Annotated in this window: 36 protein-coding genes, 1 tRNA gene, 1 rRNA gene, 2 pseudogenes and 1 riboswitch; of the genes and pseudogenes, 35 read left to right on the top strand and 5 right to left on the bottom strand. The window is 72.5% G+C overall.

Going from position 1 to position 42806, the window contains the following annotated elements; translation table 11 throughout:
• The 4 genes and pseudogenes from rrf to ABT008_RS29295 form a co-directional block, all read left to right on the top strand.
• Window positions 1–97: ribosomal RNA gene (gene rrf / locus ABT008_RS29280) — 5S ribosomal RNA — on the top strand; the annotation flags it as partial.
• 208 nt (window positions 98–305) lie between these two features.
• Window positions 306–2012, top strand: coding sequence for a hypothetical protein (locus tag ABT008_RS29285; protein ID WP_350700374.1), 1707 nt, complete (start codon window positions 306–308; stop codon window positions 2010–2012).
• A pseudogene (locus ABT008_RS29290) lies at window positions 1979–2884 on the top strand (tetratricopeptide repeat protein); the annotation flags it as partial. The gene ABT008_RS29285 and the pseudogene ABT008_RS29290, both read left to right, overlap by 34 nt.
• Before the next feature lie 185 nt (window positions 2885–3069).
• A complete protein-coding gene (locus ABT008_RS29295) occupies window positions 3070–4089 on the top strand; it encodes an HAD-IIA family hydrolase (RefSeq protein WP_350700376.1) in 1020 nt (339 codons plus the stop codon).
• A gap of 42 nt (window positions 4090–4131) precedes the next feature.
• On the opposite strand, the gene ABT008_RS29300 is transcribed toward ABT008_RS29295, so the two are convergent.
• Window positions 4132–4470 (bottom strand): SCP2 sterol-binding domain-containing protein, encoded by a 339-nt coding sequence (locus ABT008_RS29300; RefSeq protein ID WP_350700378.1) that lies wholly within the window; start codon window positions 4468–4470, stop codon window positions 4132–4134.
• A gap of 113 nt (window positions 4471–4583) precedes the next feature.
• Between ABT008_RS29300 and ABT008_RS29305 the strand changes: the two genes are divergently transcribed.
• The 13 genes from ABT008_RS29305 to ABT008_RS29365 all read left to right on the top strand — a co-directional run bounded on the left by ABT008_RS29305 (window position 4584) and on the right by ABT008_RS29365 (window position 20054).
• Window positions 4584–5222 carry a phasin family protein gene (locus ABT008_RS29305; RefSeq protein ID WP_350700379.1) on the top strand — a complete coding sequence of 213 codons (639 nt, stop codon included), beginning with the start codon at window positions 4584–4586 and terminating at the stop codon, window positions 5220–5222.
• A gap of 103 nt (window positions 5223–5325) precedes the next feature.
• Entirely contained in the window at window positions 5326–5547 is a 222-nt protein-coding gene (locus tag ABT008_RS29310) for a hypothetical protein (RefSeq protein WP_350700381.1), read from the top strand.
• A gap of 15 nt (window positions 5548–5562) precedes the next feature.
• Window positions 5563–6423: a TlyA family RNA methyltransferase gene (locus ABT008_RS29315; protein WP_350700383.1), complete on the top strand. Its 861-nt coding sequence runs from the start codon at window positions 5563–5565 to the stop codon at window positions 6421–6423.
• Between the two features lie 82 nt (window positions 6424–6505).
• The gene (locus ABT008_RS29320) at window positions 6506–7390 is read left to right on the top strand and encodes an NAD kinase (RefSeq protein ID WP_350700385.1); all 885 of its coding nucleotides are present in this window, start codon (window positions 6506–6508) and stop codon (window positions 7388–7390) included.
• Window positions 7391–7447: 57 nt separating this feature from the next.
• Entirely contained in the window at window positions 7448–9205 is a 1758-nt protein-coding gene (recN, locus tag ABT008_RS29325; protein WP_350700386.1) for a DNA repair protein RecN, read from the top strand.
• Between the two features lie 119 nt (window positions 9206–9324).
• On the top strand, window positions 9325–10503 hold the full coding sequence (gene steA, locus ABT008_RS29330; protein ID WP_131054654.1) for a putative cytokinetic ring protein SteA: 1179 nt from the start codon (window positions 9325–9327) through the stop codon (window positions 10501–10503).
• A gap of 27 nt (window positions 10504–10530) precedes the next feature.
• Window positions 10531–11472: a copper transporter gene (locus ABT008_RS29335; RefSeq protein WP_350700388.1), complete on the top strand. Its 942-nt coding sequence runs from the start codon at window positions 10531–10533 to the stop codon at window positions 11470–11472.
• A gap of 96 nt (window positions 11473–11568) precedes the next feature.
• Window positions 11569–12429, top strand: coding sequence for a hypothetical protein (locus ABT008_RS29340; protein WP_502890520.1), 861 nt, complete (start codon window positions 11569–11571; stop codon window positions 12427–12429).
• Between the two features lies 1 nt (window position 12430).
• Window positions 12431–14080, top strand: coding sequence for a murein biosynthesis integral membrane protein MurJ (murJ, locus tag ABT008_RS29345; RefSeq protein ID WP_350700390.1), 1650 nt, complete (start codon window positions 12431–12433; stop codon window positions 14078–14080).
• 52 nt (window positions 14081–14132) lie between these two features.
• On the top strand, window positions 14133–15296 hold the full coding sequence (locus tag ABT008_RS29350) for a glycosyltransferase family 4 protein (protein ID WP_350700392.1): 1164 nt from the start codon (window positions 14133–14135) through the stop codon (window positions 15294–15296).
• Window positions 15296–17569 carry a hypothetical protein gene (locus tag ABT008_RS29355; RefSeq protein ID WP_350700394.1) on the top strand — a complete coding sequence of 758 codons (2274 nt, stop codon included), beginning with the start codon at window positions 15296–15298 and terminating at the stop codon, window positions 17567–17569. The genes ABT008_RS29350 and ABT008_RS29355 overlap by 1 nt, the downstream gene beginning before the upstream one ends.
• Window positions 17570–17706: 137 nt before the next feature.
• On the top strand, window positions 17707–19440 hold the full coding sequence (pyrG, locus tag ABT008_RS29360) for a CTP synthase (protein WP_350700396.1): 1734 nt from the start codon (window positions 17707–17709) through the stop codon (window positions 19438–19440).
• Window positions 19437–20054 carry an NUDIX domain-containing protein gene (locus ABT008_RS29365; RefSeq protein WP_350700398.1) on the top strand — a complete coding sequence of 206 codons (618 nt, stop codon included), beginning with the start codon at window positions 19437–19439 and terminating at the stop codon, window positions 20052–20054. Before pyrG ends, ABT008_RS29365 begins: the two co-directional genes overlap by 4 nt.
• 58 nt (window positions 20055–20112) lie before the next feature.
• Here the strand turns inward: ABT008_RS29365 and ABT008_RS29370 are convergent, their stop codons facing one another.
• Complete coding sequence (locus ABT008_RS29370; protein WP_350700399.1) at window positions 20113–20442, bottom strand: NINE protein; 330 nt, start codon at window positions 20440–20442, stop codon at window positions 20113–20115.
• Between the two features lie 218 nt (window positions 20443–20660).
• On the opposite strand from ABT008_RS29370, the gene ald reads away from it, so the two are divergent.
• The 9 genes from ald to ABT008_RS29415 all read left to right on the top strand — a co-directional run bounded on the left by ald (window position 20661) and on the right by ABT008_RS29415 (window position 29455).
• A complete protein-coding gene (gene ald / locus ABT008_RS29375; RefSeq protein WP_350700401.1) occupies window positions 20661–21776 on the top strand; it encodes an alanine dehydrogenase in 1116 nt (371 codons plus the stop codon).
• Between the two features lie 10 nt (window positions 21777–21786).
• A complete protein-coding gene (locus tag ABT008_RS29380; RefSeq protein WP_350700436.1) occupies window positions 21787–22776 on the top strand; it encodes a tyrosine recombinase in 990 nt (329 codons plus the stop codon).
• 251 nt (window positions 22777–23027) lie between these two features.
• Window positions 23028–23951: a ParA family protein gene (locus ABT008_RS29385; protein ID WP_117230487.1), complete on the top strand. Its 924-nt coding sequence runs from the start codon at window positions 23028–23030 to the stop codon at window positions 23949–23951.
• A 44-nt stretch (window positions 23952–23995) separates the two neighbouring features.
• Window positions 23996–25126, top strand: coding sequence for a segregation and condensation protein A (locus ABT008_RS29390; RefSeq protein ID WP_350700403.1), 1131 nt, complete (start codon window positions 23996–23998; stop codon window positions 25124–25126).
• Complete coding sequence (gene scpB / locus ABT008_RS29395; protein WP_350700404.1) at window positions 25123–26151, top strand: SMC-Scp complex subunit ScpB; 1029 nt, start codon at window positions 25123–25125, stop codon at window positions 26149–26151. The genes ABT008_RS29390 and scpB overlap by 4 nt, the downstream gene beginning before the upstream one ends.
• Window positions 26138–26908, top strand: coding sequence for a pseudouridine synthase (locus ABT008_RS29400; RefSeq protein ID WP_350700406.1), 771 nt, complete (start codon window positions 26138–26140; stop codon window positions 26906–26908). The genes scpB and ABT008_RS29400 overlap by 14 nt, the downstream gene beginning before the upstream one ends.
• 157 nt (window positions 26909–27065) lie before the next feature.
• Complete coding sequence (gene cmk / locus ABT008_RS29405; protein ID WP_350700408.1) at window positions 27066–27746, top strand: (d)CMP kinase; 681 nt, start codon at window positions 27066–27068, stop codon at window positions 27744–27746.
• Between the two features lie 91 nt (window positions 27747–27837).
• A complete protein-coding gene (gene der, locus ABT008_RS29410) occupies window positions 27838–29247 on the top strand; it encodes a ribosome biogenesis GTPase Der (protein ID WP_350700410.1) in 1410 nt (469 codons plus the stop codon).
• 134 nt (window positions 29248–29381) lie between these two features.
• Window positions 29382–29455 (top strand) — tRNA-Pro (locus tag ABT008_RS29415).
• 51 nt (window positions 29456–29506) lie between these two features.
• Here the strand turns inward: ABT008_RS29415 and ABT008_RS29420 are convergent.
• Window positions 29507–29933: pseudogene (locus tag ABT008_RS29420) on the bottom strand (site-specific integrase); the annotation flags it as partial.
• 120 nt (window positions 29934–30053) lie between these two features.
• On the opposite strand from ABT008_RS29420, the gene ABT008_RS29425 reads away from it, so the two are divergent.
• The 9 genes from ABT008_RS29425 (at window position 30054) to ABT008_RS29465 (ending at window position 39014) form a co-directional block, all read left to right on the top strand.
• A complete protein-coding gene (locus ABT008_RS29425) occupies window positions 30054–30725 on the top strand; it encodes a hypothetical protein (RefSeq protein WP_350700412.1) in 672 nt (223 codons plus the stop codon).
• 232 nt (window positions 30726–30957) lie between these two features.
• Window positions 30958–31130, top strand: a riboswitch (cobalamin riboswitch).
• 31 nt (window positions 31131–31161) lie between these two features.
• The gene (locus ABT008_RS29430; RefSeq protein WP_350700414.1) at window positions 31162–32145 is read left to right on the top strand and encodes an ABC transporter substrate-binding protein; all 984 of its coding nucleotides are present in this window, start codon (window positions 31162–31164) and stop codon (window positions 32143–32145) included.
• Window positions 32146–32213: 68 nt separating this feature from the next.
• Window positions 32214–33206, top strand: a complete 993-nt coding sequence (locus tag ABT008_RS29435; protein WP_350700416.1) for an iron chelate uptake ABC transporter family permease subunit — start codon at window positions 32214–32216, stop codon at window positions 33204–33206.
• Window positions 33206–33967, top strand: coding sequence for an ABC transporter ATP-binding protein (locus tag ABT008_RS29440; RefSeq protein ID WP_350700418.1), 762 nt, complete (start codon window positions 33206–33208; stop codon window positions 33965–33967). The genes ABT008_RS29435 and ABT008_RS29440 overlap by 1 nt, the downstream gene beginning before the upstream one ends.
• Complete coding sequence (locus tag ABT008_RS29445) at window positions 33964–34662, top strand: CbiX/SirB N-terminal domain-containing protein (RefSeq protein WP_350700420.1); 699 nt, start codon at window positions 33964–33966, stop codon at window positions 34660–34662. The genes ABT008_RS29440 and ABT008_RS29445 overlap by 4 nt, the downstream gene beginning before the upstream one ends.
• Before the next feature lie 95 nt (window positions 34663–34757).
• On the top strand, window positions 34758–35498 hold the full coding sequence (locus ABT008_RS29450) for a ThuA domain-containing protein (RefSeq protein WP_350700422.1): 741 nt from the start codon (window positions 34758–34760) through the stop codon (window positions 35496–35498).
• Entirely contained in the window at window positions 35438–36538 is a 1101-nt protein-coding gene (locus ABT008_RS29455; RefSeq protein WP_350700424.1) for a Gfo/Idh/MocA family protein, read from the top strand. The genes ABT008_RS29450 and ABT008_RS29455 overlap by 61 nt, the downstream gene beginning before the upstream one ends.
• 178 nt (window positions 36539–36716) lie before the next feature.
• Window positions 36717–37739 carry a CPBP family intramembrane glutamic endopeptidase gene (locus tag ABT008_RS29460; protein ID WP_350700426.1) on the top strand — a complete coding sequence of 341 codons (1023 nt, stop codon included), beginning with the start codon at window positions 36717–36719 and terminating at the stop codon, window positions 37737–37739.
• Between the two features lie 138 nt (window positions 37740–37877).
• Window positions 37878–39014 (top strand): carboxylate-amine ligase, encoded by a 1137-nt coding sequence (locus ABT008_RS29465; protein WP_350700427.1) that lies wholly within the window; start codon window positions 37878–37880, stop codon window positions 39012–39014.
• 18 nt (window positions 39015–39032) lie between these two features.
• Here ABT008_RS29465 and ABT008_RS29470 read toward each other — a convergent pair whose 3' ends face one another.
• Both ABT008_RS29470 and glnA read right to left on the bottom strand, forming a co-directional pair.
• Complete coding sequence (locus tag ABT008_RS29470) at window positions 39033–40817, bottom strand: N-acetylglutaminylglutamine amidotransferase (RefSeq protein WP_350700428.1); 1785 nt, start codon at window positions 40815–40817, stop codon at window positions 39033–39035.
• 816 nt (window positions 40818–41633) lie between these two features.
• Window positions 41634–42806: type I glutamate--ammonia ligase (gene glnA, locus ABT008_RS29475; RefSeq protein WP_350700430.1), on the bottom strand; the 1173-nt coding region annotated here is incomplete at its 5' end.

Below are 42806 nucleotides of genomic sequence, written 5' to 3' on the forward strand. Positions count from 1 at the left end.
GGAAACGCCCGGCAACATTCCGAACCCGGAAGCTAAGCCCTCCAGCGCCGATGGTACTGCACCCGGGAGGGTGTGGGAGAGTAGGACACCGCCGGGCACACGTTACAGTCGAGGGCCTCCCGGAATCGGGACGGCCCTCGACTGCGTTGCGTCGTGGAACGACGTATTCAGGAAGGATGTACCAGTGAGTTCTGGACCTCAGGGCGGAGACCGTCCCCGGGGCTACGAGGGCCGGCCCGGCGACCGTGACGGCGACAACCGCCGTGGCGACCGTCCGTCGTACCGCGACGAGCGCGGTCGGGAGCGTGACTCCCGCGACGGTGGACGTGGCGCCGGCGGTTACGGTGCTGACCGTTCCCGGTCCGGTGGCTTCCGTCGGGACGGCGACCGTCGTGAGGGCGGCTACCGAGGCGGCGACCGGGGTACCGGCGGCGGTTTCGGTGGTGGCGACCGACGTGGCTCCGGCGGCGACCGGGACGGCTTCCGTGGCGAACGCGGCTCCGGCGGCTTCCGTGGCGAGCGGCGTGAGGGCGGGTTCGGCGAGCGTCGCCAGGGCGACGACCGGCCGGGCTACCGCCGCGACAACGACCAGCGCGGCACGGGCGCCCGAGGTGACCGGCCTACCGGTGGCTTCCGCGACAGTGACCGTGGCTCCGGCGGCTACCGGGGGGACCGTCGTGAGGGCGGCTTCCGTGGCGGCGATCGCCGGGAAGGCGGCTTCCGGCCGGACCGTCGTGACGGTGGCGACCGTCGTGAGGGTGGCTTCCGTAGCGACCGCCGGGACGGCGACAGCCGGGACAGCGGCTTCCGCAGCGACCGCCGGGACGGTGGCGGTGATCGTCGTGAAGGCGGATTCCGCGGTGGTGACCGTCGTGAAGGCGGGTTCCGTGGCAACGACCGTCGTGAGGGTGGCTTCCGGCCGGAGCGTCGCGACGGTGGCGGCGGTCGTGAGGGCGGCTTCCGTGACGGTGAGCGTCGCGAGGGCGGTTTCCGGAGCGGTGACCGTCGTGAGGGCGGCTTCCGGCCGGAGCGTCGCGATGGTGGTGACCGTCGTGAGGGTGGTTTCCGCAGCGACCGCCGGGACGGCGACCGTCGTGAGGGCGGGTTCCGTGGTGACCGCCGTGACAGCGGATTCCGGGGCGAGCGCCGCGACGGTGAGCGTCGCGAGGGCGGTTTCAGCCGCGGTTCCGAGGACCGGGGTGGTTTCCGCAGCGACCGTCGCGACGGTGACCGTCGTGAGGGCGGTTTCCGTGGCAACGACCGTCGTGAGGGTGGCTTCAGGGACGGCACCTCGCGCGGTCCGGCACGTGACTACGGCTCCGGTGACCGTCGTGAGGGCGGGTACCGGGCGGATCGACGGGACGAGGGCTCTCGCCGGGGTGGCGACGACCGCCGTCAGGGCGACGGCGGTGGCTATCGGCGTACCGAGGGCGGCTTCGGCGGCGGTGCACGCCGGGAGGGCAGCGCACGCGACGGTGACCGCCGTGAGGGCGGTTTCCGTGGCAACGATCGCCGTGAGGGCGGCTTCCGGCCGGACCGCCGGGACGGTGACCGTCGTGAGGGCGGTTTCCGTGGCGGTGACCGTTCGGAAGGTGGTTTCCGTGGCGGTGAGCGTCGCGAGGGCGGCTTCCGGGGCGGCGACCGTCGCGAAGGTGGCTTCCAGGGCGAGCGTCGTGAGGGTGGTTTCCGCTCCGGCGACCGTCGCGAAGGTGGTTTCCGGGGCAACGACCGCCGTGAAGGCGGCTCGGGCTTCCGGGACGGCGAGCGCCGCGACGGCGGGTTCCGCCGTGGGGCGGACGAGCGTGGTGACGAGCGCCGGGACCGTGGCTTCCGTGACGACCGGGATCGGCGTGACGGGTCCGACCAGTCCGAGGGGCGTACGCCGGCGCCGGTGCTGCCGGACGAGATCGTCGCGACCGACCTGGACAAGGACGTACGCGCCGAGCTGCTGTCGCTGTCGAAGGGGGTCGCGGACACCGTGGCCCGGCACCTCGTGGCGACCGGGCAACTGATCGACGAGGACCCCGCCGAGGCGCTGGCCCACGCGATGGCCGCCCGTCGGCTGGCGTCCCGGATCGCGGCTGTTCGCGAGGCGGTCGGCCTGGCCGCGTACCACTCGGGCGAATGGCAGACGGCGATTGCGGAACTGCGGACCTACCACCGGATGAGTGGGGTGCAGAGCCACATCGCGGTCCTCGCGGACTGTGAGCGGGCGCTGGGCCGGCCCGAACGGGCCATCGACCTGTTCCGTGGTGCCGAGCAGGAGAAGCTGGAGGCGGCCGTCGCCATCGAGCTGCTGATCGTGGCCGCCGGTGCGCGAGGCGACCTCGGGCAGCGGGACGCGGCAGTGGCCATGCTCCAGGTGCCCGAACTCACCACCGACACGGCCCAGCCGTGGACGGCCCGGCTGCGGTACGCGTACGCGGACGCGCTGTTGGCGGTGGACCGTCGGGCCGAGGCCCGGGAGTGGTTCTCCCGTGCGGCCGAGGTCGACGCCGAGGCGGAGACCGACGCGGCGGAGCGGCTGCTCGAACTCGACGGCGTGGTCATCGAGGGCGACGACGAGGACGAGGCCACCGAGGAACTGGTCGCCGGTCCCGGTGCTCCGGGTGCGGTACCGGCCCGGCCGGACAGCGAGCTGACCGAGGACGAGTGCCCCGAAGAGGTCGACGCGGCCGAGGGCGAGGTCAGCGGCGATCGTGCCGAGGACTACGCGATCGAGGACGAGGACGCGGACGACGACGGTGCCGAGATCACCGGTGGCGTCGGCGCCGGGGACGCCTCTGATGCCGCCGAGGCCCTGACCGGGGACGAGACCTCGGCCGAGGGGCCGGCGGATCGAGTCGCCGACCAGGCGGTGGGAGACGAGGCTGCGGCGGACCGGGTCGGGACGGACCGGACGGCGGACGACGAGGCCGGGGACGACCGGGTCGTGGCCGTCGAGGCGACGTCGCGCGATGACGAGGTCGTCGAGGCGGATGTCGTGGAGGCGTCCGGGGCTCCGGCGGCGAGCGGTGTCGGTGAGTCGTCTGCGACGGACGGCGAGCGGGCCGAGGAGAACGAACGGCGATGAGCGGTGACGGGGAGCGGCTGGTCGACGGGTACGCCCTGGTCGTCTTCGACCTGGACGGGGTGATCTATCTGATCGACCGGCCGATCCCCGGCGCGGTCGAGGCGGTCGCCCGGCTGCACGGCGAGGGCCGGGCGGTGGCGTACGCGACGAACAACGCCTCGCGCCGACCGGCCGACGTGGCCGACCTGCTCACCGGGATGGGCGTACCGGCCCGGCCGGAGGAGGTGCTGACCAGCGCGGCCGCCGCCGCCCAGTTGTTGGGGGAGCGGTTGCCGGCCGGCGCCCCAGTGCTGGTGGTGGGTGCCGAGGCGCTGCGGGCGGAGATCCGCGAGGTGGGCTTGACCCCGGTCTCCGGTGCCGACGACGCGCCGGTCGCGGTGATCCAGGGGTACGGCCCGCAGGTCGGCTGGACCGACCTGGCCGAGGCGGCGGTGGCGGTACGCGGCGGGGCCGCGTGGATCGCCACCAACACCGACCGGACGCTGCCCAGTGGACGGGGACCGCTGCCGGGCAACGGTTCGCTGGTCGCCGCGCTGGCGACCGCGTTGAACCGACAGCCCGACGAGGTGGTGGGCAAACCGTCGCCGGAGTTGTTCGCCACCGCCGCGCGGCGGGCGGGCGAGGGCCGGTCCCTGGTGGTCGGTGACCGGCTGGACACCGACATCGAGGGCGCCAACCGGGCGGGGCTGGACAGCCTGCTGGTGCTCACCGGCGTCAGCGACGTACCCGAGTTGCTCGCCGCACCGCCGGACCGTCGCCCGACGGCCGTGGCCTGGGACCTGACCGGGCTCTTCGAGCCCACTGCGGTGGTGCGGGTGCCGGCGGCCGGTGCGGAGCACGGCGGCTGGCGCGTCACGACCGGCCCGGACGTGTGGGAGTTGACCGGCAGGGGTCGACCGCTGGACGCGCTCGCGGCGCTCTGCGCCGTGGCGTGGGAGCGTCGGCCGGACGGTGTGCCGCGCGCGGGTTCGCCGGCGGCGGCGACGGCGCTGGAGGCTCTCGGCCTGACCGGCTGACCCGCGCACCATCCACATCCCGGCGCGGCGCGTGCGGGATCGTCAGAGCAGCTTGCGCAGTTTCATCAGGTCGAACGGGTTGGCCTTGATCGCGACGCGTCGGCCGGCCACCGCGCGGGTGACGTCGAGGTCGCCGCGTACCAGGGCGATCAGGTCGTCGCTGGTGGTGGTCATGGCGATCTTCGCCTTGGGATCGTCGCCGTCGGTCAGCCCGATCAGCCGTCCACCGGTGAGCCGACCGTGGAAGGCGGTCTCCAGGTCGCTGATCCGGCAGGCCAGGGTGCGGTCCAGGTCGACGTGCTCGCGGACGGTCTCCGCGTTGCGGTCCAGCCGCGCGGCCAGATCCTGCAACGCCTGCCGACACTCGTCCACGGTGGCCACCGTCGCCTCCTCGTCTCACACCTCGTCGTACTCCGGGCACCGTACCGCACGGGACGCCGCCCGCGGCCCGGTAGCGTGGCACCTGCCGGAACCGCGGGTGAAAGGACTCAGGCATGCAGGACGCGTGGCGCGCCTACCTCGAACTGGCCATGGGCCTGACGGAGGCGCCCCGGAAGAAGGCGCAGGACGCGGTACGCCGGTTGGCCGGCTCGACCGGTGCGACCGCCGCGCAGCTCCAGACGTTGGCCGAGGAGTTGCGCTCGACCGGTGCGGAGAACCGGGAGGCGCTGACCAAGCTGGTGCGGTTCGAGGTCGAACGCGCGCTCGGCGCGGTGGGGCTGGCCACCGCCGACGAGGTCGAGGAGTTGGAGCGGCGGGTACGCGAGCTGGAACGCCGGCTGCGCGCGATGGCCGACACCGCCGTACGCTCCCCGGTCTCCGGCGGCCCGGAGGGCGGCACGCCCGCCGACGTGGCGGCCGAGGCCGCCGAGACTGCGGCGGCGGCTCCGCCGACCGGCGCGGCGGCCGGGCCGGCTGCGGCGAAGAAGGCGGTCGCCAAGAAGGCCGTGGCGAAGAAGGCCGGTGCGCTGCCGTTCCCGGAGGATCAGCCGGTGGCGAAGAAGGCGGTGGCGAAGGTCGCGAAGAAGGCGGTGGCGAAGAAGACGCCGGGCTCGGTGGCGCGTCCCGCCGACGGCGACGCGCCGGCCCGACCGGCGAAGGCCACCCGCCCTCGCCCGGACACCGCGCCGTGACCGGCGTTCGCTCGCGTCGCCCCGGGCCGTCTCAGGCGGCCGGAGGGCGGCGAGGCGTCGGGTCGGGTGCGGTGACCCGCGCGACGCGGGCCGGAGGACGGCGGTGAGCGTGTCGCCGCGGCCCGGGCCGCCACCGCCCCGTCCGGGTCCGCCACCGCAGTCGTGGTCCGGTGACGGCGCCGACGACGGGGGACACCCAGCGGTGGACGCCGCCGTGCAGGCGATGGCGAACGCCGCGAACCTCGCCCCGGCCGACCAGATCGCCCAGTACGAGGCCGCGTACCAGACGTTGCGGGAAACGCTCGCCACCATCGACCAGGCCTGAGGAGGCCGTCCACCCATGGCACGTCGTAACCGGTTGGACGCCGAACTCGTCCGCCGTGGTCTGGCCCGCTCGCGGGAGCAGGCCGCCGATCTGGTGGAGGCCGGTCGGGTACAGCTTCGCGGGGTGGTGGCCCGCAAGGCCGCCGCGATGGTCGACCCCGCCGACCCGCTTCTGGTCACCGGCGCCGATCCCACCTCCGAGTACGTGTCCCGGGGCGGACACAAACTGGCCGGTGCGCTCGCCGCGTTCGCCCCCGGTGGGCTGACCGTGACCGGCCGGCTGTGCCTGGACGCCGGGGCGTCCACCGGAGGCTTCACCGACGTGCTGTTGCGGGCGGGCGCGGCCGAGGTGGTCGCGGTCGACGTCGGCTACGGCCAGCTCGCCTGGTCACTGCGGACCGACGAGCGGGTCCGGGTCCTGGAACGGACGAACGTCCGGACGCTGACCGCCGAGGCGATCGGTGGGCAGGTCGACCTGACCGTGGCCGACCTGTCGTTCATCTCGCTGCGGCTGGTGCTGCCGGCGTTGAGCGCCTGCACGGCCGCCGACGGCGACCTGGCGTTGATGGTCAAGCCGCAGTTCGAGGTGGGCCGGGAGCGGGTGGGTGCCGGTGGTGTGGTGCGGGACCCGGCGCTGCGCGCCGAGGCGGTGCTCGACGTCGCCGCGTCCGCCGCGACGCTGGGACTGGGGTTGGCGGAGCTGGCGGCCAGCCCGCTGCCCGGGCCGAGCGGCAACGTCGAGTTCTTCGTATGGTTACGCCGGGACGCGCCACCGGCCGATCCGGAACGGGTACGGGCCGTGGTGGCGGCCGGGCCCGGTGCTCCGGCGGCCGCCGGTGACGCGCGTGACGAGGTGACGAAGGAGGTGGCCGGGTGAGTGAGGGCAACTCCGCCACGGCGGGGGTACGTCCGCCGGGTGGTTCGACGCGACGGCCGACCCACGGTGGGCGGGACTTCCGGTGACCCGTACCGCACTGTTGGTGACCCACACGGGTCGCCGGCGCAGCACGGAACACGCGCGTACGGTCGCCGCCGACCTGATCGCCGCCGGCTTCGAGGTCCGGGTGGTGGCCGAGGAGGCCGAGGATCTCGACCTGCCGGGCGCGGTGCCGGTGACCGGGCCGGAGGCGGCCGAGGGCGCCGAGATCGTCTTCGCACTCGGTGGGGACGGCACGTTCCTACGCGCCGCCGAGCTGGCCCGGCCGGCGAAGGTGCCGCTGCTCGGCATCAACCTGGGCAAGGTCGGTTTCCTGGCCGAGGCGGAGATCGACGACCTGGACCTCGCGGTACGCGACGTGGTGGGTCGCAACTACAGCGTCGACGAACGGTTGACCCTGGACGTCACCGCCGAGTTCGACGGTGGGCCGACGATCGAGTCGTGGGCGCTCAACGAGATCAGCGTCGAGAAGGGCGAACGGGCCCAGATGCTGGAGCTGCTGGTCGACGTGGACGGTCGGCCACTGTCCCGGTACGGGTGCGACGGGGTGGTCTGCGCCACGCCGACCGGCTCGACGGCGTACGCCTTCTCCGGCGGCGGACCGGTGGTCTGGCCCGAGGTGGAGGCGCTGCTGCTGGTGCCGATCAGCGCGCACGCGCTGTTCAGCCGCCCGTTGGTGACCGCGCCCACCTCCACCTTCTCGATCACCGTGGACCCGTTCACCACGCTGGCGGTGCTCTGCTGCGACGGGCGGCGGGTCTACGACCTGCCGCCGGGCGCCCGGGTCACGGTGCGTCGCGGTGCCCTGCCGGTGCGGATCGTACGGCTGCGGGACCGGTCGTTCACCGACCGCCTGGTGGCCAAGTTCGACCTGCCGGTGCACGGTTGGCGAGGCAATCGCCGCTGACCCGGGTCGCCGCGCCGGCTGGTCAAGTGTCGGGCCACGCGTCTACTGTCGGGTGCTGTGCTGGAGGAGCTACGCATCACCGGACTGGGCGTCATCGAGGACACCACGCTGCCGCTTGCCGGTGGCATGAACGTCATCACCGGCGAGACCGGTGCCGGCAAGACGATGGTGGTCACCGGCCTGGGCCTGCTCTTCGGGGGCCGGGCCGATGCCGGGCGGGTGCGTGCCCAGCCCGGTCGGGCCGTCGTCGAGGGGCGCCTGCGTCTCACCGGTCGGGTCGCCGAATCGGTGCACGCCCGGATCACCGACGCCGGTGGCGAGCCCGACGACGACGGCGCGATGCTGCTGAGCCGTACGGTCACCGTGGAGGGTCGCTCCCGGGCGCACCTGGGCGGGCGGAGCATGCCGGTGTCGACGCTCGGCGAGGTGGGCGAGCAGGTGGTGGCCGTGCACGGCCAGTCCGACCAGTTGCGCCTGCTGCGTCCGGCCGAGCAGCGGGCCGCGTTGGACCGCTTCGCCGGGCCGGAGCACGAGAAGCTGCTGGAGGCCACGCGCGAGGCGTACACGCAGTGGCGTCGGGTGGTCGACGACCTGGCGGACCGGCGGCGTAACGCGCGGGAACGTCACCAGGAGGCGGATCTGCTGCGGCTGGGGCTCGACGAGATCACCCGGGTCGACCCGCAGGCCGGTGAGGACGACGAGCTCAAGACCGAGGCGCAGCGGCTGGAGCACGCCGAGGGGCTGCGGACCGCGGCGCAGGTGGCGCACCAGTGCGTGGCCGGCGGGTTGGAGGCCACCGACGACACCACGGACGCCTCGGCGCTGCTCGGCACCGCCCGGCGGACGCTGGAGGCACAGGCCGGCACCGATCCGGCCCTGGGTGAGTTGGCGGCCCGCCTGGAGGAGGCGGCGACCCTGGTCGCCGACGTGTCGGTGGAGTTGTCGACGTACCTCACCGGGCTGGACGCCGACCCGGCCCGGTTGCAGAGTATCTATGAGCGCCGGGCCGCGCTGCGGGCGCTGACCCGCAAGTACGCCGACGACGTCGACGGGGTGATCGCCTGGGCCGAGCGGGCCCGGACCCGACTGTCCGACCTGGACATCTCCGACGAGGTCCTCGAGGAGCTGGATCGGGAGGCGTCCCGGCTGGCCGGTGAGGTGGCCGAGTTGGCCGGCCGGTTGTCGGCGTCCCGCCAGGAGGCGGCGGTGCGCTTCGCCGAGCAGGTGACCGTCGAGCTGGCCGGGCTGGCCATGCCGCACGCCCGCGTCGAGGTGGCGGTGCTGCCCCGACCGGCCGGACGGGCCGAGCCCACGTTGCCGGTCAACGGGGTGGAGGTCGGTGTCGGGCCGGACGGCGGCGACGAGGTCGAGCTGCGGCTGCTGGCCCACCCCGGTGCGCCGTCGTTGCCGTTGCAGCGGGGCGCGTCCGGCGGTGAGTTGTCCCGGGTGATGCTCGCCATCGAGGTCGTCTTCGCCGGCTCGGGTGGGCCGCCCACGCTGGTCTTCGACGAGGTCGACGCGGGGGTCGGCGGTCAGGCGGCGGTGGAGATCGGGCGTCGGCTGGCCCGGCTGGCCCGCAGCCACCAGGTGCTGGTGGTGACGCACCTGCCGCAGGTGGCCGCGTTCGCCGATCGGCATCTGGTGGTGGCGAAGGACACCGGCGGCGCGGTGACCACCAGTGGGGTGCGGGTGGTGGAGGACACCGAGCGGGCCCGGGAACTGGCCCGGATGCTGGCGGGTTTGCCGGACTCGGATCTGGGTATCGCCCACGCGGAGGAGTTGTTGGCCGTCGCGGCCCGAGAACGGCGGTCGTGACGACCGTCATTGTGAGCGGAGGCACACCGGCCTTCGCCCATCTGTGCTTCCCTGGGTAGGCGGCCCTGCTCAGGCATGTCGCGACAGATTCGCCTGCCTCACATGCCAGGATGGTCACGATGCGTCTACCCACGTTGCGCCGGACCCGGAACGCGGAACCGGGACGAATCCTCGGCACCGCTCGCCTCGATCGCCGGACGAAACGCCTGGTCGGTCGGCTCCGCCCCGGTGACATCGCGGTGATCGACCATGTCGATCTGGACCGGGTCGCCGCCGACTCGCTGGTCGCCGTGGGCGTCGGCGCGGTCCTCAACGCCAAGCCGTCGGTCTCCGGCCGCTATCCCAACCTCGGTCCGGAGGTGCTCGTCGCGGCGGGCATCCCGCTCCTGGACGATCTCGGTGAGGGCGTCTTCGAACGGATCCGCGAGGGCGACACCGTGCGGATCGAGGGCAACACCGTCTATCTCGGCGACGAGCCGCTGGCGCACGGCAGCCTGCAGGACGCCGAGAGCGTGGCCAAGGCGATGAGCGACGCCCGGGAGGGCCTGTCGGTGCAGTTGGAGGCGTTCGCCGCCAACACCATGGACTACCTCAAGCAGGAACGTGACCTGCTGCTCGACGGTGTCGGCGTACCGGACATCGCCACCGAGATCCAGGGCCGGCACTGCCTGATCGTGGTGCGGGGCTACGACTACAAGGCCGACCTGGACGTGCTGCGCCCGTACATCCGGGAGTTCAAGCCGGTGCTGATCGGCGTCGACGGCGGAGCCGACGCGCTGGTCGAGGCGGGTTACACGCCAGACATGATCATCGGTGACATGGACTCGGTCACCGACGACGTGCTGCGCTGTGGCGCCGAGGTGATCGTGCACGCGTACCCGGACGGCCGGGCTCCCGGCCTGCCCCGGGTCAACGGCCTGGGGGTGCCGGCGGTGACCTTCCCTGCCGCCGCCACCAGCGAGGACCTCGCCATGCTGCTGGCCGACGAGAAGGGCGCCTCGCTGATCGTGGCGGTGGGCACCCACGCCACCCTGGTCGAGTTCCTGGACAAGGGGCGCGGCGGCATGGCGTCGACGTTCCTCACCCGGCTCAAGGTCGGTGGCAAGCTGGTCGACGCCAAGGGTGTGAGCCGGCTCTACCGGCAGAGCATCTCGGGTTCCTCGCTGTTGCTGCTGGTGCTGTCGGCGGTGGCGGCGATGGCCTCGGCGGTGGCGGTGTCCACCGTCGGCAAGGCGTATTTGGGCGTGGTCTCCGAGTGGTGGGACAATTTTGTGTTCCAGCTCGGCCAGCTCTTCTAGCTCCCGATCGATCAAGAGGCTGCAAGCGTGATCAACTTCCGGTACCACGTGGTGTCCCTGACCGCGGTCTTCCTCGCGTTGGCGATCGGCCTGGTCGTCGGCACAGCCGCCCTCAACGGCCCGGTCGCGGATTCGCTCAAGGAGACCGTCAACTCGCTGCGCAAGGACAACCAGCAGATGCGCCAGACGGTCCAGAACATGCAGCGGGAGCTGGAGCTGGAGGAGGAGTTCGCGGCCGAGATGGCCCAGGTGATGCTGCCGGGCAAGCTGACCGGCAAGCGGGTGCTGGTGCTCAGCCTGCCCACCGGCCGGGACCACACCGAGGGCGTGGTGAACATGCTGGAGCTGGCGAACGCCGACGTCATCGGGCGGATCGACCTGCAGGACAAGTTCATCAACCCGGAGAACAACAACAACCTGCTGGAGCTGGCGGTCACCGCGGCCCGGCCCACCAGCGCGCCGACCGGTGGACTGCCCGGCAACGGGCACGGTGTGGAGACCTCCAGCGCCCTGCTGGCCACCGTGCTGCTGGACCAGCCGACCGGCGCCGAGCCGGTCACCGAGGCCGACCGGCGGGCGGTGGTGACCGCGTACGGCAACGCGAACTACCTGACCGCCGCCGACCGGATCACCAACTCCGCCGAGGCGGTCGTGGTGGTCAGCGGCCAGCCGTACGTGGACAAGGACTCCGCCAAGAAGGACGAGTCGGTGGTGAAGATCGCCGAGCAGTTCGACCGCGCCGGCGGCATCGTGGTCGCCGGTAACGGCTTCACCGGCGGCAACCTGGTCTCCTTCGTCCGGGGCGACGCGGTGCTGGCGCAGACCATCTCCACCGTCGACAACGCCAACACCGTCCAGGGACAGCTGGTCACCTCGCTGGCCGTCGTGCAGCAGCTCAACGAGCGCAAGGCCGGCCAGTACGGCGTGGGCGACAACGTCGACGGGCTGCTGCCTAAACTGCCCCAGTGAGTCGACGGGACACCCCGGGTGTCCGATTCGACGATGTCCGCCCGCCGACCGGCGGAGCAGACGGCGTGAACGAGCGAGGTGAGCTGGGGCGTGGGCATGCTCGGTCGACTGTTGGCGGCGGGGGTCGGTGTGGCTGCCGCCCGGTACGCGCTGCGTGAGATCCGTACCTCCCCGGCCGGGCCGACCCTGGCGCGGACAAACTTCCGCGGCCGTACGGTGACGCTGGCGGCCGGGCCGGCCCTCGCGGCGGGTGCCTCCGGCGCGGCGGCCTGCGGTGCGCCCAGCGTGCCGGCGGGCGCGGCGGCGCTGGTGGCCGGGCTCGGGGCCGGTGCCGTCGGGCTCTACGACGACGTGGTCGGTGCCCGGCCCGAGCAGAAGGCGGACAAGGGCTTCGCGGGACACCTCGCCGCCCTGCGGCAGGGGCGGGTCAGCGCCGGCCTGGTCAAGGTCGTCGGGGTGGGTGCGGCCGGTCTGGGCGCCGCCGCGCTGCTCGCCGCCGACCCCCGGGTGGCCGGGCACCGTGGCCGACGTCGCCAGGGCGGGCTGGGCCGGACCGTGGACGTGCTGCTCGGCGCCGGTGTGGTGGCCGGCACCGCCAACCTGCTCAACCTGCTCGACCTGCGCCCCGGGCGGGCGTTGAAGTCGGGCCTGCTGCTCGGCACGCCGCTGGTCGGTGGCGCGACCGGTGGGATCGCCGCCGGTGCGGTGGGTGCCGCCGCCGGGCTGCTCCCCGCCGACCTCGACGAGGACGTGATGGTCGGCGACAGTGGCGCCAACGCCCTCGGTGCCGTGCTCGGTGTGGCGCTGGCCGCCCGCACCGGCCCGGTCGGCCGGGCCGGGATCCTGGCGGTGCTGGCCGGACTGACGGCGGCCAGCGAGAAGGTCAGCTTCACCGCCGTCATCGCGCGTACCCCGGGCCTGCGTGAACTCGACGCGCTGGGCCGTCGCGACGACTGACGTGAGCAGACCGGCACCCCTCGCCGGCGCCGGCCGGGTGGCCGGGGCAGCCGCGCTGATCGCCGTACTCACCGTGGTCAGTCGGCTGGCCGGGTTCGGCCGTACCGCCGTCTTCACCTGGGTGGTGCAGGACAGCGACCTGGGCGCGATGTACGTGATCGCGAACACCGTCCCCAACATCATCTTCGAGATCGTGGCCGGTGGGGCGCTGGCCAGCCTGGTCGTACCGCTGCTGGCCGGTGCGGTCGCGGCGGGTGACCGGCGGGCCGTGGCGGCGACCACCGGCGCGCTGCTGACCTGGACGGTGACGCTGCTGGTGCCGCTGGCGGTGCTGGTGGCCCTGGGCGCCGACCAGATCGTGTCGGTGTTCCACAGCCGCAGCCCGGAGGAGTTGGCGGCCGGGGCCCGGATGCTGCGGGTCTTCGCGCCGCAGGTGCCGCTGTACGGCATCGGCATCGTGCTGACCGGCGTGCTCCAGGCACACCGCCGCTTCGCCTGGCCGGTGATCGCGCCGCTGCTGTCCAGCCTGACGGTGATCGTGGCGTACCTCGTCTTCGCCGCGGTGGCCGGTACCGGGGCGAGCGTGGCGCAGGCGGGTCGGGGCGCCGAGCTGATCCTGTCCGGCGGCACCACGCTCGGTGTGGTGGTGCTGTCGCTGTCGCTGCTGATCCCGTTGCGGCGGCTGCGCCTGCGGCTGCGTCCCGGGTACGGCTTCCCGGCCGACGCGCGGGCGCGGGTGGGTGGTCTGGTCACCGCCGGCGTGGTCACCGTCACCGCCCAGCAGGTGGCCACGCTGGTGATCCTCTATCAGATCTCCGGCGGCCGGACCGAGGCCCCGCAGGTGTTCAACCTGGCGCAGACGTTCTACCTGCTGCCCTGGGCGGTGTTGGCGGTGCCGCTGGCCACGGCCGCGTACCCGACGTTGGCCGAGACGGCGGCCGGCGGCGACGAGGACGGCTATCGCGACACCCTGTCCGGGACGGTGCGCGCGGTGCTGCTCTCCAGTTGCCTCGGCGCGGCGGCGCTGGTCGGGGTGGCCGGTCCGATCGGCCGGTTCTTCCCGTTGGACGCCTCCGCCACCGCCACGGCGGTGGCCGGGTTCGCGCCGGGACTGCTCGGGTACGGGCTGTTCGCGGTCCTGTCCCGGGCCCTGTACGCGCGCGGCGCGACCCGGGAGGCCACCGTCGCGATCAGTGCCGGTTGGCTGGCGGTCACGCTCGGTACGCTGCCGTTGGCGGCACTGCTCCCGACGGCCGACCGGGTGCTCGCCGTCGCCCTGGCCAACTCGGCCGGCATGTTGCTGCTGGGCGGGCTGCTGCTGGTGGCCGTACGGCGCGCGGCCGGTGCGGCGGCGCTGGCCGGTGCCGTCCGGGCCGGTGCCGCCGGGGTGTTGGCGGGTGCGACGGCGGCCCTCGCGGCGCTGGTGCTGCTCGGCTGGCTGGGCGGGACCCCGACGCGGTCGGTGGCACTCGTGCAGGGCATGCTGTCCGGAGTCCTGGTCGTCGTCGTCTTCCTCGGCGTGGTCTGGTTGGTCGACCGACGGGACCTGCGGCCACTGCTGACCGGATTGCGTCGACGCCTCCGCCGGACCCGGAGCAGCGGCGGGCGAGCGGACGGAAAGGCAAGCGCGAACGGAGGGCGTAACCGGTGAGCGCGAGGAGTGAGCTTGCGAGCCCCGCAGTCGCGAACGGAGGGCGTAACCGGTGAGCGCGAGGGGTGCGGATGCCCGGTGGGGCACGGTGGTGCTGGTGCTCGCCTCCAGCACCGGTGGGGTCGGGCAGCATGTCCGGGCCGTGGCCCGTGGGCTGACGGCGGCCGGTGAGTCGGTGTTGGTCTGCGGGCCAGCGGCGACCCAGGACCAGTTCGACTTCGTCGGGGCCGGGGCCCGCTTCGCGCCGGTGGAGATCCCGGCCAGCCCGACGCCGGGTGACGTCCGCGCGATCACCGCGTTACGTCGGGCGCTGGCCGGCGAGCAGGTCGCCGTGGTGCACGCGCACGGGCTGCGCGCCGGGTTGGTCGCGGTGATCGCCCGCCCGGCCGCCCCGCTGGTGGTCACCTGGCACAACGCGGTGCTCGCCGGTGGGCTGCGGGGCAGTCTGTCCCGGTGGGCCGAGAAGATGGTGGCCCGGGGGGCCCGGGTGACGCTCGGGGCCTCCGCCGACCTGGTGGCCCGGGCCGTCGGGCTCGGCGCCGGGGATGCCCGGCTCGCCCCGGTGGCCGCTCCCGAGTTGCCCGCGCCGCGCCGGGGCCGGGCCGCCGTCCGCGCCGAGTTCGGGGTGTCCGCCGACCAGCCGTTGATCCTCTCGGTCGGTCGGCTGCACCCGCAGAAGCGGTACGACGTGCTGGTGGACGCCGCCGCCCGGTGGCGGGAGCGGGTTCCGCCGCCGGTCGTGGTGATCGCCGGGAGTGGTCCGGCGTACCTGCCCTTGGCCGCCCGGATCAGTGCCGCGCGGGCGCCGGTGACGTTGCTCGGGCACCGCACCGACGTGGGCGACCTGCTGGCCGGGGCGGATCTGGCGGTGGTGACCAGCGACTGGGAGGCCCGCCAACTGTTCGCGCAGGAGGCGCTGCGGGCCGGCGTACCGCTGGTGGCGACCGCGGTGGGTGGCCTGCCGGATCTGGTCGGGGACGCTGCGGTGCTGGTGCCGCCGGGCGACGTCGATGCGGTCGACGCGGCGGTCGGTGACCTGCTCGACGATGCACCGCGCCGGGCCGAGCTGGGCCGCCAGGGTGCCGTGCGGGCCGAGACGTGGCCCACCGAGGCGCAGACCGTGGCCCAGTTGGTCGCGCTCTACGCCGAGTTGAGGCCGGGCCGGGCCGGGCCGGCGACGCCCGACGCCGACACGCCGTCGACGGGACGCCGGTGATGCTGCGCCGAATCGCACCGATTCTGCTGACCCTGGTCGTGGTGGCGCTCGGCGTCACCGTGCTGGCGGCCCGTCCGGAGAGCCCGCCGCCCCGGCAGAGCGCCGACTACGTGGTGCTGGTCGGGGTGGCCGGGCTGCGGTGGGAGGACGTGGACGCGCAGCGCACGCCGACGCTGTGGCGGATGGCGCAGGACGGCTCGATCGGTTCGTTGTCGGTGCGGTCGGTGTACCGGCCCACCTGCCCGGTGGACGGGTGGCTGACACTCGGCGCGGGCGGCTTCGCCGCCTGGGGCGGGGGCCCGACCGACGGCCTGTGTCCGCCCGTGGACGTGACGGTGGACCAGCCCGACGGCATCGGCGCGAACCTGCCGCAGCAGGAGAGCGTGGTGCTGCGTAACCAGGAGCGGCTGCCGTGGGGCACGGTGCCCGGCGCGCTGTCGGAGTCGGTGCGCTGCTCGGTGGCGGTCGGCCCGGGTGCGGCGGTGGCCGCCGCGCGGCCGTTCGGCCGGGTCGACCGGTACGCGCCGACGCTGCCGGAGGATCCGGCCGAGCTGCTCGGTTCCTGCGTGCTCAGCATCGTCGACCTCGGCACCGTCGAGGGCGAGGACGAGGCGTCCCGGTCGGCGGCGGCCCGTGCGGCCGACGCGCAGTTGGCCCGGGTGCTGGCCGGCCGGCCGCCGCGGTCCCTGGTGATCGTGGCCGGGGTCTCCGACACCGAGCGGCCCTCCCGGCTGCACGTGGCCGTCGCCGACGGTCCCGGCTGGGAGGAGGGCTGGCTGACCTCGCCCAGCACCGGCCGGCAGGGCTACCTGCAACTGATCGACCTGGCGCCGACCGCGCTGGCGGCCCTGGGCCGACCGATGCCGGACCGGCCGTTCCTCGGTCGGCCCGCCGAGTCGGTCGGTGGCCGTCCGGCCGATCTGGCGGCGGCGATCGCCGAGCCCTCCGACGCGGACCGGGAGGCCGCCGCGCAGCGGCAGGTGGCGGGTGGGTTCTTCACGCTGCTGGCCGCCGTGCAGGTGGCGCTCGCCCTGGCGGTGCTGCCGCTGCTGCGTCGGGCCCGCCGGCACGCCGGGCCGTACGGGCCGAAGCCGGTGTCCCGGCGGGTGGTGGCGGTGGTGGAGCTGTTGCTGGTGGCGGCGGCGCTGGCCATCCCGGCGGCCCTGCTCGCCGAGGCGGTGCCGTGGTGGCGCAACGTGTACCCGGCGGCCTCGTTCGCCGGGCTGACCGTGGTGCTGCTGGCGGCGGCGACGTTGCTGGTGCGGCTGACGCCGGGGTACGGCACCACGTTGGGGCCGCTGGGCGCGGTGGCCGGGCTCACCACGCTGGCCGTCGGCCTGGACGTGGTCACCGGGGCCCGGCTCCAGCTCAACGGCGTGATCGGGTACTCCGCGCTGGAGGGCGGCCGGTACGCCGGGCTGGGCACCGTGGGACTCGGGGTGTTCGTGGCCGGCGCACTGCTGACCGGTGGTTGGCTCGCCCAGCAGGTCCGCCGGGCGTGGCGCCCGATGGTGATGGTGGTGGTGGGCGGTGCCGCCGTGGTGGTGGTCGGCAGCGCGTACCTGGGTGCCGACTCGATCGGTGCGATCGCGTTGACCGCCGGGGTGAGCGTCGCGGCGGCGATCAGCGCGGGCGGCTGGCTGACGCTGACCCGGTTGGCCTGGGCGACGATGGCCGGGCTGGCGGTGATGGTCGGGTTCGCGGTGGTGGACCTGGGCCGTCCACCGGCCGATCGCGGCAGCCTGGGCCGGTTCCTCGCGGCGCTCGGCGACGGCACCGGCGGGCTGACCGTGCAGCGGTCCAGCGCCTCGAACATCGACACCCTGCTGAACAGCCCGCTGACCGTGCTGGCACTGGCCGGCGCGTTGCTGGTCTGGTTCGCGCTGCTCCAGCCGTGGGGCGGGCTGATGCGGCTGTTCGGCATCTATCCGGCGATCCGGGCGGCGATGGCGGGCACCGGCGTGGCGGTCGGCATCGGCGGGGTGCTGAGCGCGGCGGCGCTGGACGTGGCCGGGGCCGCGGCGGCCGTGGTGGTGCCCATGGCGGCACTGTCCGCGCTGCGGGTGCTGGACCACTCGGCGGACCGCACCCGGCCGGCCACCGACCGGCCGTCCGACGTCATCCGGTCCGACGACCGCACGGGCGACGCGGCCACCTCGGGCGATGCGGGCGCCACGCGTGCTCCCGCCGAGGACGCTGCCGGGGCCGGTACCGAGGGTGAACGCGGGCGTGGCCGGGCGGTACGGTCGTCGACCGAGGTCGCGACCGGGTGACCCGGGGGCCGTACCTCGGGTGCGGCCCGGGAGCGCCTCAGGCGAGGTGTTACCGTGGAATCCCGTGGATCGCGTGATCACTTCGCTGATCGGCTCGGCGGTCTGCACGACCGCGACGGACGACACGGGAGCAGGCCTTGGCCCCTTCAGCACGGACGACCAGGCACATTTTCGTCACCGGGGGCGTCGCCTCCTCGCTGGGTAAGGGGCTGACCGCCTCCAGCCTCGGCAATCTGCTCACCGCGCGGGGACTGCGCGTGGTGATGCAGAAGCTCGACCCGTACCTGAACGTCGACCCCGGCACCATGAACCCGTTCCAGCACGGCGAGGTGTTCGTGACCGAGGACGGCGCCGAGACCGACCTGGACGTCGGTCACTACGAGCGCTTCCTGGACCGGGCCCTGTCCGGCAAGGCGAACGTCACCACCGGCCAGATCTACTCGGACGTGATCGCCAAGGAGCGGCGCGGGGAGTACCTGGGCGACACCGTCCAGGTGATCCCGCACATCACCAACGAGATCAAGTCGCGGATCCTGGCAATGGCCGACCCGGACGACGACGGCCGTACCCCGGACGTGGTGATCACCGAGGTGGGCGGCACGGTCGGCGACATCGAGTCGCTGCCGTTCCTGGAGGCGATCCGGCAGGTCCGCCACGACCTGGGCCGGGACAACTGCTTCTATCTGCACGTCTCGCTGGTGCCGTACCTGGCGCCCTCGGGCGAGCTGAAGACCAAGCCGACCCAGCACTCGGTGGCGCAACTGCGCAACATCGGTATCCAGCCCGACGCCATCGTCTGCCGCTCGGACCGGGAGATCCCGGACAAGCTCAAGCACAAGCTGTCGCTCTACTGCGACGTCGACGCCGAGGCGGTCATCGCGGCCCCGGACGCGCCCAGCATCTACGACATCCCCAAGGTGCTGCATCGGGAGGGACTCGACGCGTACGTGGTGCGCCGGCTCGGGCTCTCCTTCCGGGACGTGGACTGGGAGGGCTGGGACGACCTGCTGGAGCGGGTGCACCAGCCCCGCCGCACGGTCACCGTGGCGCTGGTCGGCAAGTACGTCGACCTGCCGGACGCGTACCTGTCGGTCAGCGAGGCGATCCGGGCGGCGGGCTTCGGTAACCGGGCCCGGGTGCAGTTGCGCTGGGTGCCCAGCGACGACTGCGTCACCCCGGCGGGCGCGGCGGCGGCCCTGGCCGGCGTCGACGGCATCGTCATCCCCGGCGGGTTCGGCGTCCGGGGCATCGAGGGCAAGATCGGCACCGCCCGGTACGCGCGGGAGAACGGCGTCCCGCTGCTCGGGCTCTGCCTCGGCCTGCAGTGCATGACCATCGAGGTGGCCCGGCACCTGGCCGGGCTGGACGGCGCCAACTCCCTGGAGTTCGACTCCGAGGCCGTGCACCCGGTCATCGCCACCATGGCCGAGCAGGAGGACATCGTGGCCGGCAAGGGCGACCTGGGCGGCACCATGCGGCTGGGCGCGTACCCGGCGGCGCTCGCCGAGGGGTCGATCGTCGCCGAGGCGTACGGCAGCACCGAGGTCAGCGAGCGGCACCGGCACCGGTACGAGGTGAACAACGCCTACCGGGACCAGCTCGCCAAGGCCGGACTGCGGATCTCGGGCACCTCGCCGGACGGGCGGCTGGTCGAGTTCGTCGAGCTGGACCGCGAGCTGCATCCGTTCTTCGTGGCCACCCAGGCCCACCCGGAGCTGAAGAGCCGCCCCACCCGGCCGCACCCGCTGTTCGCCGCGTTCGTCCAGGCGGCGGTGGCGTACTCGCAGGCCGACCAGCTTCCGGTCGACCTGGACGGTGCCGAGCGGGCCGCGCGCAACGGCACCGCCCCGACGGTGCCCTCGGCGTCGTGAGCGACCCCGGCAGGGCGGTCGAGCACCGTTACGAGGTGCTCTCCCGCGAGGTGCAGTACCGCGGTCGCATCTTCGACGTGGTCACCGAACAGGTGAGCATGCCCGGCGGCGGGACGGCCCCCCGTGACCTGGTCCGCCACCTCGGCGCGGTGGCCGTGGTGGCGCTGGACGCCGCCGGCCAGGTGGTGCTGATCCGGCAGTACCGCCAGCCGGTCGGTCGGCGTCTGTGGGAGCTGCCGGCCGGGCTGACCGACGTCACCGGCGAGGACCCGGCGGTGACCGCCGCGCGGGAACTCGCCGAGGAGGTCGACCTGACCGCCGGGCGGCTCGACGTGCTGGTCGACGTCCACAGCTCGCCCGGGTTCACCGACGAACTGGTCCGGGTCTTCCTGGCCCGGGACCTCGGCGAGGTGCCGGTGGAGCAGCGGCACGACCGGCACGACGAGGAGGCCGACCTCCAGATCGTCCGGATCGACCTGGACGAGGCGGTCGGCATGGTGCTGGCCGGCGAGATCACCAACGGGCCGTGCGTGGCCGGGCTGCTGGCCGCCGCCCGCGCCCGCGACGCCGGCTGGTCGGTCCTGCGCCGGGCGGATACCCCGCTGCCGGGCTGAGGCAGTACGCGACGAGGGGCCGTGCGGCGAACCGCACGGCCCCTGCGTGATTCCGTCGTCAGTCGCGCAGCGGGCGTCCCTCTGCGTCGGTACCACCGTTGACCAGGATCAGGATGCCGTCGATCAGGCCCCACAGGCTGCCGATACCGAGGGTGCAGAGGCTCACGACGAGCTGCAGCACCGCGATCTTGATGTGGCCCGTGTAGAACCGGCCAGCGCCGAGGCCGCCGAGCAGGATACCGAGGAGGCCCGCGACGACCTTGCTCTTGTCGGAAACGCCCTGGGGGTACCCGGGCTGATAGGGGGGAGTAGTCATGAGGCGACACGATAGTGATCCACACCGACGCTGTCCGCACCGGTAGGCACCACGTGGGACGATGACGGCCAATACTGTCCTGTCGGCTGAGGAGGACCCAGCCGGTGGGCTGCCCGTACACCTGACACATCGTCAGGGTTCGCGGCCACCGGATGTCATGGTGCAGGCTCCCCCGACGTACGGGTACGCCTAAACTGCCGCCCACGGGACCGGTCGACCGTAGCGGCAAAGGGGCCGCCGCGGCACCGCCCAGTCGGGGGAGAGCGGTCCCCGGAGAGAGGGTCTGCATCGTGAAGGTCGGCATCCCACGCGAGGTCAAGAACCACGAGTACCGGGTGGCGATCACGCCCGCGGGCGTCAACGAGTTCACCCGCGGCGGCCACCAGGTCTTCGTCGAGGCCGGTGCCGGGGTCGGGTCCAGCATCACCGACGAGGAGTTCACCGCCGCCGGCGCCAAGATCCTGGACACCGCCGACGAGGTGTGGGACGCGGCGGACCTGGTGCTCAAGGTGAAGGAGCCGGTCGCCGAGGAGTACCACCGGATGCGCGAGGGGCAGGTCCTCTTCACCTACCTGCACCTGGCCGCCTCGCGGGACTGCACCCAGGCGCTGCTCGACCGCAAGGTCACCGGCATCGCGTACGAGACGGTCGAGCTGCCGGACCGCTCCCTGCCACTGCTCGCCCCGATGTCCGAGGTGGCCGGCCGGCTCGCCCCGCAGGTCGGCGCGTTCTATCTGATGCGGACCGGTGGCGGTCGGGGCGTGCTGCCCGGCGGCGTCTCCGGCGTGTACGCGGCGAAGACCGTGGTCATCGGTGCCGGGGTCTCCGGCATGAATGCCGCCGCGATCGCGCTGGGCCTGCAGTCCGAGGTGCTGCTGCTGGACAAGAACGTCGGCCGGTTGCGGCAGGCCGACGCCATCTACCGTGGACACCTGCAGACCGTCGCCTCCAACGCGTATGAGATCGAACGGGCCGTGCTCGACGCGGACCTGGTCATCGGCGCGGTGCTGGTGCCCGGCGCCAAGGCCCCGAAGTTGATCTCCAACGAGTTGGTCTCCCGGATGAAGCCCGGCAGCGTGCTGGTGGACATCGCCATCGACCAGGGCGGCTGCTTCGAGGACTCGCGGCCGACCACGCACGCCGAACCGGTCTACCGGGTGCACGAATCGATCTTCTACTGCGTGGCGAACATGCCCGGTGCGGTGCCGAACACCAGCACCTACGCGCTGACCAACGTCACTCTGCCGTACGCCCTCGAACTGGCCAACCACGGCTGGCGGGAGGCGTCGCGGCGCGACCCGGCACTGGCCCTGGGCCTGAACACTCACGCCGGTCAGGTCGTCTACGGCCCGGTGGCCGAGGCGCACGGCCTGCCCACCCTCGCGCTCACCGAGGCGCTGGCCTGAGGGGGAAACGCTGAGCACGGCGACCGACGAACGGGCCGGCCCCGAGCCGGCGCCGGCCCTGCGTCGTGCGCTGCGCGGCTACCTCGACCACCTCACCGTCGAACGTGGGCTCGCCGCGAACACGCTCGCCTCGTACCGCCGCGACCTGGACCGCTACCTGGACTCGCTGGCCGCCGCCGGGGTCGAAGACCTCGCCGGGGTCTCGCCCGGGGAGATCGAACGACACCTGGCCCGGCTGCGCACCGGCGACGACGGCCGCCCGCCGCTGGCGGTCTCGTCGGCCGCCCGCGCCGCCAGCGCCGTGCGCGGCCTGCACCGCTTCGCGCTGCGCGAGGGCCTGGCCGGGGCCGACCCGAGCCGTGACGTACGCCCACCCACCCCACCGCGCCGGCTGCCCCGCGCCCTGCCGGTCGACGCGGTGGTCCGGCTGCTGGAGACCGCCGGCCCGGTGGCCGCGGCGGGGGAGCAGGCACCGCTGGCGCTGCGCGACCGGGCGCTGCTGGAGTTCCTGTACGGCACCGGCGCCCGCATCTCCGAGGCGATCGGCGCGGCAGTGGACGACGTGGACCTCGACGACGGGGTGGTGCTGCTGCACGGCAAGGGCGGACGCAGCCGACTGGTGCCGGTCGGCGGGCACGCGCTACGGGCGCTCGGCGCCTACCTGGTCCGCGCCCGGCCCGGGTTGGTCACCTCCGGCCGGGGCACCCCGAGGGTGTTCCTGAACTCCCGGGGCGGCCCGCTGACCCGGCAGGGCGCCTGGACCGTGCTGCGCCGGGCTGCCGCCCGGGCCGGGCTGCCGGTGGACGGGCCGGAGGCGGTCTCCCCGCACACCCTGCGACACTCGTACGCGACCCACCTGCTCGACGGCGGCGCCGACGTGCGCGTGGTGCAGGAACTGCTCGGTCACGCCTCGGTCACCACCACCCAGGTCTACACGCTGGTGACCGTGGACCGGTTGCGTGAGGTCTACGCCACCGCACACCCGCGCGCCCGGCACTGACGTCGAGGCGCGCAACGCTGGTCGGCGTGGGGCGGAACGGCACCGGCCTGGCTGGTCGACGTGGGCCGGGACGGGGCTGGTCGGTACCACCGTCCGACACGCCGAGCGGGTAGTGAACGCCCTGCTGGTCGGTGGCGTACAGTCGGGATCGGCGCGGCCCGGCGGCGGGATGACCGGGGTGCGCAGCGGCGCCGCGAAGGACGTCGGGCGGCTCCGACGCCAGATGGTCGTCGGGAGGGGGCAACGAGGACATGGCTGGCAACGGTGACCGTGCCGAGACCTGGACGTCGGAGCTCCGCGAACAGCAGAACGCGCTCGGCTCGGACCTGGGTCCGGCCGACCCGGCCGCCTACACGATGCGCAAGCCCATCCCCGAGCCGATGCCCACCGACCGGCACGGCCCGGCGCGGATCATCGCGATGGCCAACCAGAAGGGTGGCGTCGGCAAGACCACGACCACCATCAACCTCGGCGCCGCGCTCGCCGAGTACGGCCGCAAGGTGCTCCTGGTCGACTTCGACCCGCAGGGCGCCCTCTCGGTCGGGCTAGGCGTCAACCCGCACAACCTCGACCTGTCGGTCTACAACCTGCTCATGCAGGACGACGTCACCGCCGAGGACGTCCTGATCAAGACCGACGTGGCCGGGCTGCACCTGCTGCCCGCCAACATCGACCTCTCCGCCGCCGAGATACAGCTCGTCAACGAGGTCGCCCGCGAGATGGCCCTGGCCCGGGTGCTCAGGAGCGTCCGCAAGGAGTACGACTACATCCTGATCGACTGCCAGCCGTCACTCGGCCTGCTGGCGATCAACGCGTTGACTGTGGCGCACGGCGTGCTCATCCCGCTGGAATGCGAGTTCTTCAGCCTGCGCGGTGTCGCCCTGCTGCTGGACACCATCGACAAGGTGCGCGAGCGGCTCAACTTCGACCTGGAACTCGAAGGCATCCTCGCCACCATGTACGACAGCCGCACCACGCACTGCCGCCAGGTGCTCCAGCGGGTGGTGGAGGCGTTCGGCGACAAGGTCTACCAGACGGTCATCACCAAGACGGTGAAGTTCCCCGAGTCGACGGTCGCGGGTGCTCCGATCACCACGCTCGACCCGGCCTCCTCGGGGGCCCGCAACTACCGTCAGTTGGCCCGCGAGGTGATCGCCGCGCAGGCGGAGCGGTAGGCCGGTAACCATCGGTGTCCAGGCCGTGGACTACGGTCGTCGGCGTGAGCGCGCCGCCCGCCGACCCGACCGCCGCACCGGAGCATCCGCCCGCGGCTGACCTCGGCGCGCCGGATGCGACTCCGGTTGTCGTGTCAGAGTCGGACGCTGCGGACACCGGCAAGTTCACGGTCCGGCTGGACAACTTCACCGGCCCGTTCGACCTGCTGCTGCAACTGATCGGCAAGCACAAGCTCGACGTCACCGAGGTCGCGCTGCACCAGGTGACCGACGAGTTCATCGCGTACATCCGGGCCATGGGCGACGACTGGGACCTGGACGAGGCGAGCGAGTTCCTGCTGATCGCCGCCACCCTGCTCGACCTCAAGGCGGCCCGGCTGCTGCCCTCGGCCGAGGTGGAGAACGAGGAGGACCTGGCGCTGCTGGAGGCGCGGGACCTGCTCTTCGCCCGACTGTTGCAGTACAAGGCGTACAAGGAGGCGGCCGCGCACATCGCGGTGCTGGAGGAGGTCGGCGGCCGCCGCTACCCGCGCGCGGTCACCCTGGAGGCCCGGTACGCCGAGGCCCTGCCCGACCTGGTGCTCGGCATCGGCCCGCAGCGACTGCTCAAGCTCGCCGTCAAGGCGATGACCCCGAAGCCGATACCCGAAGTCTCCATCGCCCACGTGCACATGGTGCGGGTCAGCGTCCGGGAACACGCCGCGATCATCAGCGAGCGGCTGCGCCGCGCCGGCACCGCCACCTTCTCGCTGCTCTGCGCCGACTGCGAGGCCACCCTCGAGGTGGTCGCCCGCTTCCTGGCACTGCTGGAGCTGTACCGGCAGGGCGTGGTCGCCTTCGTGCAGGAACAGGCGCTGGAGGAACTGACCGTACGCTGGACCGGCCCCGCCGACGGCAGCCCGACCCTGACCATCGACGAGTACGCCGGCACCCCCGACGAGGCCGCCCCCGCCGGGACACCGGCCGGGCCCGGTGCACCGACGACCGCGTCCGGTAAGCCGTCCGCCGGGTCGGGTTCGCCGCCGACCGCGTTGGATGCGTCGACGATTGCATCGGGTGCGCCGTCTGCTGAGTCGGGTGCGCCGTGGGATGGGCCGGCGGTCGGGTCGGCTGGGCTGGCTGGGGCGGGTGCGCCGGTGGGCGAGGCGGTAACGACGGAGGAGCGCGCCGGATGAGCAACGAGGAACGCCGGGACTCGCTGGCCGACCAGGCCGCCGCCTGGATCCCGCCCTGGCAGCGCCCTGCCCCCGAATCCATGGCCCCGGATCCGGCCACTCCCGATCCCGCAGAGTCCGATCGCGCAGAGTCCGATCCTGCCGCCCCGGAATCCGCTGCCCCAGATCACGCTACCCCTGATCCGACTACCCCTGATCCGGCCACCCTCGATCACGCTGCTGCGGATCGTGGCGCTCCGGATCACGCCGAGCCCACCCCCCAGCTCGCCGCGCCCGAATCCACCGAATCCACCCCCGAAGCAGCCGCTGCCGAATCCACCGCACCCGCTGATCTCGCTCCCGGACTCGGGGCTGCTGGGGATCTTGGTGCGGAAGTGCCCCTGGAGGGGCCGTCGCGTACCAAGATCGCGGAGGAGGGGGCGGGACGGAGGCCGCGGAACGGGCGGACCCGGGTGGTGCCGGAGCCGCCGCCGGTGCTCGACGACGCCGAACTGCGCGGGGCGCTGGAGGCGATCCTGCTGGTGGTGGACGAACCGGTCAGCGAGCTGACGCTGGCCCAGATCCTCGAACAGCCCGCCGAGCGGGTCGGGCCGATGTTGGACGAGATCGCTGCGAGCTACACCGCCGCCGGGCACGGGTTCGAGCTGCGCCGGGCGGCCGGCGGATGGCGGCTCTACACCCGGCCGGAATACGCCACCTACGTAGAACGGTTCGTGCTCGACGGGCAGTCGGTCCGGCTGACCCAGGCCGCGCTGGAGACCCTCGCGGTGGTGGCGTACCGGCAGCCGGTGACCCGGTCGCGGATATCGGCCATCCGGGGCGTCAACTGCGACGGGGTGATCCGTACCCTGGTGACCCGTGGGCTGATCGAGGAGTGCGGCACCGAGTCGGACAGCGGGGCCTATCTGTACCGGACGAGCACGATGTTCCTGGAGAAGCTCGGCCTGAACAGCCTCGACGACCTGCCGCCCCTGGCCCCGTTCCTCCCCGACGACGTAGAAGAGCTTGCTGATGCCGCGCGATGACCGCACCCCCCGCCCCGACGCCCCCGTCTACACCGGCCCCGAACGCCTGCAGAAGGTGCTCGCCGCGGCGGGGGTCGGTTCCCGGCGCGCCTGCGAAGACCTGATCTTCCGTCGGCGGGTGACGGTCGACGGGCGGGTGGCCCAGCTCGGCGACAAGGTCGACCCGACCAAGGCCGTCATCCACGTCGACGGTGAGCGGCTGGTGGCCGACACCCGGCTGGTGTACCTGGCGTTGAACAAGCCCCGCGGCGTGGTCTCCACGATGGCCGACGAGAAGGGGCGCACCGCGCTCGCCGACTTCGTCGGCAACCGGGTCGAGCAGCGCGTTTATCACGTCGGGCGGCTCGATGCGGACAGCGAGGGCCTGCTGCTGCTCACCAACGACGGGACCCTGGCGCACCGGCTGATGCACCCCTCCTACGGGGTGGCCAAGACGTACCTGTGCGAGGTGGCCGGGCCGATCCCGCGCAACCTCGGCAAGCGCCTGGCCGCCGGTATCGAGCTGGAGGACGGCCCGGTCACCGTGGACTCGTTCCGGGTGGTGGGCAGTCTGGGACGTACCGCCCAGGTGGAGCTGACCCTGCACGAAGGCCGCAAACACATCGTGCGGCGCCTGCTCGACGAGGTCGGACACCCGGTGAGCCGGCTGGTGCGTACCTCCATCGGGCCGATCCGGCTCGGCGACCTGCGTCCCGGGCGCACGCGGCGCCTGACCAACGCGGAGGTCGCCGCCCTGTTCAAGGGTGTGGGTGACTGACCCCGCGCTCGCGGGTACCGCTGACGGTAGGCTCCTGGCGGCCCGGCAGGGCCGGCGGGCCGTGCGCCACGGCGCCGGGCATGATGGAAGCTGTGTGGGCAACCGCTCGCGTCCGCCGATGCGGCGGATCGCGGGGTACGGGCTGAGGAGGACGACGGTGGAGGAAAACGTACCGACCGGGCGCTGTGTGGTCGCTGTGGACGGGCCGTCCGGTTCGGGTAAGTCCACCGTCTCCCGGCGGCTGGCGGCGAGCCTCACCGCCCGCTACCTCGACACCGGTGCGATGTACCGGGCGATCACCTGGGCCGTGCTGCGCTCCGGCGTCGACCTGACCGACGCCGAGGCGGTCGGCAAGGTCGCCGCCGAGGTCGACCTGCGGATCGGCACCGACCCCACCGGCTACGGCGTGACCGCCGACGGCGTCGGTGTCGAGGCCGAGATCCGGGGTCCCGAGGTGACCGCCGCCGTGTCCGCCGTGGCCTCCGTGCCGGCGGTCCGGGCGCTGCTGGTGGCCCGGCAGCGCGAGATGATCGCCAAGGCGGGCCGGATCGTGGTCGAGGGCCGTGACATCGGTTCCGTGGTCGCCCCCGACGCCGACCTCAAGGTCTACCTCACCGCCTCGGCGGCGGCCCGCGCCGCGCGTCGCAGTGCCGAGGACGCCTCCGACGTGGCGGCGACCGCCGCCGACCTGGCCCGGCGAGACAAGATCGACTCGACCCGCAAGGCCGACCCGCTCGCCCAGGCCCCCGACGCCGTGGTGCTGGACACCACCGAGCTGGGCATCGACGAGGTCGTGGCGAAGCTGCGGGCGCTGCTCGCCGAGCGGAACGTGGCGTGACCGGGCGCGACAACCTGCCGGCTCTGCCGGCGACCGGACCATCCGGCACGGTGGTGTGGGCGTTTCCCGCCACCGGCCAACGAAACGAGGCATGGGCGTGACTGACAACGACGGCTGGGTGGAGCTGCGGGAGACGGACCTCGACATCGAGGAGCCGACCGGACCGCAGCCGGTGGTGGCCGTGGTGGGTCGCCCCAACGTCGGCAAGTCCACCCTGGTCAACCGGATCATCGGTCGCCGCCAGGCGGTCGTCGAGGACGTACCCGGCGTGACCCGCGACCGCGTCCCGTACGACGCGCAGTGGTCCGGTCGCACCTTCACCGTGGTGGACACCGGCGGCTGGGAACCGGACGCCAAGGACCGGGCGGCGGCCATCGCCGCGCAGGCCGAGACCGCCGTGTTCACCGCCGACGTGGTGGTCTTCGTGGTCGACGCGACGGTGGGCTCCACCGACGTCGACGAGGCGGCGGTGAAGATGCTGCGGCGCAGCGCCAAGCCGGTCATCCTGGTGGCCAACAAGGCCGACAACAGCAACATCGAGCTGGAGGCCACCTCGCTGTGGTCACTCGGCCTCGGCGAGCCGCACCCGGTCTCGGCACTGCACGGCCGAGGCTCCGGTGACCTGCTCGACGCCATCATGGACGCACTGCCCGAAGCGCCGAAGATCGTGGAGAACCGCCCGCGCGGCCCGCGCCGGGTCGCCCTGGTCGGTCGGCCCAACGTCGGCAAGTCCAGCCTGCTGAACCGCTTCTCCGGTGAGGAACGCGCGGTGGTCGACGCGGTCGCCGGCACCACCGTCGACCCGGTCGACAGCCTGGTCACCATCGGCGGCGACACCTGGCACCTGGTCGACACCGCCGGCCTGCGCAAGCGGGTCGGCAAGGCCAGCGGCACCGAGTACTACGCCAGCCTGCGGACCGCCTCGGCGATCGAGGCGGCCGAGGTGGCGGTGGTGCTGCTCGACTCCAGCGAACCGATCAGCGAGCAGGACCAGCGCATCCTGACCATGGTCACCGAGGCCGGCCGGGCACTCGTCATCGCCTTCAACAAGTGGGACCTGGTCGACGCCGACCGCCGGTACTACCTGGACAAGGAGATCGACCGGGAACTGCGGCGCATCCCGTGGGCGATCCGGCTGAACCTGTCCGCGATGACCGGACGGGCCGTCGACAAGCTTGCCGCGTCCCTGCACCGGGCTCTGGCGAGCTGGGAGACCCGGATCCCCACCGCGCAGCTCAACGGCTGGCTCACCGCCCTGGTGCAGGCCACCCCGCACCCGGTACGCGGGGGACGGGCCCCCCGCATCCTATTCGCCACCCAGGCCGGGGTCGCCCCGCCGCGCTTCGTGCTGTTCACCACCGGCCCGCTGGACGCCGGTTACCAGCGCTTCGTGGAACGCAAGCTCCGCGAGGAGTTCGGCTTCGAGGGCAGCCCCATCGAGATCTCGGTACGCCCCCGAAAGAAGCTCGGCCCCGGAGGCCGAGGCAAGGCCCACGGCTGACCCACACCCCACCCTCCTAGGACGCTCTAGGGGTGGTGCGGGTGGTCACGACAGTGGGGAGGGGGCTGTGCGGCGGAGAGGGGAAGCTGCGCTAAGCTGTAGCGGCTGTCGCGGGCAGGACGACGCGGGAGCATCGGGACGTGGCGCAGTTTGGTAGCGCACTTGACTGGGGGTCAAGGGGTCGTCGGTTCGAATCCGGCCGTCCCGACACTTTGCTAAGAAACCCGTTGACCAGGGCGTACACCCTGGTCAACGGGTTTCAATGCATCCTGCGCCGGTAGGGCATTGCTGATCTAGACGACGCGTAGCTGGGACCATCTGGGGACCGGCGAGCCTTCAGATGGGCGCTGAGCGCCGTTCCCGCGTCGGCGAACGACTGCCGGTCGGGGTGTAGGTAGCGCTGGGTCGTGGTCAGCGACCCGTGTCCAGCGATCTTCCGTAGGACGTGCACGGGCACGGCTGCATCGGCCATCCACGTCAGGCCGGTGTGCCGTAGGTCGTGTCGGCGCAGGTGCTCGAATCCCAGCTTGGTGACCACCTCATCCCAATGCGTCGCGCCGCGCAGCACAGCGGTACTGATCCGGCCACCGTGGACCGGTAAACAGCCGGGTATCCGGCTAGGACGCGGCGTTCAAGCGGTGAGCGACGATCGGCCGTACTTCTTCGATCAGAGGCACCGTGCGTGCTGGCACCTTCGGCCCGCATCGGCCGGCGCGCGGACAGTTGGGACCTACTGGGCTAGGTGCTAGCTTCTCGACGGCTCGGTGGTGCTAGATGCGGGCCACCCAACGTGGAGGTGAGGAACGTTGTCAAACATGGAATACCGCGATGACGAGGCGTTCCTCGCCTGGCGTGATGCGATGTACCGGCTCACCTCAGGACAGGAGGCGGCGAGATCGTGGCGACGGAGCAGGTACACGTTTGCGCATCGGCTTGGTGCGGCCCTGGTCGGTGCCACCGAAGCCGGCGCCGCGATCAGTGGGCCAGTCATCTACGGCGTCTGGCTCCGGTGGGGCCTGCTCTACGTAGGCCAGACGCGTGAGGCGGAGCGACGGTTGCGCGATCTCCCGGTGGGGGAGAGCCATCATCTGGCCAACACTTTTCCGCCCGAGATCTGGCACCGAGTCGTCGTAGTCGCCTGGCCGATGCTCGTGGAGGCCCAGCCCTTGGCAGCGCGATTTGGGTCCGATGCCGTGGGCCTGGCGCTTGAGCATGCCCTGCAAGGCCAACTGCGGCCGCTCGTGAACTCAGAGCGGCGTACATCGGACGGTGGCTGGCGGGACGTGATGTGGGAAGACAGCAGGTCGCGCGGTGCACGTATAGCTCACGAGGTCGTTGAGCTTGTCCAGGCGGTGCGCAAGGTCTGGGATGATGCGGCGTGTCAGCCTGCCGGAGGTATGGCGGCACCGCCTTCATGCCGAGTGGTCTTTCCCGGGGAACTCTTGTCGCAGAAAGCGGCCGAATCCCAAAGGCCGTGACGATCGCGAGGTCGTCAACGATTGCTGTTGTCACGGCGATCGGCTGCCACCGGTTGACGGAGCGAGCCAGCGGAACACCGACGAGTCGTGGAGCCATGCAGCGCCTGGTAGTCGCGGCTCCTCGCGGAGAGACCTCCAGCGTTGTGTCGCGAAGGTATCTCCGGTAGCGGTAACCCCACAACGTGGACTCTCACCATGATCTAGGCCACGGTGACGGTGCTGCCTGCTTTGGTTAGGGTGGCCTCGCCGTGGTGCTCGGGAAGCCGGTGTGAGACCGGTGCGGCCCTCGCCACTGTGATCGGGATGCTGGAGGCCACCGCAAGGTCACTGGGCGTATGCCTGGGAAGGCCGGTCGCCAGCGCACCACCCGTCAGCCAGGAGACCGGCCACGGCACCTGTACGACCCGTCCACGAGGTGCTGGAAGGTGGTCCCGCTATGCGGTTCCCTGCGTCCTGGCGCGTTGCCGCGCCGCTCTCCGTCGTACTCGTCCTGGTCGGTGGCTGCGCCACGACCGGTGACAGTGATCCGGCTGCCACGGCGTCCGCTGCCGGGCCTGTGGAGTTCACCAACTGCGGCGTACCGGTCGTGGTCCCGAGCCCTCCGGCGCGGGCGGTGACGATGAACCAGCCCGCCACCGAGATCATGCTGGCGCTCGGCCTGGAGGACCGGATGGCCGGCACCGCCTACCTCGACGACCAGGTGCTGCCCGAGTATGCCGCCGCGTACGCGAAGGTGCCGGTACTGGCCAAGGAGTACCCGTCGAAGGAGAAGTTGCTCGAACTGGAGCCTGACTTCGTCTACGGCTCCTTCGCGAGCGCGTTCGGCGACGAGGGGGCCGGTGACCGTGCCGAGTGGCAGAAGCTCGGTGTGGGCACGTACGTCTCCGCCGCCGGATGTCCGAAGGAGACGCGACCGGCGAAGCTGACGATCGACGACGTGTTCGCCGAGATCCGGGAGATCGCCGCGATCTTCGGCGTCGCGGAGCGGGCCGAGACGCTGATCGCCGACCAGAAGCAGCGCATCGCGGACGTGTCGGCGGATGCGAAGGGCACGCGGGTGCTGTGGTGGGACGGCGGCAACGACGCGCCCAGTGCCGGCGCCTGCTGCGGCGGCCCGGCCATGATCATGTCTGCGGCCGGGGTCACCAACATCTTCGACGACCTGACCGGCAGTTGGGCCGACACCAACTGGGAGGCCGTCGTCGAGCGCAACCCGGACGTGATCGTGCTCGTCGACGCGAGCTGGGACACCGCCGCCGCCAAGCAGGCGTTCCTCGAGAAGCACCCGGCGCTCAAGGACCTGCCCGCCGTCAAGGACAAGCGGTACGTCACCCTGGCCTTCTCCTCCACCTCGGCCGGTGTGCGGAACGTCCTCGCGGTGGAGGCACTGGCCCGGGGCGTCGGCGGGGTGAGCAGCTGACCACCGTCACCACCCGGCCGGCGCAGACTCCGGCGAAGCCGGTCCGAGCGGTGCGCATGGTGGCCGTGGTGGTCGTACTCGCGGTCGGCCTGGTGTTGTCGGTGGCCGCGGCGGTGACGGTGGGGCCGGCAGACCTGTCGCTGGGCACCGTGTGGCTGGTCATCACCAATCATCTCGGCCTGACGAGCGCCGACGTGCCGCTGCTGCGCGACCACATCGTGTGGGAGCTGCGGCTGCCGAGGGTGCTGGGCGCCGCCGTGGTCGGGGCCGGCCTCGCCGCCTGCGGGGCGGTCATGCAGACCGTCACCCGCAACCCGCTCGCCGACCCGTACCTGTTGGGTGTCTCCTCCGGGGCGTCGCTGGGTGCCGTCGCCGTCCTGGTCCTGGGCCTCGGCGCGGGTGCCGCGGCGCTCACCGGGGGCGCGTTCGTGGGGGCGCTCGCCGCGTTCGCCGTCGTGGTCGCCGCCGCCGGCCAGCGCGCGGTGCTGCGACCGACCCGGGTGGTGCTGGCCGGGGTCGCCGTCGCGCAGCTGTGCGCCGCGTTGACGACGTTCGTGATCATCTGGGCGGCCCACCCGCACGCGACCCAGACCATCACCTTCTGGCTGTCCGGCTCGCTCGCCCGCGTCGACTGGACCGCACTGGCGTGGGCGACGCCGCTGCTCGCGGTGGGGTTCGCCGTGATCCTCCGGTGTGCCCGCGCGCTCAACGCGTTCGCGTTCGGTGAGGAGGCCGCCGCCGCCCTCGGCGTGGACGTTCGGCGGGTCCGGTGGCTGCTGCTGGTCACCACGGCCCTGCTGACCGCCGTGCTGGTCTCGATAAGCGGCGCGATCGGGTTCGTCGGCCTGATCCTGCCGCACGCCGTGCGGCGGTTCACCGGCCCCGACCACCGCAGGCTGCTGCCGGTCGTCGTGCTCGCCGGAGCGATCTTCCTGATCTGGGTGGACACCGCGGCCAGGACCCTGTTCGACCCCCGTGAGCTACCGGTGGGCGTGCTGACCGCCCTGCTCGGGGTGCCCGCGTTCGTGCTACTGCTGCGCCGAGGGGACCGGAACACCTGATGCTGGACATCCACGACGTCTCGTGGTCGGTGCCGGCCGCTCGACTCCTCGACGGCGTCACCTGCTCGGCGCCGCGCGGCACCCTGGTCGGACTGCTCGGCCCCAACGGGTCCGGCAAGACCACCCTGCTGCGGGTCGTCGCCGGGTTGATCACCCCCCGATCCGGGACCGTGACCGTCGCGGGCGACGACGTGGCCGGGCTGCCGCGTGCCACCGTGGCGCGGCGGATGGCCCTGCTCGCCCAGTACGCCGAGACCGACCTCGATCTGACCGCCCTCGACGTGGTGTTGCTCGGCCGTACCCCGCACCGCCGTTCCCGCTGGTCGGACACCGACACCGACCGGGCCGCCGCCGCCGACGCGCTCGACCGCGTCGACATGACCGGGTACGCCCACCGCCGCTGGCAGACGCTCTCCGGCGGGGAACGCCAACGGGTCCAGCTCGCCCGGGCCCTGGCCCAGGAACCGCAACTGCTGCTGCTCGACGAGCCCACCAACCACCTCGACATCGGCCACCAGCTCCAACTGCTGGGCCTGGTCCGTCGCAGCGCCGTCACCACTCTTGCCGCACTGCACGACCTCAACCTGGCCGCGATGTTCTGTGACCTCGTGGTGGTGCTGCACCATGGCCGGGTCGTCGCCTCCGGAACGCCTGCCGACGTGTTGACACCCGCGCTGCTCGCCGACGTGTACGCCGTGGACGCCGACGTCACCGTGCACGATGGACGCCCGATCATCACCTACCGGGTACCGGCAGCATGAACGTCCTGCTCGTCTCACGCGGGGCGACCCACCACGGCGGCCACGACGCGATCCACCGACTCGCCGCGGCGGTCGCCGAGGCCAGGGGCGTACCGGTGCGGGCCTGTTTCCTCGACGGCGCCGAGCCGTCCCTGCACACCGCCCTCGACGCCGTCCCGGAGCATGGCGAAGTCCTGCTCGTGGCCGTGCACCTACCGCCCGACCGGTACCTCGACACCTGGCTCCGGCGCGCGGTCGCCCATTGGCGCGCCACCCGGGACCGGCAGGTACGCGTCCTGCTCGCCCCGCCGCTGGCGCAACAGCCGGCGCTGGTCACGGCAGTCAGCGACGCCATCACCGGCGACCACACCACGCTCGACGGCAACCCCGGACCGTTCCGCAGCCCGGCCTGGTCGCAGATCACCCGACACCGTCGCCACGTGCTGGTGTGCCGTGGGCCGCGCTGCACCGCGTACGGCGCCAGTCAGGTCGCCGCCGCTCTCGGCAACCGCCTGAAGGCGAACGGCCTCGGCGACGACGACGTCCTGGTCACCGCGACCGGCTGCCTGTTCCCCTGCAACCTCGGCCCGCTGCTCGTCGTGTATCCGGACGACACCTGGTACGAACACGTCGACGCGGACCTCGCCGTCCTCATCGCCGACGTGCACCTGCGCGACGGCACACCGGTCGACGGCAGACGCCCACGCGACTCGTGACCGCGTAACCCCGGGTACGGTTATCGATGGTCGTCATGGTGCGGGCGTCGGCCGGGCGAAGTGGTCCGGGGCGACGGGTCGGGGGAGGAGCGGGTGTGGTGCGGCGGAGAGCCCTCGTGGTCCGGGGCGGGTGGGAGGGGCACCGGCCGGTCGAGGCGACGGAGCTTTTCATCCCGTTCCTCGAACGCAGCGGATACGCGGTACGGGTGGAGGAGTCGACGGAGGTCTACGCCGACGCCGACGAACTGGCCGCCACCGACCTGATCGTGCAGTGCATGACGATGTCGCAGATCACCGGGGAGCAGGTGGCGGGTCTGGCGGCGGCGGTCGTCAACGGTACGGGTTTCACCGGCTGGCACGGCGGCATCGTCGACTCGTTCCGGGCCTCCTCGGACTACCTGCACCTGGTGGGCGGCCAGTTCGCCGTCCATCCCGGCATCGAGCCGTGTGACCGTAGCGGCGGAGAGAAGGACAACTTCCTGCCGCACTCCGTCACGATCACCGACCTCGGCCGGGAGCATCCGATCACCGCCGGGATCGAGGACTTCGACCTGGTCACCGAGCAGTACTGGGTGCTGCACGACGACCTGATCGACGTCCTGGCCACCACCACCCACCCGACTCGGGCGTGGCACCCGTGGCACCGGCCGGTCACCTCGCCGGCGATCTGGACCCGCACCTGGGGAGCCGGGCGGATCGTCGTGACGACTCCGGGACACAGCCTCGACGTGCTGGAGCACCCGAGCGTCCGTACCGTCATCGAGAGGGGAATGCTGTGGGCGACCCGCACGGCGTCGGCATCGTCGGTCTCGGGGTCATCTCCCGCGCGTACCTGACCACGCTCGCCCACCATCCCCGGGTCCGCGTCGTCGCGGTGGCCGACCTGGACGCGGCCCGGGCCGTCGCCGCCGCCGCGACGATTCCCGGCGCCGAGGCGGTGAGTGTCGAGCGGCTGCTCGCCCACCCCGAGGTGGCGACGGTGCTGAACCTGACGATCCCGGCGGCGCACGCCGAGATCTCGGGCGCGGCGATCGACGCCGGCAGGAACGTCTACGTCGAGAAGCCGCTCACCGTCACGTTTCCGGAGGCCCGGTCACTCATGGACCGGGCGGCGGCGGCCGACGTCCGCGTGGGATGCGCGCCGGACACCGTTTTGGGCACCGGTACGCAGACCGCCCGCGCGGCGATCGACGGTGGCTTGATCGGCCGCCCGCTCTCCGCGTCGGCCGTCATGGTCACCCCTGGGCACGAGCGGTGGCACCCCGACCCCGACTTCTACTACGCCCCGGGCGGAGGCCCGTTGCTGGACATGGGGCCGTACTACGTCTCGGCGCTGGTCCACCTGCTCGGGCCGGTGCGTGCGGTGATCGGGGCGGCGAGTCGGCTGCGAGATGCCCGGATCATCGGCTCGGGCCCCCGACTCGGGCAGCGCATCCCGGTCGAGGTGCCGACCCACGTGAGCGGGGTGCTGGAACACGCGGACGGCGCCCTGTCCACCCTCACCACCAGTTTCGACGGTGTCGCGACGACGGCCGCGCCGATCGAGGTGCAGGGGGAGAGCGGCACCCTCGCCGTGCCCGATCCGAACAATTTCGACGGCGAGGTCCGGCATCTCGCGCTCGGCGGCCCCGGGTGGCGCGTTCTCGAACCGGGGGCGGGCTACGTCGGTGCCTCCCGAGGGGTCGGCCTGATCGACCTCGTCGGGGCCGACGAGGTGCGTCCGCCCCGGGCCAGCGGTGCGGTGGCGCTGCACGTCCTCGACGTCATGACGGCCCTGCTCCGGTCGGCCGCCGAAGGCCGGCGAGTCGAGCTGACGACGACGGTGGCACGCCCCGCGCCCGTCCCGTTGACCCCGGCGCAGGAGTGGTCTCGGTAGCCGGACCTTGTGGAGCACGTGCTGACCGCCTGAGCGGCGGGGTCCGGCCGGCCGTACCCGTAGCCCATGTCGGCTGCTCGACGGACCCGGCACGGGCGCGAATTCCTACGAAAGTCGCAGTCGGGGTTCATGCAGACGACAGACGATCCGGAGGGCGCGTCCGGACAGGCTGTAGCGCATGACGATCACGCTTCCCGAGTCGGAGAGTCCCACTCCGGCGTTCGCCTCGGTCCCGTATCACCGGCTCGCCCGTACCGACCGGCACCGCTGGTGGCGGCCCCTGCTCGGCACCGTGCTGATCCTGGTGGGGTTGCCGGTGGTGCTGATGGGCGGGTTCGGGGCCGCGAGTGCCGTGGTGTGGCTGCTGGACGGGCCGGAGGACTTCCTGGACGGCGGTCCGGAGGTCGAGTTGGCCCTGACCATGGTCACGCTGGGGCTGCTGATTCCCCTGACGATGCTGGCCGCCCGCTGGGTGCAGCGTCGCCCGGCCGGGACGGTGTCGTCGGTGGTGGGCCGGTTGCGGTGGCGGTGGCTGGGGACGTGTCTCCTGGTCGCCGTACCGGCGTTGGCGCTTCATCTCGGGGTGCTGAGTCTGCTGCCCGGTGACGGCCCGCAGAGCAACGGGGTGGGGTGGGAGCGGGTCGCGGCCGGCCTGGCCGTCGTGGTGCTGCTGGTGCCGCTGCAGGCGGCCGGTGAGGAGTACCTGTTCCGGGGCTGGCTGATCCAGGCGTTCGGGTCCTGGATCCGGTCGCCCTGGCCGGGGATCGCGGTGTCGTCGGTGCTGTTCGGGTTGGCACACGGGTGGGGGACCGGCTGGGGCATGGCCGACCTGGTGTTCTTCGGTGCGGTGACGGCGGTCGTGACGATCCGGACCGGTGGGCTGGAGGCCGCCATCGCGTTGCATGTGGTGAACAACGTGGCGGGTATCGGGTCGGCGGTCGTCACCGGCACGCTGGAGGCGCAGCAGGCCGACATGTCGGCAAGGGCCGCGATGATCAGCATGTGCGTGACCGGGCTGTACGGCGTTGTGGTGCTGTGGCTGGCCCGTCGCCGCCGCGTCGAGAACGGCACCGGCGGCGCAACGGTCGGCAACGACGACGCGCTCGACCTCGTCAGCATCCCGCTCTGGATCTTCGGTGCCTACGTCGCGGTGGTCGCGGTCGCGCCGAGCGTCGCGCCGGTGCCGTGTTGCGCGGCCTGACCCGCGTCCGGACGCGGGCTGTGCCAGGGGTGTCGGGGTGGCGCAGGGTGGCGGGGACGTCGTTTGCCGGTGTCGTGCCCGGGAAAGCGGGGTCTCCGGCGGCGAGCATCGCCGCCACTGGCGGATGGGACGTCGAGGATGGGTGACCACGGGGTGTCGGCGCCGGAGTTCGAGGTGTCCACGCCCCTGACGCTGGGGGTCGAGGAGGAGTTCCTGCTGCTGGACCCGGCGACCGGGGAGAGCCTGCCAGTGGCCGAGCAGGTGCGGGCCGCGTTGCCCGCCGACGCCCGGCGGCAGAGCCGGCAGGAGTTCCGGCACAGCATGGTGGAGATGGTCACCCCGGTCTGCACCGAGCTGACCGAGCTACGGGAGCACCTGCTGACGCTGCGCCGCGCCGCCGCCGACGCGGCCCGCGCGGCCGGAGCCAGCCTGGTCGCCCTGGGCGCCACCCCGGTCCGGGAAGGACACCGGTCCGTACCGGACGAACCGCGCTACCACGCGATGTCCCGCCGGTTCGGCCCGGTCGCGCACGATCCCGCCGTCTGCGGCTGTCACGTGCACGTGGGTCTGCCCGACCGGGAACTGGTCGTCCAGGTCGGCAACCACCTACGGGTGTGGCTTCCGGTCGTCCACGCCATCACGGTCAATTCACCCCTGCACGACGGGTCCGACACCGGGCACGCGAGCTGGCGTTCCATGCAGTTGGAACGCTGGCCGAGCCTCGGGCCCACCCCCTACTTCGCCTCCGCCGCCGAGTACGACGCCACCGTCGCCGACCTCGTGGAAGCCGGGATCATGCTCGATCCCGCGATGGTCTACTGGTATGCCCGTCCCTCGGCGAACTACCCGACGATCGAGATCCGGGTCGGTGATGTCTGTCCGAGCGTGGACGACACCGTGCTGCACGCGGCGCTGGTCCGTGCCCTGGTCGCCACCATGGTCGACGACATCCGCCGCGGCACCCCCGCACCCCGCCTGCGTAGCTGTCTGGTCGCCGCCGCCCACTGGCGGGCCGCCCACCACGGTCTCGACGGTGACCTCATCGACCTGCGCACCACCCGGCCCCGGCCAGCCTGGGACCTGGTCGGCGACCTGCTTAGCACGGTCAGCCCCGCGTTGGCCGGCCACGGTGACCTCGACTACGTGCGTCGACAGCTCGACCGTCTGCGTCGCACCGGCACGGGCGCTGCCCGGCAGCGGCACCTGCTCGGCGACACCGGCGGCGACATCCCCGCGTTGCTGCACCACCTCGCCGCCCAGACCACCACCGGCTGACGGGCTCCGGGGCGCCGGTCAGCGGAGCTCGTGGGTTTGCAGCCAGAGTTCGAGCAGGCCGAGCTGCCAGAGTTTGTTGCTGCCGGCCGCCGCCTGCGCCGCGTCGGGGTCGTCGAGCAGGTGCGCGACGTACTCCGGACGGAACAGGCCCCGCTGCCGGGCGGCCGGGTCCCGCAGGGCGTCGACGACCATGTCCCGCACCGCGCCGTCCACGTTGCGCAGCGCGGGGACCGGGAAGTAGCCCTTGGGCCGGTCGATCACGTCGGCGGGCAGCACCTCCCGGGCGACCTCCTTGAGCACACCCTTGCCGCCCTGGGCCACCTTGTGCTCCGGCGGGCAGGCCGACGCCAACGCCACCAGGTCCTGGTCCAGGAACGGGGTGCGGACCTCCAGTCCCCACGCCATGCTCATGCTGTCGACCCGCTTGACCGGGTCGTCGGGCAGCATCCGGTGGGTGTCCAACCGCAGGACGGCGTCCAGCGCGGTCTGCGCACCGGGCGCGGCCAGCTCGGCGAGGAGCAACTCCCGACTGGCGTCGTGGTCGCAGGCGTACGCGGGGGAGACCACCCGACACAGTTCGGCGTGGTCACGGTCGAAGAACGCCGACGCGAACGTCTCCACCGCCCCGTCGCGGGGCACCTCGGCTAGCGGCTGGTGGTAGCCGTACCCGGCGAACACCTCGTCGGCGCCCTGCCCCGACTGGGCCACCTTGACGTGCCGGGCCACCTGCTCGGACAGCAGGTGGAAGGCGACCACGTCGTGGCTGCCCATCGGCTCGGTCATCGCGGCGACGGTGGCGCGTACCGCCGGCACCAGGTCGTCGTCGGCGAGCCGGATCCGCTGGTGGTCGGTGTCGAAGGTGCGAGCGACCAGGTCGGAGAAGCCGAACTCGTCGCCGGACTCGCCGCCACGGCTGTCGAACCCGATGCTGAAGGTCCGCAACTGCTCCTGCCCGGCCTCGGCGAGCAGCGCCACGATGAGGCTGGAGTCCAGACCGCCGGAGAGCAGGACCCCGACCGGTACGTCGGCCACCAGCCGTCGACGTACGGCGGTGCGCAGCGCCCCGCCGAGGGCCGCCTGCCAGTCCCGGGCGTCCATGCCGGCGTGGGCGGGGTCGCGGGCGTACTCGGGCTGCCAGTAGACGCGTTCGCGGCTGCGCCCGTCCGCCTCGATGACCCGCAGCGTCGCCGGTGGCAGTTTGCGCACGCCGCGCAGCACCGTGCGGGGTGCCGGGACGATGGAGTGCCAGGAGAGGTAGTGGTGCAGGGCCACCGGGTCGATGGCGGTGTCGACGTCGCCGCCGCGCAGCAGCGCGGGCAGGGTCGAGGCGAACCGTAGTCGTCCCGGCGTCTCGCTGAGATAGAGCGGCTTGATGCCGAGGCGGTCGCGGGCCAGGACCAGCCGCCGCCGCGTCCGGTCGACCAGGCCGATGGCGAACATGCCGACCAGGTGGTCGACGAACGCCTCACCCCAGTGCGCATACGCGACGAGGATGACCTCGGTGTCACTTGTGGAGCGAAAGTGGTACCCGGCGGCGCGGAGCTCCTCGCGCAGTTCGGGGTAGTTGTAGACGCAGCCGTTGAACACCAGGGCCAGCCCGAGATCCTCGCGGACCATCGGTTGGGCACCGGCGTCGGAGAGGTCGATGATGGTGAGCCGTCGGTGTCCGAGGGCCACCCAGTCGTCGCTCCACAGCCCGTCGCCGTCCGGCCCTCGGGACCGCATCGCCGCACTCATCCGGGCCACCGCGTCGGAGTCCGGCGTCGCGCCGTCGAACCGTGCCTCTCCGCCGATGCCACACACGTCAGTGGGTCCTGGTTCCTGCGGGAGAGGTCGGCACCGGGACGACTCCTGTCTTCGGCGGCAGGTCGTGGCGGTACGCCGCGAGGTGCCGCCGAGTCGGATGGGCGGCCCGCATACCCGCTGGTCACCGGCACAAACCGCCATCGTGCGGCGCTGCCCGCCACCATGCGGTCGTGCCTACTGTCGGTGGCCGTGCCCTCCACCGTGCTGCCGTGCCCGCTGTGTGCTGCCGTGCCCGCGTCGGTAGCCGTGCCTGCCGCCGGGAGTCGTGCCAACGCGACCGCCGCTGAGCCTCGGCGAAGCGTTGCGGCGTGCTGGGTCAGGTGGGGAGATTTGTTGTCGCTGGAACGACAACAGATCTTCCCACCTACCCGCGCCGACGGCGTCAGCCCTGGCCGGATACGCCGCCACAATCCCTCGTGCCTGCACCAGCGAGGCCCGGCGTAGGCCCACGCCGAACAGCCGGCACCCTTGCCGCCCTGGGGGTACGTGCGGCGAGTAAGGAGCGGAGGCAAGCGGGCGAGGAGCCGGGAGCGGCACGGAGGTCGTGGGCCCCGTGCGGGGCGTGGCCGGGGTTGAAGGGTGTGAGTGGAGGTTGCGGGCACCGTGCCCGCCGCCGGGAGTCGTGCCAACGCGACCGCCGCTGAGCCTCGGCGAAGCGTTGCGGCTTGCTGGGTCAGGTGGGGAGATTTGTTGTCGCTCCAGCGACAACAAATCTCCCCACCCCCACCCGTTGGGCGACGCATCGACCCGCAGTGCGCGTGCGGGCCGGCTCCGCGTGAGCGGAGCCGGCCCGAGGACGGCGTGACTGTGAGGTCAGCAGTCGAAGTACATGGCGAACTCGTGCGGGGTCGGCCGCAGGCGTACCGGGTCGACTTCGTTGGCGCGTTTCCAGTCGACCCAGGTGGAGATCAGGTCCGGCGTGAAGACGCCGCCCTCCAGCAGGTAGTCGTGGTCGGCCTCGAGGGAGTCGAGGACGGCCGGTAGGGAGCCCGGCACCTGCTTGACGTCGCCCCATTCCTCGGGCGGGAGGTCGTAGAGGTCCTTGTCGATCGGGGCCGGCGGCTCCATCTTGCTCTTGATGCCGTCCAGGCCGGCCATCATCATCGCCGAGAAGGCGAGGTAGACGTTCGCCGACGGGTCCGGCACCCGGAACTCGACCCGCTTGGCCTTGGGGTTGCTGCCGGTGACGGGGATGCGGGTGCAGGCGGAGCGGTTGCGCTGGGAGTAGACCAGGTTGACCGGTGCTTCGTAGCCGGGCACGAGGCGGCGGTAGGAGTTGACGGTGGGGTTGGTGAAGGCCAGCAGCGACGGGGCGTGGTGCAGGAGACCGCCGATGTACCAGCGGGCGGTGTCGGAGAGGCCGGCGTAGCCGGTCTCGTCGTAGAAGAGGGGTTCACCGCCGAGCCAGAGGCTCTGGTGGGTGTGCATGCCGGAGCCGTTGTCCCCGAACAGGGGCTTGGGCATGAAGGTGGCGGTCTTGCCGTTGGCCCAGGCCTCGTTCTTCACGATGTACTTGAAGAGTTGGAGTTGGTCGCCGGCGTGCAGGAGGGTGGAGAACTTGTAGTTGATCTCCGCCTGGCCGGCGGTGCCGACCTCGTGGTGGGAGCGTTCCACGGTGAAGCCGGTGTCGATCAGCCGGCGCACGATGCTGTCCCGCAGGTCGGCGTAGTGGTCGACCGGGGGGACGGGGAAGTAGCCGCCCTTGTACGCGGTCTTGTAACCCCGGTTGCCGCCGGGCTCCTCGCGGCCGGTGTTCCAGGCGCCCTCGATCGAGTCGATGTAGTAGAACGACTGGTGGGCGGAGGTTTCGTGGCGGATGGAGTCGAAGATGTAGAACTCGGCTTCGGCGCCGAAGTAGGCGGTGTCGGCGATGCCGGACGCGGCGAGGTATGCCTCGGCCTTCTTGGCGACGTTGCGGGGGTCGCGGGAGTAGGCCTCGCGGGTGAACGGGTCGTGGATGAAGAAGTTCAACGCGAGGGTCTTCTG

Origin of the sequence: Micromonospora sp. NPDC002389 (genome assembly GCF_040296095.1) — a bacterium.
Taxonomy (GTDB): Bacteria; Actinomycetota; Actinomycetes; order Mycobacteriales; family Micromonosporaceae; genus Micromonospora.

Excerpts from the sequence above, each read along its gene's own strand:
- ABT008_RS29400 (WP_350700406.1), top strand. The coding sequence starts at position 26,138 with ATGCCGCGCGATGACCGCACCCCCCGCCCCGACGCCCCCGTCTACACC.
- ABT008_RS29305 (WP_350700379.1), top strand. The coding sequence starts at position 4,584 with ATGCAGGACGCGTGGCGCGCCTACCTCGAACTGGCCATGGGCCTGACG.
- ABT008_RS29295 (WP_350700376.1), top strand. The coding sequence starts at position 3,070 with ATGAGCGGTGACGGGGAGCGGCTGGTCGACGGGTACGCCCTGGTCGTC.
- ABT008_RS29385 (WP_117230487.1), top strand. The coding sequence starts at position 23,028 with ATGGCTGGCAACGGTGACCGTGCCGAGACCTGGACGTCGGAGCTCCGC.
- ABT008_RS29440 (WP_350700418.1), top strand. The coding sequence starts at position 33,206 with ATGCTGGACATCCACGACGTCTCGTGGTCGGTGCCGGCCGCTCGACTC.
- ABT008_RS29340 (WP_502890520.1), top strand. The coding sequence starts at position 11,569 with ATGCTCGGTCGACTGTTGGCGGCGGGGGTCGGTGTGGCTGCCGCCCGG.
- ABT008_RS29465 (WP_350700427.1), top strand. The coding sequence starts at position 37,878 with ATGGGTGACCACGGGGTGTCGGCGCCGGAGTTCGAGGTGTCCACGCCC.
- ABT008_RS29355 (WP_350700394.1), top strand. The coding sequence starts at position 15,296 with ATGCTGCGCCGAATCGCACCGATTCTGCTGACCCTGGTCGTGGTGGCG.
- scpB (WP_350700404.1), top strand. The coding sequence starts at position 25,123 with ATGAGCAACGAGGAACGCCGGGACTCGCTGGCCGACCAGGCCGCCGCC.
- ABT008_RS29430 (WP_350700414.1), top strand. The coding sequence starts at position 31,162 with ATGCGGTTCCCTGCGTCCTGGCGCGTTGCCGCGCCGCTCTCCGTCGTA.
- ABT008_RS29445 (WP_350700420.1), top strand. The coding sequence starts at position 33,964 with ATGAACGTCCTGCTCGTCTCACGCGGGGCGACCCACCACGGCGGCCAC.
- ABT008_RS29460 (WP_350700426.1), top strand. The coding sequence starts at position 36,717 with ATGACGATCACGCTTCCCGAGTCGGAGAGTCCCACTCCGGCGTTCGCC.
- ABT008_RS29315 (WP_350700383.1), top strand. The coding sequence starts at position 5,563 with ATGGCACGTCGTAACCGGTTGGACGCCGAACTCGTCCGCCGTGGTCTG.
- der (WP_350700410.1), top strand. The coding sequence starts at position 27,838 with ATGGGCGTGACTGACAACGACGGCTGGGTGGAGCTGCGGGAGACGGAC.
- steA (WP_131054654.1), top strand. The coding sequence starts at position 9,325 with ATGCGTCTACCCACGTTGCGCCGGACCCGGAACGCGGAACCGGGACGA.